The following is a 48,607-nucleotide window of genomic DNA, read 5'->3' on the forward strand; positions in this document are numbered from 1 at the left end:
TCTGGAATAGACCAGCATCTTCATGATGGTATTGGCATCATACTGTTCTTTTGAGTGGCGCTGCCGGTTCGTTAGGAAAGTATGGAGGTCAAGCTCATGATAGATCTGGCTCAGGGCGGCATAGCCGAAGTTTTTTTCTCAGATCGTCACCTATGCAAAGCCGGTCAGAATCATAAAAAGTAAAGTGGATGGGAGCCTGTCTGGCTGCTTTTTCAGCTTTTAGCTGCTCTACTCTTTTTTGAAAGTGGGCAATAGGGTCATTATACTTTTTTTCCAATTCATCCAGCCAGCCAATAGATTCTATTGTTTTCTGACGGGAGCATTTCTTAGCTTTATCGTAATAGGTGTCAACAATGGAAAGACGAATTCGACCATTCAGGTTAGGTGTTTTTTTGAGGTACATGGCAAGCATTCCGTTTCGTATAATATTTATTATAACGCAAAACGATATAAAACGCTAGTAAAACATGACTAATTTTTAAAAATAAAAAAGCCTGAAAGCAAGGAAACAAAAGGCTTTCAAGCAATAAGCGAACATATGTTACTGCAAAACTGTGGAGACCGGGTCTTATATCCCTTACCAACAGGCGGAAGGAGCTGGTGAACCAGTTGGAAAAGGAAATGGATGGTATTATTATGATAATGATGCAGGCACTTATCTGCCCTGGTAAGCATGAAGAATTAAACATAACAGTCAACACCATACAACACATATTGTAAAACGAAAACTTTGAAATCCTATATATTGTGAAATTGAAATATGATATTTACAACATATTGTATAATATGTAATTGTTTGGGTTTCCACAAAAGCACACGATTTCTCTTGAATTTCTGAAATGACCTGTATTATAATAGGATAATTAACGGCATATACCACAGCCGATACCGCAGTGACCAAATGCCGTTTTCGGGGTAAAAATAGGTTCAAAAATGAGCATTATTTTTCCCACTTATTCAGAAAAAAAGGCACTATCCAAATCTAAACAGAAAAAGTTCTGTATTTGGTAAATAGTGATAAATTGTGAAAGGAAAAGAATGAGAAAATTAGCACTTAGTGACGAAATATTGCTCAGTGTTGACAATCTCTTTTTTCATTGTTGCGGCTGTAACAGCCATTTCTTTTGATTCTTTTCTCATTCTTTTTTCCTTTCTGCCATCATTGGCTAAGCATTTAACTATATTTCAGTTATATATTGTCCGATTTTCGCTCAGAATCCGATCTTTTATGAAAATTTTTGACAAAATTCTAAAAAAATGACATATTAATCCTGTAAGGTGGATGTCCATACAAAGAAATATATTTATAAAATACTTACACATTTAGTATGTAATATTTTTAAGAATGGTTATTTAAGAAAGGGTTTTCCAGGAAAGCAGATAACCACAAAGAAACAAGTACCCCGACATTTTTTGACAGAAACAAAAAATATGACATATTAGTATTGAAAAAAAGAATCTTGTAAAAAAGGAGTGACAGCAGACAATTTTCACCATTTCCACAAAAGCACACGATTTCTCTTGAATTTCTGAAATGACCTGTATTATAATAGGATAATTAACGGCATATACCACAGCCGATACCGCAGTGACCAAATGCCGTTTTCGGGGTAAAAATAGGTTCAAAAATGAGCATTATTTTTCCCACTTATTCAGAAAAAAAGGCACTATCCAAATCTAAACAGAATAAGTTTTGTATTTGGTGAATAGTGACAAATTGTGAAAGGAAAAGAATGAGAAAATTAGCACTTAGTGATGAAATATTGCTCAGTGTTGACAAAGCAGCCCGCTATATCGGCGGGGAGGTCAACTCTGTGATGAAAAATTTAGACGGGATAGATGTCCGTGTGGCGTTTTGTTTTCCGGATGTCTACGAGATCGGCATGTCCAACCTTGGTATGATGCTTCTTTATAATATGTTCAATAAACGCCCTGATGTCTGGTGTGAGCGAGTTTATTCCCCATGGCTTGATCTTGATAAGCTTATGAGAGAACAGAATATCCCGTTATTTGCCCTGGAGTCCCAGGATCCTGTCAGGGATTTTGATTTTCTGTGCATCACACTTGGATATGAAATGTGTTATACTAACGTACTCCAGACACTGGATCTTTCCCAGATTCCACTGAAAGCAGCTGACCGTGACGAATCATGTCCTATTGTAATCGGAGGCGGTGCGTGTGCATATAATCCAGAGCCATTAGCAGCCTTTTTTGACCTGTTTTATATTGGCGAAGGAGAAACTGTGTATGATGCGCTTTTTGATGCATACAAGGCCAATAAGGAAGCCGGAGGCAGCAGGGAGGAGTTCCTTCTGAAGGCAGCTCAGATTCCGGGAATTTATGTTCCGGCATTTTATGATGTCACATACAAAGAAAACGGTACAATTGCATCCTTTGCACCAAATCGTCCGGGAGTTCCCGAGAAAGTCCAAAAGCAGCTGATCGTAGATATGGATAAAGGATATTGCCCGATTGAAAAACCGGTTGTTCCTTTTATTAAAGCTACACAGGATCGTGTCACTTTGGAAATCCAGCGTGGATGTATCCGTGGCTGTCGTTTCTGCCAGGCTGGTATGATCTACAGACCTCTCCGTGAACGTGATGTAGAAGAACTGAAGGAATCTGCAAGAGCTATGCTGAAGAATTCCGGTCATGAGGAAATTTCCCTCAGTTCCTTAAGTTCCAGTGATTACACCCATCTGGAAGAGCTGGTAAACTTCCTGATCGACGAATTTAAATCTGCAGGTGTTAATATTTCCCTGCCGTCACTTCGTATTGATGCTTTTGCCCTGGATGTTATGAGCAAGGTTCAGGATATTAAGAAAAGCAGCCTTACTTTTGCCCCGGAAGCTGGTTCCCAGAGACTTCGTGATGTAATTAACAAAGGACTTACCGAAGAAGTGATCCTTCACGGTGCGCATGAGGCATTTGTTGGAGGATGGAACCGTGTGAAGCTTTATTTCATGCTTGGGCTTCCTACTGAAACAGAAAAAGACATGAAGGGAATTGCTCATCTTGCAGAGCGTATTGCAGAAGAATATTACGATACCGTTCCAAAGGAAAAACGCCATGGAAAGGTTCAGATCGTAGTCAGCACATCCTTCTTTGTGCCAAAGCCATTTACCCCATTCCAGTGGGCTCCAATGTATACAGAACAGGATTTTATTGACAAGGCAAAAGTAGTAAAAGAAGAAATCCGTGCACAGCTGAACCAGAAGAGTATTAAATACAACTGGCATGAACCGGATGTAACCACACTGGAAGGCTTCCTTGCAAGAGGTGACCGCCGTGCTTCTGAAGTTATCTTAAAAGCCTATGAAAAAGGTGCCCTTTACGATGCCTGGTCAGAAAGCTTCCGCTACGACATCTGGAAAGAGGCTTTTGCAGAAACAGGAATTGACATTGAATTCTACACACTCCGAGAGAGAAGCACAGATGAAATCCTCCCATGGGATTTCATAGATGCAGGTGTTACCAAGGAGTTTCTGATCCGTGAGTGGAAACAGGCAAAAGGCGAAGTGGTTACACCAAACTGCCGTCAGAAATGTGCAGGCTGCGGAGCAAGACGTTATGAAGGAGGCGTATGTTATGAAGGTAAGAATTAAATTTACGAAAGAAGGGCCTATGAAATTTGTAGGACATCTTGACACCATGCGCTACTTCCAGAAAGCCATCCGCCGCGCAGAGCTTCCAATTGCTTTTTCAGGAGGTTACAGCCCTCATATGATCATGTCCTTTGCTGCCCCTCTTGGAGTGGGCGTTACCAGCACAGGGGAATATTTCGATATGGAGCTTACCTCTGCGATTCCTACTGATGAAATCTGTCAGCGCCTTAACAGCCAGATGGCAAATGGCATTCGTGTTTTAAGTGCCCGCCAGGTGGAAGACGGAAAAGCGAGCAAGGCAATGTCCCTGGTGGCAGCAGCTGATTATCTGGTGGAATTTCGTCCTGGAAAAGCACCGGCAGATGGATGGCAGACAAGAATTACGGAATTTTTAAAGCAGCCTGAGATCCTTGTTACAAAAGAAACCAAAAAAGGCGAAAAACAGGTAGATATCCGACCTTTTATTTACAAAATGAATTTACAGAATGACAACCGCATTTTCTTAAGTCTTGCTTCTGCAAGTGCCAACTATACCAAACCAGATGCTGTAATGGATGCATTTACCAGCTGGCTTGGACAGGAGCTTCCGGAATTTGCCTGCATGATTCATCGTCTGGAAGTATATGCAGATCTTGGAAATGAGAAAAAACATAAATTTGTATCGTTGGAATCCCTTGGCGTGGAAGTTCAATAAACTTAAAACAGGTGAATCAAGTGACGAAATTAATTCTAACAACCATGGAACTTTGCGGTAACAAATGTCATGCCTGTGCAATCGAGGAAGAAGGTCAGATTATGGAGCTTCGCCTGGAGGCAGCCGCCCGACAGTCCATTCTCGGAAATATTTATGTAGGACAGGTGGAAAATATTGCTTCTAATATCCAGGCTGCATTTGTTCTTATTGCACCTGGCGTACGCGGCTATTTTCCTCTTCAGGAAGCAGAGCAGGTTATCTATGCCTCCGGGAAAGCACCTGGCAGTCCCTTACGTCCAGGTGATCAGATTCTGGTACAGGTAAGCCGTGATGCCATGAAGGGAAAACTTCCCGCACTGACTGCAAACTTAAATTTTACAGGTAAATACCTGGTGCTCACCACAGGAGAAAAAAAGTTCGGACTATCTGGCAAGCTCTCTGGTACAGAGCGCCACACTTTATCCAGCTGGCTGGAAGCAGAGGCTGCACGTCCGAATAAGGAATATGGCTTGATTGTCCGCACCAACGCAGCTCAGGCTGAAAAGGCTGAAATCCTTCAGGAGCTTTCTTATCTGAAATCACTGTATGAAAAAGTTGCTGTCAACGGCAAAAGCCGCACCTGTTTCAGCCTTCTCTACGAAACAGAACCGGTTTACCTTACCACTCTCCGTGATATTTACAGCGAAAATCTCACAGACATTGTAACAGATGATCCTGAAATTTTTCAGCAGATCACTTCTTATTTGAAAGAAACAAGTCCGGAGGAAGAAAGCAAAGCCCGTTTTTATCAGGACAAGCTTCTTCCGTTATACAAGCTTTCCCGCATGGAAAACGCGCTGGATGAGGTTCAAAAGGAAAAAATCTGGCTGAACAGCGGCGGGTTTATTGTGATCCAGCAGACAGAAGCCTTTGTCTCCATCGATGTAAACAGCGGGAAATTTACCGGAAAGAAAAAAGCCGAAGAAACCTATCGCAAAATCAATCTGGAAGCAGCTAAGGAAATTTCACGACAACTGCGGCTTCGCAACCTGTCCGGAATTATTCTTATTGATTTTATCAATATGACAAACCCAGATCATAACAACGAGCTTTTTCATGTATTGCAGAAATATCTGAGGAAGGATCCGGTGAAATGTAAAGCCATAGATATTACACCGCTTCACATTCTGGAGATGACACGAAAGAAAGTCAGAAAACCGGTAATAGAGGAGATCAGGCAGATAAAGTCAGGAGATTTTTCGAACACGCTCTAAATAAAACTATAAGAAATTCCTTTTTCGTATTTTCGAAATTATTACAAGCAGCAAACCAGAAACATGGGTTTTCGTTTTTATTTTTTTACAAATTTTTTTACAATTTTTTTTACAAAACCTCTTGACGAAACCAAATCTCCCTGTTATTATAATCGAGTATGCCGCACAAAGAGGTTTAAGAGTCGAGAGACCACCATATTTGGCGAGTAAAGTCTATAGGAGGTGCCACAAATGTACGCAATTATTGCAACAGGTGGTAAACAGTACAAAGTTGCTGAAGGCGACGTAATCAGAGTTGAGAAGCTCGGAGTTGAAGCTGGTGAAACCGTTACTTTTGATTCTGTAATTGCAGTTAGCAATGACGGATTAAAGGTTGGAGAAGACGTTAAGGATGCCAGTGTTACCGCTTCTGTAGTTGAGAACGGAAAGGCTAAAAAAGTCATCGTTTACAAGTACAAGAGAAAAACTGGATATCACAAGAAAAACGGTCACAGACAGCAGTACACCAAAGTTAAAATCGAAAAGATCAACGCTTAATCAGGTGCTGTTATGATCAATATTACAGTTAAGAAGAGAAAAGGCTCTTATCTGGATTTTCTGTCCAAAGGACATGCAGGCTATGCCGAAGAGGGACAGGATATTGTATGTGCTGCCGTATCAGCCTTGATCATTACTACTGTGAATTCTCTTGAGAAATTTACGGAAGAGCAGATTGAAGCGGAAGCGGATGAGGGATATGTATCCATCCATTTTAAAACAAATCCGAATACTGAGCGCGGGAAACTGCTTATGGATTCCCTGATTCTTGGATTAACAGAAATTGAGCATAGTTATAACAATCGATATTTGACAGTAAGAGTCAAGGAGGTGTAACAACAATGATGAAGATGAACCTTCAGTTATTCGCACATAAAAAAGGAGTTGGTTCCACAAAGAACGGTCGTGATTCCGAGTCCAAGAGATTAGGTGCGAAGAGAGCAGACGGACAGTTTGTTAAAGCCGGCAACATCCTTTACAGACAGCGCGGAACTAAGATCCATGCAGGCGAGAACGTAGGATGCGGAAAAGACTATACATTATTTGCACTGACCGATGGTGTTGTAAGATTCACCAGAAAAGGCCGCGATAAGAAACAGGTTTCTATCGTACCAGTAGAGGCAGAGTAATTCGTAGAGCAGGAGGCTTCAAATCTATAAAGGTTTGGAGCCTTTTCTTATAAAGGAGATTTAATGTTCGCAGACAGAGCTACCATATATATCCGTTCCGGTAAGGGCGGCGACGGCCATGTAAGCTTCCGCAGGGAAAAATATGTACCTGACGGCGGTCCGGATGGCGGCGACGGCGGCAAGGGCGGAGACGTCATTTTTGAAGTTGACGAGGGACAGAATACCCTCGGTGATTACCGTCATAAAAGAAAATATAAGGCAGAAGACGGTCAGGAGGGCGGCAAAAAGCGCTGCCACGGTGCCGACGGTGCCGACATTATATTAAAGGTACCGGAAGGTACTGTTATCATGGAGGCTGAATCCCGTAAGGTAATTGCAGACATGTCCGGTGACAATCGTCGTCAGATCGTTCTGCGCGGTGGACGCGGCGGTAAGGGAAATCAGCATTATGCAACCCCTACCATGCAGGTTCCCAAATATGCCCAGCCTGGACAGCCTTTTCAGGAGCTTGAAGTGCTTCTGGAGCTAAAGGTGATCGCAGATGTAGGACTGGTAGGTTTTCCTAATGTTGGTAAATCTACATTTCTCTCACGTGTTACAAATGCGAAACCGAAAATTGCCAACTATCATTTCACAACCTTAAGCCCGAACCTTGGTGTTGTAGATACTGAGAATGGCGGTTTTATCATCGCAGATATCCCTGGACTGATCGAAGGTGCTTCTGAAGGAGTCGGTCTTGGTCATGAGTTCCTTCGCCATATTGAGCGTACCAGAGTTCTGGTGCACATTGTGGATGCAGCTTCCACAGAGGGACGAGATCCTATTGATGATATTTATAAGATTACCAAAGAACTGGAGAAATACAATCCGGAAATTGCAAAGCGTCCTCAGGTAATTGCAGCCAATAAAGTGGACTGTATTTTTGACGACGGTCAGGAGAATCCTGTAGACAGACTTCGCAAAGAATTTGAACCAAAAGGTATCAAAGTATATCCCATTTCTGCAGTTACCGGACAGGGTGTACGCGAGCTTCTTTTCCATATCAAGGAACTTCTGGACAGTTGTCCGAAGAAAGCAATCGTATTCGAGCAGGAATTCTTCCCAGAAGATATGCTGATCAATGAGAGCCTTCCATTTACCGTACAGGTTGATGAGGAAGATCCCTCTGTATTTATCGTAGAAGGACCACGTATCGAGAAAATGCTTGGTTATACCAATCTGGATTCTGAGAAAGGCTTCGCCTTTTTCCAGCGTTTCCTGAAAGAGGGCGGCATTCTGGATGAACTGGAAAACGCCGGTATTCAGGAGGGTGATACGGTCCGTATGTATGGATTTGAATTTGATTATTATAAATAAATAGCAGCTATTCAGCAGGTATTCAGGAGATAAATTATGACAAGTAAGCAAAGAGCATATTTAAAAAGTCTGGCAATGAAAATGGATGCCATTATCCAGCTTGGCAAGGGCGGTCTTACACCGGAAAACACCAAGGCTGTTGACGAAGCACTTGCAGCGAGAGAGCTGATTAAAATCAGTGTGCTTCAGAACTGTCTGGAGGATCCTAAGGAAATGGCACAGGTTCTTGCAGAGCGCACCCATTCCCAGGTTGTACAGGTGATCGGTAAGAAGATCGTATTATACCGCGAAGGTAAAAAAGAGAAAAAGAAAATTGAACTGCCAAAATAATCGAAAAAAAATCGGGATCATGGGCGGTACCTTTGATCCCATCCATATGGGACATCTGATCCTGGGTGAGCAGAGCTATGAGCAATTCCAGCTGGATAAGGTTCTGTTTATGCCTTCCGGCAACCCGCCTCATAAACGGGACCGTGCTGGCAGAGCCTCTGATAACCAGCGTGTGGATATGGTCCGGCTTGCAATTGAAGATAATCCCCATTTTGAGTTGTCTCTTGCAGAAATGCACGAGACCGGGTATACCTATACCTATCGCACTCTGGAAGAGCTAAAAGAATACAATCCGGACACAGACTATTATTTTATCATTGGTGCAGATTCTCTTTTTGCTTTTGACGAATGGATGGAACCAGAGCGGATCTGTCGGGCCTGTACTCTTGTGGTGGCTGTCCGGGATCATGCGTCCTACGCTGAACTGAATCGGGAAATCCAGCGTCTTTCTGCAAGGTACAACGGAAATTTTGCCCTTTTGGATACTATGAATATTGATGTGTCCAGTCATCAGATCCGTCAGTGGATTTCAAAAGAAAAAAGTCTGAAATATTACGTCCCGGATAAGGTGATTTCTTACATGAAAGAGAATGGAATTTACAGAAAGAAGGAAGTCTGACCATGGCAGATTACGATTTTGCAAAAATTGAAAAAAAACTTTCCAAATACCTGGATGAGGATCGTTTTCAGCATACCATGGGCGTTATGTACACCAGCGCATGTCTGGCTATGGTCCATGGATATGATATCAAAGATGCACAGGTGTCCGGTCTTCTTCACGATTGCGCCAAATGCATTCCCAATAAGAAAAAACTGAAGATGTGCAGCGAACACAATATTCCGGTTTCCGATTTTGAGAGAAGTCACCCGTTTCTTCTCCACTCCCGTCTTGGAGCTTATATTGCTCACGAGAAATATGGGATTGACGATCAGGAGATTCTTTCTGCCATCAATTATCACACAACTGGCAGACGTGAAATGAGTCTTCTTGAAAAGATTATTTATATTGCAGATTATATTGAGCCCATGCGTTATAAAGCAAGCCGTTTACCGGAAATTCGCAAACTTGCGTTTGAAGACCTGGATGAGTGTATGTATGAGATCCTAAAAGATACCCTGGAGTATCTGGAAGAAGATTCTGCCGATGATATTGAGCCAACTTCCAAGGAGGCTTATATTTATTATAAAGAATTGCATAATAAGCGTAATAACGTATCTGATAATTAATACTCCGCATATACTGGCGAATATTTTTACTATTTACAATTAACATTCTACGAGATGCGAGATATTTCGCACGAGCGAAGGCCAGGTACCACCTGACAGAGGATATTATTTCACTTTTAAAGCCTTTTGTTCTCGCAGGAATTTAAAATAATATTAGGTCAGTATAAGCATTATTAAGAAAGGAGCAGATCAGAATGAGTACAGTAAGTACAGAGAAAATGATGGCACAGATTGCCTGCAAGGCAATTGATGATAAAAAGGGACAGGATATTAAGGTAATTGATATTCATAATGTTTCTGTAATTGCAGATTATTTCGTAATCGCAAGCGGTACAAACTCCAATCAGGTTCAGGCGATCGTCGATAATGTGGAGGAGCAGCTTGGACGTGCTGGCTTTGAGGCGAAGCAGATTGAGGGAAACCGCAATTCCAGCTGGATTCTCATGGATTACGGCGATGTGATCGTGCATGTGTTTGATGAGGAAAACAGACTTTTCTATGATCTGGAGAGAATCTGGAGAGATGGAAAGGTTCTGGAGATGGACGCGTTTTTAGAGAAATAAAAAAGTCCCCTTTGGTAAACAAATTGTCTGGAAACAGCAATTGTTTGCTAAAGGGGAAATTTTTTATGACTATTGGTAAAAACGCATGACACCAAATACTTTACCCAGAATCTGGATTTCTCCTGTAATGATAATGGGATCCATAGTGTCATTCTCTGGCTGAAGGCGGTAGTAGCCCTTCTCCTTATAGAAGGTCTTCACTGTGGCAGAATCCTCTACCAGGGCAACTACAATGTCGCCGTTATCTGCAGTTGGCTGCTGCTTTACCAGAACCTGATCACCATCGAAGATTCCTGCATTGATCATACTGTCGCCTTTTACCTTCAGTATGAAGCTCTGTTCATTGGGCATAAATTCTGCCGGGATGGGGAAGTAGCCATCTACATTCTCTACAGCCAGAATAGGCTGTCCGGCGGCTACGGTACCTACAAGCGGAACATTGACCACTTCACGGCGGACAAGATTGAAATTGTCATCAATGATCTCTATGGCTCTTGGCTTCGTGGCATCGCGGCGGATGTATCCGTTCTTCTCAAGAGCTTCCAGATGGGCATGAACAGATGATGTAGACTTCAGATTTACAGCTTCACAAATCTCACGAACTGCTGGCGGGAATCCGCGGTTCAGAATCTCACTTTTAATATATTCTAAAATTTCCTGCTGTTTTTTGCTGATTTTACCATATGTCATAAGAGTTTTCCTCCGAAATTCATTCAACTTTTTCTTATCATACCATATTTTTCTTAATTAAGCAAACAGATATTCTGAAAATATGTTCGTTTTTTGATATGCAGGCTGTTCACAGCTTCCAGCTTTGTTCACACACTTTTCGTTTTCTTTTCCTTGTGTTCACCGGCAAAAAATGGTACAATTGTTTGGTATGAAAATTCAGAGCCCGACTCAAAAACAAAGGGGGAATCCGCTTGTCCGAGAAGAAATCTAACAAGCCTGGCAAAATGGCAGGACTTTTTGTCCAGTTAAAGAACATATTCGGACTGAATATTGCCACCGTTGCTTTTGGTGTATTGTTATTATATATGATTTTTACTGCATTTTTACTTGTAACCTCCACACACATCGAATCTTACCAGGTTACCACAGGTCCTTTATCACGAAACGAGACCTACACTGGTATTTCTCTTCGGGAAGAGAGTGTTTTTAAGGCAGAATCCTCCGGTTATGTGAATTATTATGCCCGGGAGGGAAGTAAGATCAATGCCAACGGTGCTGTTTACGGATTAAGTTCCGGAAAAATTGCAGAAACCAAGTCTGCATTGACTGCGGACGAACTGGAGAAAATCCGCAGTTCTATGCTCAGCTTTTCCAAGGGATTTTCCGGAAGTAAATTTAACAACACCTACAGTTTTAAGAACCAGCTGGAGGGAAGCATCCTTCAGTATGAGGGAATTTCCACTGACGGGAATGCAGATTCACAAGTAGTGACCATCGGTGGACAGAATATCTGTAAAGCCCAGGAAGACGGCATTATCCTCTATTCTATGGACGGTTATGAGAATAAGACTGTGGAGAACATTACAGCAGCAGATTTTGACCAGACTTCTTACCATGAAACGGATCTGAAGACATCCGAAAAGGTGCAGGCCGGAGATAACATTTATACAAATATTACCAGCGAATTATGGAGCCTGATCATTCCATTAAGCGACAAACAGGCCGCCAAGCTGGAGGGACGTTCCACCATTCGTGTGAAATTTCTCAAGGATGATATGACACAGAGCGGCGATTTTTCCATCATAAAAATCGATGGTAACAAATATGGAAAAATTGACTTCAGCCGCGGTCTGATCCGCTATGCATCTGACCGTTTTCTGGATATTGAGCTGGTTACCAATACAGTAACCGGTCTTAAGATTCCCCTTTCCGCTATTGAATCCAAGGATTTTTACGTAATTCCGGCAGAATATGCCACGACTGATCCTGACAGCGGAAGTGTAGGCTTTAACAAGATTTCCAAAGATTCCAGCGGAAATAACGTAAGAACCTTTATCAATGCTACAATCTACGGTAAAGTTAAAATTGAGTCAGATGATGATTCTGCCGATGAAGCTTACAATTATTACGTGGATAGAAGCGCTTTTAAGGAAGGAGATGCTATTGTAAAAGATGACTCCAACCAGCGCTTTATTGTAGGCGAAACAGATTCTCTGGAAGGCGTTTACTGCATCAATCAAGGGTATGCGGTATTCCGTCAGGTAGATATACTGGATCAGAATGAAGAATATGCCATTATTTCCAGTAATACATCCTACGGACTTTCCCGCTATGACCGCATTGCCAGAGACTCCTCCCAGGTAAAAGAGCAGGATATTCTCTACTAAGTTTAACATATACTATTTTTAAGGAGGCTTATAAATGTTAGCTGAAAATTTACAGCAGGTAAATGCAAATATTGAAAAAGCCTGTGCTGCTGTTTCCCGTGACCCAGGTGAAGTCACATTGGTGGCAGTAAGTAAGACCAAACCGGTCTCCATGCTTCAGGAGGCGTATGATGCCGGTGCGTGTGTTTTTGGAGAAAATAAAGTGCAGGAGATCATGGATAAATATGACCAGCTGCCATCAGATATCCAGTGGCACATGATCGGTCATCTGCAGCGCAATAAAGTAAAATATATTATTGACAAGGTTGCCATGATTCACTCGGTAGATTCCCTTCGCCTTGCCCAGACCATTGAGCAGGAAGCTGCAAAGAAAGATCTTGTTATGCCGATTCTGCTGGAAGTTAATGTAGCAGAGGAAGAAAGCAAATTCGGATTAGCGACGAATGAGGTGCTTCCTCTTCTTGAGAAAATCAGCATATTTTCCCATATAAAAGTGATGGGACTTATGACCATTGCCCCATTTGTGAAAAATCCAGAAGAAAATCGTGAAGTTTTTCGCACATTGAAGAAATTAAGTGTTGACATTAATGCAAAAAACATTAATAATGTTAACATGAGTGTTCTGAGTATGGGTATGACCGGAGATTATCAGGTTGCTGTCCAGGAAGGCTCAACCATGGTACGTGTGGGAACCGGTATTTTTGGTGAACGAAATTATGCCACACGGCAAGAAGATTAAGATTGGAGATTGAAAATGAGCGTTTTTGATAAATTATTAGATTCTATTAAACTGAATGATGACGATTATGATGAAGATAATTATTTAGATGAGGATCTGATGGATGACGAAGAGGGGGATTTCTTTGATGACGATCCCATGGATGACAAGCCTAAGAAGAAATTCTTCGAGAAATTCGGTCGTAAGAAAGAGGATGATTTGGCTGACGCAGATACTTCCTTTGACGAAGAACCTGTACATACAGCAACACAAAAGACTGCTGCCAAGGCTCCTGCGAAACAGCCAGCTGAGAAGCAGCGCCCTGTAGCTTCTTCCAAAATCACTCCGATGAGAAGCAGCCGTCGTGCGAATCAGGCTTCTTCTATGGAGGTTTGTGTGATCAAACCTGCTTCCATGGAGGACACCCGGGAAATTGCAGACACACTTCTTGACAATGCAACTGTAATTCTGAATCTGGAGGGTATTGATGTAGAACTTGCACAGCGTATTATTGATTTTGCATCTGGCGCATGTTATTCCCTGAATGGTTCCCTTCAGAAGATTTCCAGCTACATCTTCGTACTTGGTCCCTCTTCTGTAGATATCACTGGTGATCTTCAGAATATTCTTGGCGGCGCTACACCTTCTGTAAGAGCTGGTTATTGATTTTTATGGATAAGGATGAATTTTTACTTAAGAGAATCCGGGAGCTGGCAAATCTCTCTTACCAGAGAGATATTGTCACCTTTACGGATTTTCTTAACTTAAACGAACAAAATATGCTTGTTTCCCTTAAGCTTCATCAGATAGGCGTAGAGGTAAAGCTTTTCGGTGGCTATGAGCATGCAGAACGGCAGATGGCAGCTTTTTCCCCGGAGGCCTTGGTTTTTCCTGGGATTATCCTATTGACTGCCTGAAAATAGAGCCCAAGGCTCTTCGTTTTTCTGAGGAGCTTGGACATAGAGATTATCTTGGAGCGCTCCTGAATCTTGGAGTTGACCGCAGTGTAGTCGGTGATATCCTCATCAAGGATAAAGAAGCCTGGTTTTTCTGCCTTCATAAAATGTCTGACTTTTTTATTGAAAATCTTATTCGGGTAAAACATACTACCGTTCTGGTTTCCAGAGTAGAACAGGCAGAAGAGATTCCGGAACCTGAATTTGAAATGATAAATGGTACCTGCGCTTCTGTAAGGCTGGATGCTCTCATCGGGCTGGCTTTTCAGACGTCCAGAAGCAGCATGGTTTCTTTTATTGAAAGCGGTCTTGTGTTTGTAAACGGCAAACTGATCACCTCCAATGGATATGAGCCAAAAGAAGGCGATATTATTTCCGTTCGCGGCAAAGGACGCTTTATCTATGATGGTGTATCCAGACAGACAAAGAAAGGACGCCTTGGTGTCCGCATTCGAAAATACGTATAAACAATAATACATTTGGAGAGGATTTAACTATGGCAGAAGAAAAATTACTTGTAAAACGTGACGGGGAGTTCTGTTATCCCATTTATTTTGAAAATGACTTTTCTTTTCTTTCACAGGCCTTGACAGACGAAGGTCTTGCAGGGAAAAGCATGTGTATTGTTTCAGATTCCACAGTAGCACCTCTCTATGCAGACCAGGTGAAAGCAGAGCTTTTGAAAGTAACCGATCATGTATGCCAGTTCACTTTCCCCGCCGGAGAAGCATACAAGAATCTTGATACCGTACAGGATCTTTTCCAGTGCCTTATTGAGAATGGGCTTGACCGCAAAAGTCTGGTGGTTGCTCTTGGAGGCGGAGTAACAGGAGACTTATCCGGCTTCGGTGCCGCAGCCTATCTTCGTGGAATTGATTTTATCCAGATTCCTACCACGCTTCTGGCGCAGGTGGACAGCAGCGTAGGCGGTAAGACTGGCGTTGATTTCAGACAGTTTAAAAATATGGTAGGCGCTTTTCATCAGCCCCGCCTGGTTTATATGAACATGGCCACCTTGCAATCCCTCCCTAAGCGCGAATTTGGCTGTGGAATGGGTGAAATTCTAAAGACCGGACTAATTTGCGATAAAGACTTTTTCGACTTTGTATGCGCAAATTACAAGATTATCCGCACTATGGATCCAGAAATGCTTGCCGTTATGATCCGAAAATGCTGTGCCATCAAAGCCGGGGTTGTAGAGCGAGATCCCAAGGAACAGGGAGAGCGTGCTCTTCTTAATCTTGGCCACACCATAGGACATGCAGTCGAAAAGCTGATGAACTTTAACCTTCTCCATGGTCAGTGTGTGGGAATCGGACTGGTTGCCGCAGCTGCCATTTCCAGGGAAAGAGGTCTCCTCACAAATGCTGAATATGAACAGATCTGCCATAGCCTTAAGCTTTACGACCTGCCTTTGTATGTGGAAGGACTTTCTCCCATGGACATTCTTGCAGCTACCAAAAAGGACAAAAAAATGGAACAGGGACAGATTAAATTTATTCTTATAGATGGTCTTGGAAAGAGTTTTATAGACAAGACAGTTTCGGATCAGGAGCTTCTTGTGGGAATTCACGCCATCTGCAGGTAATCAATCATGGAAAATAAAACAGCTTCAGACTACAATGATCTTCCACTAAAAGCACCTAAATTAAAAGGAATTCTGCTTATCCTTTTTCTGGTTCTTCTGGATCAGGGAACAAAGTATCTTGCAATCAGGTATCTGAAAGGAACCTCCGGGATTTCTCTTATTGATAATGTGTTAAACCTTCGTTACCTTGAAAACAGAGGCATGGCATTTGGCCTTCTCCAGAATAAGATTCTTTTTCTGGTGCTTACCTGTATTGTGTTTTTTGTGGCTATTATATATCTTTTTATAAAAGCACCTGCAACTGTTTATTATAGACCACTGCTTTATACAGCGGCAATTGTGTTCGCTGGAGCAATGGGGAATTTTATAGACCGTGTTTTCCGTGGATATGTGGTAGATTTTATTTATTTTTCCCTGATTGATTTTCCCACGTTTAATGTGGCAGATATTTACGTGACCTGTGGGATCACAGTGATGGTATTTCTTATGTTTTTCCGTTATAAAGAAGAAAATGATTTTGACTTTCTGAAACCGGGGAACAGATCTGCCAGGTAAATTGATTTGTCTGATTTTTCATATACCGCGTAATTGAGAGAGGAGTTTTACTGATACATGGAGCAATTGGAATTTACAGCAACCGAAAATGAAGCAGGAGTGCGCATAGACCGCTGTCTTTCCGATAAATATGAGGAACTTTCCCGTTCTTATCTTCAGAAGCTTCTGAAAGAACAAGGTGTTACCGTCAATGGGAAAGCAGTAAAAGCAAACTACAAAATACAGGCAGGGGATCTGGTTCAGACAACCCTGCCTGATCTGACTGAACCGGATATTCTTCCGGAAAATATCCCTTTGGACATTTTATACGAAGATGATGATGTACTGGTGATAAATAAGCCCAAAGGAATGGTAGTCCATCCTGCAAATGGCCACACCAGCGGAACTTTGGTAAATGCTATTATGTACCACTGTCAGGGCAATCTGTCCGGTATTAACGGGGTTATGCGTCCTGGAATCGTCCACCGTATTGATAAGGACACTACAGGAGCTCTTCTTGTATGTAAGAATGACACGGCTCACCGTGATCTGGCCCAGCAACTGAAAGCGCATACCATCAAGCGGCGTTACCGGGCTATTGTGGCAGGTAATCTTAAGGAAGATGAAGGTACTGTAGAAGGCCCGATCGGCCGTCACCCAATTGACCGGAAAAAAATGGCGATCAACTACAAAAATGGAAAAGACGCTGTCACCCATTATAAAGTCCTGGAACGTTTCGGGAATGCGACTTATATCGAGTGCCGCCTTGAAACCGGTCGTACCCATCAGATCCGTGTACATATGACCAGCCTTGGACATCCTCTTCTTGGCGATGAGATCTATGGCTCAGGCAAAAATCCTTATCATCTCCAGGGACAGACTCTTCATGCCATGGTTTTGGGCTTTGTTCACCCAAGAACAGGAGAGTATATGGAATTTTCCGCACCTTTGCCAGAATATTTTCTCAATTTGTTAGAAAAATTAAGAAAATAGTTGTCAGTTTACCCTGATGTAGTGTATAATAATCTTACAAAATTCCTATGAATTACCAGTCACGAAGTGAACAGTAACAAAGGAATTGCAGAAGGGAGTGGCAGATATGAACAATACAACAAGTTCAATTATTACCATCGGACGTGAATATGGAAGCGCCGGCAGGCAGATTGGTCAGGAAGTAGCCAGATATTTTGGAATCAAGTGTTACGACAAAGAACTTCTGGAGCATGCTGCAAACGACAGCGGTATTTGCAAGGAATTATTTGAGAATCATGATGAGAGGCCAACTAACAGCTTTCTGTATTCTCTTGTAATGGATACTTATTCTTTTGGATATTCTTCTGCTGGATTTACAGACATGCCTATGAACCACAAGGTTTTCCTGGCACAGTTCGAAGCCATCAAGAAATTAGCTGCAGAAGGCCCCTGTGTTATGGTAGGGCGCTGTGCAGATTATGCTCTTGCAGATAATAAAGACTGTTTCAGTGTTTTTGTTCATGCTGATCTGGACTGGAGGATCAAGCGTATTGCAGGCAAATACAATAAGACACCTAAAGAAGCCAAAGATATGATCACCAAAACAGATAAGAGCCGTGCAAGTTACTATAATTACTACACCAATAAGAAATGGGGTGCAGCAGCGGGCTACAGCTTAAGCGTTGACAGCAGTGTGCTTGGTATCGAAGGTGCTGCCCAGGCGATTATCAATACCATACATATTTTTGATGACCTTAAGAAATAATATACAGAATCATGTGAAAATAAGGAGTTCTCGAAAGAGAGCTCCTTTTGTAATTTGTTGCATCTCAATTCCTGTTTTCGGTTCCTGTTTTCAAACGCCATCGCCACTTTATATTTTTTTAATGAGACATTGAGACAAAACTGTGTTATAATAGATAGCAATCGCTGTTAAATAAATAACAGTACAGACACTTATTGGTTACTGTGCAAACAGCAGACAGTAACACATATTTTGCATTCATGTTTCAGGAGGACGATATTAGAATATGAAATTACGCTGGGACAATCAACATGTTCGCTGGGGAGTAACTTCTTTCCTTGTAATCGCAGCCAGTATGCTCTTTTATTATGGTGTTTTCCATATGAAGACACTGATTACAGGAATTCAGACATTTCTGGGGATTCTCACACCTATTGTTTATGGGGTCGTGATCGCCTTTTTACTGACCCCTGTATTAAATTTTCTGGAGAAAAAAATTATTTATCCGCTTCTTGCCAGGAAAGAAGTATCAGTAGGAAAGAAGGGACGCAAGGCAATTCGGTGGGCATGCGTAATTTTATGTATGTTTCTCTTCCTTGCTCTTATTTATGCCCTTATTATGATGATTCTGCCGGAACTGATCCGAAGTATTATGGGTCTGATCTACAGTTTTCCAGCCTATGTGAAGGTTATTCAGAAATGGTTGCAATCTTTCATTGAGAAATGGAATCTGAACAGTGATGCACTGGACACTTTGAATCAGTCCATCACCACAGCTCAGGACTACCTGACCACGAATATCCTTCCGCAGATGCAGGAAATGCTAAAAAATATTTCCGCGGGTGTGTTTGAATTAATTAATTTTCTGAAGAATTTCCTCATCGGAGCTATCGTTTCCCTGTACCTGATGGCAGATAAAGAGGGCTTCATTGCCAAGGCAAAAATGCTCACCTACGCAATTTTTAATACCCAGCATGCGAATTTTATCATCCATTCCATGCGTTTTACCAATAAAACCTTTATCGGATTTTTCAGTGGTAAGATTTTGGATTCCGCCATCATTGGCGTATTGTGCTATATTGGTATGAACTTTTTGAATATGCCATATATACTTTTGATCAGTGTTATCATTGGTGTAACCAACGTAATTCCATTTTTTGGACCTTACCTCGGAGCAATCCCAAGTATTTTTCTCATCTTGTTGGTGGATCCGCTGCAGGCTATTTATTTTGCAATTTTTATTCTTGTTCTCCAGCAATTTGACGGCAATATTCTTGGACCGAAGATTCTTGGTGATTCCACAGGACTTTCCAGTTTTCTGGTCATTGTCGCCATCCTTATTGGCGGTGGAATCTTTGGAATCCCAGGTATGATTATTGGCGTTCCTGTTTTTGCAGTACTTTACGCAGCACTTGGCAGACTAGTCCATATCAGCCTGATTTATAAGCAGGTTCCAAATGAGGAGCAAAAATACACCAACATTGACTGTCTGGATCCGGAAACACATGAACCCGTTCTTTTCCCGGAAGAAGAGCCGAAGAAAAGGGAGACGCCCAGACGCACTGCAATGTTGAAATTTACCCTTACTTTGTTAAAAACGATCCAGAAAATTCTGACTACAATCTGGACCCTTATAAAAAAATATTCTGTGATAATTTATCAAAAAGTCAGACAATTGATGGAAGAGTACAGACAGAATCAAAACAGTAAAAAGGACGGAAATTAACATGCGGCTTTTAATACAACGTGTAAATCATGCAAGCGTAAAAGTAGATGGTGAAGTTATCGGAAATATTGGGAAAGGCTTTCTTGTACTGGTCGGCATAGGTCAGAATGATACCAGGGAAATTGCAGACAAATATATGAAAAAAATGCTAGGACTTCGAATTTTTGAAGATGAAAATGGCAAAACAAACCTTTCCCTGGCAGATGTAAATGGGGAGCTTTTGATGGTTTCGCAATTCACGTTATATGCCAACTGCAAAAAAGGAAACCGGCCAAGCTTTATTGAAGCCGGTGCGCCAGAACAGGCAAATGAACTTTATGAATACATGCTAAAGGAAGCTGCAAAAGTTGTTCCAGTTGTTCAGCATGGTATTTTTGGCGCTGATATGAAAATTTCACTGGAGAACGATGGACCGTTTACAGTGATGCTGGACGAATCGATCATGTAAAATTAACAGCAATTGTAACGAAAACGGCCAAGCTTTATTGAAACCGGTGCTCCAGATGTTCAGAATCGTCTGTAACTGCATAATGAATGCAGTCGAACCATCAATTATATTTTAACATTTAATGTAATTCTGAAAAACGCCGAAAACAGCCAGAAGAAGCGGCTGATTCGGCGTTATACCCCTCATCTAGATCTATACGACAAACCCGAGTTTTTCATATAGATTGGTATCATTATTACTTGCTAAAGGAGAATTTTTCATGGATAAAAAAGTCACCTACCACGAACAGACTGATGTTGAAAATACCTTGCGGCTTCGTGATGTTCTGAAAACCTTGCCGCCATTTTGCAGGGATTTCTTTCGTGCCATTGAACCTCGTACCACAACTAAAACCAGAATTTCCTATGCATATGACATCCGCATTTTCTTCCAGTTTCTTCTGGAACAAAATCCAGCCTTCAGGGACTGGTCTATAGATGCCTTTACAGTGGATGTCCTGGATCAGATCACAGCTGTTGATCTTGAAGAATATGAAGAATATCTGAAAGTTTACCAGGCCGGGGATAAAACGGAAACCAATGGCGAACGTGGTCTGAAGCGAAAAATGTCCTCATTGCGAAGTTTTTATGCATATTATTTTAAACGTGAAATGATTCACACAAATCCTACCGTCCTTGTGGACGTTCCAAAGATTCATCAGAAAAGTATCATTCGCCTGGAAGCTGATGAAGTTGCCTTGCTGCTGGATTATATTGAGCACGGCGGGGACGACCTTACCGGTCAGAAAAAGGTATATTATGAAAAAAACAAAGACCGTGACCTCGCTCTCGTTACTCTTCTGCTCGGAACAGGTGTTCGTGTTTCTGAATGTGTAGGTCTTGACATAGAAGACGTAGATTTCAAAAACAATGGAATCAAGGTTACTCGAAAAGGTGGAAATGAAATGGTTGTATATTTCGGTCCTGAAGTAGAAAAAGCTCTGAAAAACTACCTGGAAGTACGCAAGAACATTATTCCTGTAGAAGGCCACGAACACGCTCTCTTCTACTCTACCCAGCGCAAACGAATTGGTGTCCAGGCCGTTGAAAACCTGGTCAAAAAATATGCCCGCCAGGTTACCACCACCAAGAAAATCACCCCTCATAAACTCCGCAGTACCTACGGCACCGCCCTCTACCAGGAAACAGGCGATATTTACCTTGTAGCGGACGTTTTAGGCCATAAGGACGTGAATACTACCAAGAAGCATTATGCAGCCTTAGACGATTCCAGACGGCGTCAGGCAGCCACTGCTGTAAAGCTGCGTGAAGATTAACATCTGCTTCACACGTACAATTGTTGTAATCACCGCATTTAATTCACATAATATTATTATTGTAAATCAATTCAAAACTTTCTGCAAAATCTCCCTCAAAGTGGAGCGTGCAGATTGTAGGAATGATTTTTCAAACACGCTCTAAGGCGCAGCTCAAAAAAGGACATGACCCACAGTCGAGTCATGTCCTTATGTACCTCTAATTTGGTTTTACTGAATTTATAGCTGCAATATCATATTATCCGAGATTATAATGCTACTGCAATCTTATCCTGTAATGCTTCCGGAATCTCTTCTTTGTCAAGCGAAATACTTACAACTATTGAAATTCCATATTTCTCACCGATCTTGTCCAGCTGATCAAGTGTATCTGTAACATCAGCGTCTTCCAACTTGGAAACCTTGAGGAAACTGTCCAGATAAATCTGCTCAAGATCATGATCCTGAGAAATAATACCACAGATGAAACCTACGAATTCATCTGCATTCTTCAATGGATAAGAGGAGACGTCGATAAGACGTACCTTATTGTTAAGCTCATACATATGTTTGGTACTCTTGTCAAGGTAAACAATGCTTCCGTTGGCTTCTTTCACCGCACCGTTTACTCTGTCTAAGAGCACTTTTGTTTTGCCTTTGCCTTTCTTTCCTACGATCAGTTCAACCATGATGTTTTCCTCCTTAGACAATATGATATTAAATTTTTACCAAAACCTTGTTTAATATGTTTCATATTATAGTATAATTTTTCTAAATTTTCAAGAGTTTTTTTAATATTTCTGTCTATTTTTCTCAATTGTGGCTACGATTCATAAACAGACTGACTAGTTTATATTCTGCAAAAGGGACGACATCTGCTCATAAAGCTCGTCTTTTGTGGAGGCACCCATTACAATGGAAATGTACGGCTTTCCATAAGCATTCTGGCTCAGCAACGCCAGACAGTTGCCTGCATTGTCCGTAGTACCTGTCTTTCCACCTAGAATAGTCACATTCTTAGGAGGGGTAGCTTCTCCTGTGAGATAATGGTCTGTGGCAAGTAATGTGGTACTTGCACTGCTTCCGTCCGCATGAGTATATTCTACGGTATAAGATCCGGACTGTGTGATCTGAGTAAACTCCGGATAATTCAAAGCTTCCTTTAGCATCAGATAGATATCATAGGGAGTGGTATAATGGTTTTCGTCCTGCAGACCATGAGGATTGGTAAAATGAGTTCCGGTACAGCCAAGTTCCCTGGCATAACTGTTCATCATCTCCACAAACCCCTCTGTAGAACCACCCACATGCTCTGCAATAGCCGCTGCTGCATCATTACCCGAATAAACCAACAGACAATGAAGAAGCTGATCAAGAGTCACCTGGTCACCTGCCCAAAAGCCGCAAACCTGTGAACCCTCCTCCAGATTCAGATTCTCCTGTGTAATGGTTACTACATCATCCATATTTCCATATTTCAGTGCCAGCATAGCTGTCATGATCTTGGTGATACTTGCTGGATATACCTTTTGAAGTGCCTGCTTGGAATAAAGCACCTTTCTGTCATCCAGATCCAGAAGAAGTCCTTTCTGGTTTTCCCCAAGGGAAACACCATCCATCGGAACATCTGATACGACCACACACAGATTCTTGGCAAAACCATCAGCTCTCAGGCTGTCTAAGTCTGTAATTCCACCAGAAAACTCTCTGGAAGCTACATATGCCTCCTCCAGCTTATCAAAAACAGTTCCATTTCGGAGAACATAAATTGCACCGATCCCAGTACCGCCAAGTACAACCAAAAGCAACAGCAAAAGAACAGTATTTCTGATCCTCTTTCTTCTGGAACTTCGAAATCTTGCCTGTTTACGTCTTGAGTTCTTCTTTTTTGCGGCTGTCATAAATATTCCTCTTTCTTATCAATTTCTTTTCTCTTAAGTTCTTTATTATAAGTACTGCTCTGCAGACCTACATTCATCACAAGCCCCATACCAATAAACAAGCTGACCAGGGAAGTCAGACCATAACTTACAAAAGGAAGAGGCGTACCAGTATTAGGTGCCAGTCCAGTAGCAACGCAGATATTTAAAAAACTCTGTATAGCTACGACACTTCCAATTCCGCAGCAGATAATCTTCCCGGCCAGATCCTTTGCCCTAAGGCTCATCCTGATACATTCAACTGAAATCAACAGCAATAATACGACCAAAGTTGTACATCCTATAAATCCATACTCCTCTCCGGCAACCGCGAAGATAAAGTCAGTCTGGTTCTCTGCAACAAAGTTTCCAGCATTTACAGAAGAAACCTGGTCATCCCCGGTAAGTTTTTTTCCAACCAGTTCTCCGGAGGCAATCGCCGTCTTCGAGTTATTCTGCTGTTCAATATCCTCCTGGTATTCCTCGTTTTCCGGGTAAAGGAAAGACATAATACGCGTTCTCTGATAATCCTTGATCAGGGTCTGATCCGGCTGTACAACAATGGACAAAAATATGATCAAAAGGGGAACCGCGATCAGAATCGCACCTCCGATGATCTTGTAACTCAGTCCTGCTATATACAGCAGAATACAGAAAATAATGGTTACCGTAATGGTATTTTTCATATCCGGCTGTGCATAAATAAGAGCCAATGGAACAGCCAGAAGGAGCACTGATTCTGCCAACACCCTGAAAGTATTGATATCATCTTCATGATCCATAAAAAACTTGGCAAAAAACAGAATAATAATAACCTTGGAAAGCTCGGTAGGCTGAAAACGGAAACCACCGATATCCAGCCATCTGGACGCACCTCCTGCCTCACTTCCGAACAATCGTACACCAATAAGCATAAGCAGATTAAAACCATACATGATCCACTGGAAATTCAATATCCAGGAATAATCCATTAACGATAAGATCACCAGCAACACAAGCCCCATCACAACGCCCAAAAGCTGTTTGTTTCGAAGATCTGGAGACGCACTTGCTACCAGCTGCACTCCAAACAGACTGATCGCAGTCAGAAGGATCACTAGTTTAAAATTGTAAAAACGTAGCTTATACTGTTTAATCATAAATTTATCTGTCCTTTTTCGTCAACACAGGAATATACGCCATTAAAACAGGCGGTTCCTGTGATATCTGTATTTTCACTTTAGTTTCCTCTATGGTCACATACTTCTTTACTGTATGTACCAGGTCACTTTTTAACATTTTCATCATCTGTGGAGAGCATTCTATGCGTTCTGAGATAAGAAGAAGTTTCATCCTGTCGCGAGCATATCCTGCTGAACGCCTTCTTTCATTTAAAAAGGTCTTCATGCAAAATCCCTCCATTCCAGAGCATTAGTTGACATAACATTATTACAAACAACCAACATGCTATTTTGCGTAACTAATTATTACCTGAATATCAATGTCTTTTAAACAGTCTTGAAAACATACCTTTCTTCTGTCTGAGTTCTGCAAAGGGAACTTCCTCTCCCATAAGCCGTTTGCAAATATTTTGGTATTCCTCCTCCGCCTGAGAATTTTTACCAGAAAGAGGCTCACCCTGATTGGTTGCTATCACAATCTGTTCGTCATCTAAAAGAGTTCCAATCAGATCTACAGCCAGAATCTCTGTCACATCATCCACAGACATCATATCTCCCCTGGCGATCATGTCAGGACGAAGACGGTTGATGATCAGATGGATATCCCGCAGATCATTTGCTTCCAAAAGCCCAATGATACGATCCGCATCGCGAATTGCAGATACCTCCGGTGTCGTCACTACAAGAGCTTTATCTGCACCTGCAATGGCATTCTTAAATCCCTGCTCAATTCCAGCCGGACAATCCAGCAATATATAATCAAACTCTTCTCGCAGATCATCCGTCAGTTTGATCATCTGTTCCGGTGATACGGCAGTTTTATCCTTGGTTTGCGCAGATGGCAGCAGATAGAGCTCCGGATGGCGCTTGTCTTTGATCAGAGCCTGTTTCAGACGGCAGCTTCCATTCACCACATCTACCAGATTATACACGATCCGGTTCTCCAACCCAAGCACAACATCCAGATTACGAAGACCAATATCCGTATCCACAACCACGGTTTTCTTTCCCATCATAGCCAGACCAGTTCCTATATTGGCAACTGTAGTGGTTTTTCCTACACCGCCTTTTCCGGATGTAATGACAATGACTTCACCCATTTCTTCTGATTCCTCCTAAACAAAATGTTCCAAAATCCTGGTATTTCTCTTATGGATATGCCTGCCGGAACACTCCCGGCAGGCATATCCAGTACTGCTGATCAGACTATGAACAGCAGCAAAATCGTTTTTAGTCATTCGATGTATCACTGGTATCTGTAGAAGCAATACCTGTGAGAATAGAATCTTTATCTGCAAGATTGTACATATATTTAAAAATATCATTAGCAATCAGACATGCATTACCGGAGCTGTAACCATTGGCAATACGGATTGCCACTGCATACTCCGGATCAGAGGCCGGCGCATAACCGATAAACAGACCATGGTTTGGATGACGAAGATCCAGCTCTGCTGTACCGGTTTTACCTGCCACTTCTACTCCAAGACCATCAAACTGGGAATGAGTCTGGATCACACGACGCATACCATCATGGATCACATCCCAGATATTTGAAGATATATTTACCACATCCTCAATTTCCGGCTCATACTCCTGGATCACTTCTCCCTTCGGGTTCATTACTTTGTCCAGAAGGGTCAGTTTAAATACATTTCCGGAAGTAGCCATAACAGTAGCATAACGAGCCAGTTCTGATGTGGTAAACAGGTTATTTCCCTGTCCCATATAAGATGGAACTGCTTTGGCATCGGAAACCTTCGGAGTTGCCTCTGAAAGCTCGATTCCAGTCTTCCGGTCCAGACCGATCAAAGAGGCATATTCCTGAAGCTTATTCAGACTCTGCACCTCGGAGAACTCATTATCCCCAACTTTTCCTAGCTGAAAACCGATCATGTTAAAGAAATAGTTACAGGACTGCTCGATTGCAGTACGGATATCCAGACTTCCATGACCATTCTTATACCAGCAATTAATAGGCGGATCTACATAGTCAAAAGTTCCGGTACATTCAATATATGTACCTTCGTCAATAATTCCTTCTTCCATTCCTGCAATTGTTGAAAGAAGCTTCAGTGTGGAACCTGGTGCAGTGGTTTGCTGGGTCGCTTTATTGAAGAACGGACTGGACTGGTCAAGTGCCAGCTTTGCGTAATAATCTGTATCCATATCATTGGTCAGACGATTATTGTCATATCCGGGATAGGAAACAAGTGCAACCACATCTCCAGTCTTTACATCTACAACTACAGCGGACGCTGAGCATGGCATTAATGCCAGCTGTGCAGGCTCTATCTCCAGAGTGTATATCTTATTGATCATAAAATCATAAGCTCCCATTGCTCCGGAAGCCAGATTCTCATAATCATCATCATTTTTGTCAAGGACTCCCTGCTCATAAAGCACCAGGCAGATTTCCTGTCCGGAAATTGTATCTTCCTGCAGCATATATTTGTAAAGGAGCTTGGAAAATCCAGTATCCGTACTGAGATAGTCAATAATATATTCTGTCAGTGCCTGATAAATTTCCTCAGAATCCAGATACTCTCCTTCCGGTGAAAAGCTGCTGATGTCGATCCAGCCCTGGCTTGTGGCATAAGTCAGGTAATCCTTCAGGCTGATGGTTTCATCTGTTGTCCATGCTTTGTAAGTAGCATCTGATGTATCGATGGCATCTTTGGAAATAATTCCAAGCGTGTCTCTAAGAAGGTCATTACAGATGTAAGACAGATATTCCTGTGTTTCTTCATCTTCATCCTTATAGGCTGGCGGGTTTGAGCCATTCAGCTTCGTGCTTATTGTATCAAAAACTCTCTGCTGCTTTTGTTGAAATTTGGCATATAAATTTTTTTCTATGTCAGAGGCATCCTCATTGCTGAATTTGGTGATATCAATCACACTGTTGGAAATCAGGGCATTGTATACATCATAAATAGGAATACGGATCTGACTGGCATCTGTGACATACGTGTAATCAAAAGTCTTTGCCGCATCAATTTTCGTCAGAAGAACACCAGCCACACGCTGTTTGAGGATCTGATAGATTGCCGATTGCCAGTCAGTTTCAATAGTAAGCTGCACATCATCTCCTGCAACCGGCTCTACTTTGGTGTCCTCGTCAATTTTTAGAACCTTTCCAAGGTTATCAACAGAAACCGTCTCCTTACCGTCTGTTCCCTGAAGGGTAAGTTCCATATACTGCTCAATTCCTGCTTTACCTACGATCGCATCATTGGAATAATCCGGATTCTGTTTCCGAAGCTCTGTCAGCTCCTCGGAGGAAGCCTTACCAGTATAGCCAAGGATTGGTGCCATGCTTTCATCATCAATATACAGGCGGATGGAATCCTCAACCACATCAATTCCCTGCAGTCCGGTCTTATTCTCCATGATCGCAGCTACCGACTTTTCACTGACATTGGTAGCAATGGTAACCTGCATGTATTTCTTAAAACTGTTGGTATTCAGTTCGTAGCGGATAGTTGCAATATCAAGCATTTCCTGCTTGGTCAAAGTAAGAGGCAGACCATGGGAGATCAGCTCGTCCTCTGTATAAGCACGATCACCGCTAAGAACAATAGAAAATTTCTCGGAACCAGTGAGAAACTCCATCATCTGATCCGCAGTCGCCGTCTTCTGTTCATCTTTCAGATCATCGATCAATGCCTGTCCATAAATATCGGCACGGAAGCGATTCAGGGTAAAGCCCTCAACAACATCAAAAGCATACTCTCCATTCTTATCTACCACAATATGGAAGGAATGGGTAATATCATCTCCGTTGCTGTGAAGGATCTGAAGTACCTGATAGGCTACACCATTTAATGTAAGATTCTTCTCCCTTGTAGAAGTGTAAGTTCCATTATCTTCCAGCGTCAGAGAATAGGATAGCACATTAGATGCAAGAATATCTCCGTTTCTGTCCAGAATATTTCCGCGGGTGCTCTTGAGCACACGCTCTTTGGTTGTCCTGGCCTGGAATTTGCTGATGTAATCCTCTCCCTGAATAATCTGCAGATCAAATAATCTACGCACCAGAACAACTGACATTATCACAAATACCAAGATCAGGACTGTTGTTCGTTTTAAACTGATTTTCTTGAAAATTCGTTTTATTTTAGTACCCAAATTGACTCACTTTCTTTCCTGGTTATGTTCATGTAGTGATAGTTTATGTAACGGAAAATCCGGTATACAATCAAGGTAATAAATACCGTGTAAAACATTTCCGGGATAATGATCCTGTACAGATAAGTCCCAAGTCCCAGTCTGCCTCTTAAAAGGAACTGCAGCCCATAAACAGACAGATTATATAAAAGATCTGCAACTGCAGTCAGAAACATAGGAACCTTCACATCATCATCGTAATAAATCCTGTGCGCATATCCACTTAAATAACCAATATACATATAGATCAAAGCATAAAATCCAAATACTGATCCAAAGAACAGATCCACAAAAAGCCCTGAAAAAAATCCTGCCCAAAGGCCGCTTTTGCGCCCGCGCATAAGCCCCATGGATACACAGAAAACCAGCATCAGATTAGGAGTTACAGAGCCAATAGAAATCAGATCCATAACCGTACACTGCAGAAGAAAACATATTACGATCGTAAGAAAATAGACAATCTTACCCTTCATCTGCGCCCTCCTGTCCGTCTGCCGCACTGCTGTCAGTACTGCCGCTACTCTCCTGACTGCTGTCGCCAGAAGTACTGTCAGAACTGCCGCTGTCAGAATTGCCTTCCACCTGCGCAGTTCCGTCTACCAGATCCTGCTTATTCACAGTAATAACAAATACATCTTTCAAATGAAGGAAATCCACAGGTGTTACAATGGTTCCTGTCTTAGTCAGATTATTGCTGTCTACCTGCACTTCGCTTACATATCCGATAAACAATCCTTCTACAAATTTCTCACTGATATTGGAAGTAACAATACGTTCCCCGACAGTCACCTTGTTCTCCTGATCATAAAGCTGCTCAAAGCGAAGCTTTCCTTCATCAATCAGTTCCAGGTCTCCGTTTACAATACAGTTATCAGAAGTGCTTACAGTCATTGCACTTACGCTGCTGCTGTCATCAATAATGGAGCGGACAGTAGCCCAGGAGGAACCAACTTCTGTGACAATTCCAACAAGCCCCTTGCCTGCGATCACATTATTATCGACCCTTATCCCATCATCAGAACCTTTGTTGATCATAAAGGTATCGTACCAGTTTCCAGGATCTTTGGAAATGATAGTCGCAGCCACCTTCGGATAGTCCTCATAGGTCTGATCCAGATTGTAAAGTTCTTTCAGTCTCTGATATTCCCCCTGATCCTGGATCAGTTTGTTATTCTGTGTAGTCAGACTGTCCAGTTCTGCCTTCAGCTCTTCATTTTCAAAAAGCAGATCCTGTTTGTCCTTGAAACTGTCCCTAATAGAACGGACCATACTGCCGATCTTTTCAATGCTTTTTTCAAAAGGGACTATGACAATTCCCGCTGTTTCCTGCAAAGGAGCTGTGGAAATACCTGAAGCAAATGTAGCCACAATACAGCTCAGACAGAAAAGTGTCATAATCGCCAGCAAATGTTTACTTTTCAGATTTATGCGAAATCGAAATTTTTTCTTAAGGTTTTTCATAAAATGGCACCCCTAAAAATTTATGATTTATAACTGTTCAGTACCTTCACAGTTACTATAATTTTCTTTGTGTGATGGGCTGAGCCCATTTACGAAGTTCTCTGTCGTGGATGATCTTCTCCAGACCTTTTACAGCTGAAGTTTCGTAAAGATCTGACAGGTTAAAAGAATAGCCTGTGTAACTTGCCAGATATGTATCTATATGAGGGATTCTGGTGCTCCCTCCGGTAAGGAAAATGCCTTCTTTCGCAATGTGGTAGGATATCTGCGGCGGGATACGTTCCAGAAAAACCTTCATCTGGGCACCGATCTCATTGACACAGTTCATGATTCCCGCATTGACTACATAGGCAGAAATAACCTCTTCCCTTGGAAGACCGGAAACACTGTCAATTCCTACAACCTTACGTGCCTGCTTATGCTGGTCTGCAAGCCGTCCCATTACCAGCTTCAGCCGCTTCCCGGTACGGGTACCGATCTGAAGATTATAACGCTTGCGTACTTCGCTGCACACGGCCTCATTCATCTGACGTCCGCCAATTGGAATCTTCTTGTTTATGATAATACGGCCTCCCGTAATAATGGAAAAATTCGTACTCTGGGCACCAATATTTACGATCATGCTTCCTGCATTGTTCTCCAGATCCACACCCATAGCTATGGCATCTGCAATAGGAGCCTCTACCATGTAAACCCTGTTCTTCCGCAGCCAATGTCCATTCGCCACCTGATAATAAGCTCTTTTTTCAATAGCAGTCATGTCCAGAGGAACTGCAAAGTACATGACAGAGCCTATTCCCAGAATTTTATCAATTTTTTTCATCATACTGTAAAGTACAATTTCCTGCAGTTCCAGATTGGCTATCATACCAAAAGCCATCGGCGAACTTACGGAAATATCAGAGGGTGCTTTCTCAAACATTTCATACGCTTCGTTGCCCACGGCTATGATTTTGCGGCCCTTGGCCGCAATCATGTTCTTCTCAATGTAGCTTTTATTTCGAATCATGGAATAGACCTTGACGGAACTGCTTCCAAGGTCTATTCCATATGTTTTTTCAAACAGCATATATCTGTCCCTTCATCCTTACTATGCCCTGCAAAAACAAATACCCGCCACTGGTTTACAGACGGCGTCAGCACTTCCGGCGGATCATTCCTCCGGCATCATTCCCTGTTCTTTAAAGCTAATGTATCTCTGGTCACCGATCACAACGTGATCCAGAAGCTTCACCCCAAGAATCTCCCCAGACCGGTAAATACGCTCTGTAATTTTCTTATCACATTCACTGGGCGTAGGATCTCCGCTTGGATGGTTATGAACCAGGATCACACTTACAGCGTGAAACTTCAATGCTTCCATAAAAACCTCCCTTGGAGTGATCAGAGTTGAATTCACGGTTCCCCGGGAAAGCATCTGCTCACCAAGAAAATGGTTTTTTCCATCCAGCAACATAACGATCAATACTTCCTGCTCTTCGTGCCGGAGACGTTCCATATAGTATTTTGCTATCGTGATGGGTTCGTTAAAAGAAAGTCTTGGTCTGGCAACAGCAGACGCCATCCGCTTGGAAAGCTCCCCGATACATTTCAGCTGGACGGCCTTGACTTTCCCGATTCCGTTCACCTTCATCAGATCCGGAATGGACATATGTAAAAGTCCCAGAAGTCCCGGATAGGAGGTATCTTTCGTAAGACTTAAGATTTGATTGGCGAGTACAAGAGAATTGCAGCCTTGTACACCGCTTCTCAGGATCACTGCCAGAAGCTCGCTGTCGCTGAGCACGGATGGTCCCCACTGCAGACATTTCTCATAAGGACGTGACGACTCCGGCAGTTCTCTGATGGTCTGTTTCATTTCATTCATATCTTTCACCTGCAGTTCTCCAGGACTGACAGGATACTGCTCACACCATACCCAAAGCATACTTCGCGCAGCTTTGCCAATGAACAGTAATGGGACTGTTCTTCATGCCATAATAAGCAGATTCTTCTTATTCCCCGAGACACAAAGACAGTTTTCCCCGCATTGTGTTTCACAATGCAGACTCATTTTAGCATAAAAAAGGAGAGATGTACACTCTCTCCTAAAAATTTCTAAACTTTTTAGAAACAGCTTCCGCTACTTTTATGCCATCCATAGCAGCAGAAGTAATCCCGCCTGCATATCCAGCGCCTTCCCCACATGGGTAAATCCCCTCATAGTTTGCTTCCAGGGAATCCTTATCACGGACAATACGCACCGGAGATGATGTTCTGCTTTCCACGCCGGACAACACTGCATCAGGACGGTCAAAGCCTTTGATTTTTTTTCCAAAGGCAAGAACACCCTCTTCTATGGAATCACCGATCTCTTTTGGAAAAATACTGCGCACATCACCTGGAACACAGTCACCCTTAATACAAGGTTCTACATCTTTAAGTCTTGTACTTGGCTTATGATTCTGATAATCTTCAAACAACTGTGCCGGAACCTTACCATTTCCAGCTTTCCACGCTGCGCGTTCCAGACTGCGCTGGAATGCTACACCGCCCAGTGGACCCTCTTCTGGAAAATCAGCCGGAGTCACCGATACGATCAGCGCACTGTTTGCATTGCGGCTGTCCCTGGCCTGATAGCTCATACCATTTACAGCAAGCATCTCCGGTTCCGAAGAAGCGTTCACCACATAACCTCCCGGACACATGCAAAAGGAATAAACACCACGGCCATTTTCACATGTGTGAGTGACTTTATAAGCAGCTGCTCCAAGTTTCTCGTTTTCCTCTTCCCCATAAAGAGCCAGATTGATCATGGACTGTGGATGTTCCATACGTACACCTACTGCAAAAGATTTTGGTTCCATATAGATTCCTTTTTTCTCAAACATGGAAAAAGAATCTCTTGCGCTGTGTCCAACTGCCAGCACACATACCTGGGCAGGAATCCTTTTTTCCCCATTTATCTCAATTTCTTTTAACTGACTGTTTTCAAAAAAAAGATCTGTCACTTTGGAACGGAACTGGAATTCCCCGCCCATTTCCTCAATTTCATGGCGAAGAGTCTCCACCACACCAACCAGCACGTCTGTACCAAGATGTGGTTTCTGCTGATAGATAATTTCTGACGGTGCACCCGCCTGCACGAAACGCTTCAGTACTTCATGATTTCTTCCTGAAGGGTCCTTTACCAGAGTATTTAGTTTTCCGTCGGAAAAAGTACCAGCCCCACCTTCACCAAACTGCACATTGGAATCCGGATCCAGTATGCCATTTTTCCAGAAATTCTCGACAGTCTTCTGACGGATATGCGCTTCCTCTCCCCGTTCCAGAACAAGAGGCCGATAACCTGCCCTTGCCAGATACCAGGCACAAAAAATTCCGGCAGGTCCGCTTCCTACAATGACTGGCGGATATTTCAGTTCCTCTTCACCAGGAGATGGAAATATGTATTCCTTTTTCTTGGTTGACATAATGTTATTATCATGAACCTTTCGTAAGATCTTGTTTTCCTGATTTATATCCTGCAAAGACACGTCTACTGTATAAACAAATTTCTTATCCTCTTTATGCCGGCAATCCAGTGACTGCTTCACTATTTCGTAAGTGAAGCCTTCATTTTTCAGACGAAGCTCCTTACGGATCTTTTGGCTTAACTCTTCCGGGGTATGATTGATTGAAAGTTTCAGCTGGGTAATTCGAATCATGTTATTCTCCTTTTTCAAACACGCTCTGACATTTTGCTGGCATTCACTCCTGCAACATAACCGCTGGACCAGGCCCACTGCAGATTGTAACCGCCACATTTCCCATCAATGTCCAATAGTTCTCCTGCGAAATATAGGCCTGAATTTCGTGTGGATTCCAAGGTCCGGGCGTTAACCTGCGTAGTATCAACGCCGCCTGAGCACACCTGTGCCTGTTCAAAAGACTGATAACCAGTCACTTTAAGCGGATAGCTGCTGATTGCTTCTTCCAGATCATTTGCTGACAAAAGCACTTTTGCAAGCTTATCCGGGAAAAGTCCGGTCAAAAAGTCTTTTTTTCCTTTATAGGGGCAGTTTTCCTTTCGTATTTTCAGAAAAGCTTTTAACTGTTCCCGGGAAAATTCTGGCAGAAAATTTAAAATCAGAGTCACATTTTTTCCCTGTTTCAGTGCACGGATTCCGTATCGGCTGACCTGAAACACCGGAATTCCAGATACGCCATAATCAGTAAGCTGTAGTTCTCCTGTTTCCTCTGTGACTTTTTCCCCATCCACAAGCAGCGTAATTCTGCCTTCTGTTCGAACACCTGCCCAGCCGGAAAAGCCTGTATTCCTGCATTTCAGGGCAGTTAAAGCTGGGAGAGGCTCTATAAGCCTGTGCCCCAGTGCTGCGGCAAGCTCATAACCGCTGCCATCTGAACCGGAAATTGCAGAAGCTTTGGAACCATTGGCAAGAATAACAGCCTCACCCTCGTATATCCAGCCTTCTACCTGAACCTTCCAGATATCCTGTTCCTTAAAAACACGTTGTACTTTTTGGTTGGTCTTGATCTTTACCCCAAGATTCCGTGCTTCCATACACAATACCTCGGCAACGCTTGCTGCCTGTCCGCTGTGAGGATAGAGATAGCCGCCGTTTTTATTTACAGGATAAATTCCAAGCCGGGTAAAAAATTTCACCGTGTCTTCTACCGGAAACTGGTTCAGAACTGCCTGTTCAAAGCCTGGATTTTCGCTTCGATATGCATCAGACGGCACCTGGATATTGGTAAAATTACATTTGCCGTTTCCTGTAGCGCAGATCTTTTTGCCTGGTTTTTCATTTTGTTCCAATATGGTTACAGCGGCCCCGTTTTCTGCAGCTGCAATGGCAGCCATCAACCCGGACGCCCCGCCGCCTGTAACGATAACACGTTTTTTCTCCATATAAACTCCCGTTTTTTACATCTGTTTGAAAGAACTTATGGTAACGGTTCAGCGCTTCACAGTTATACGCCTGGCGTTGCACGAAAATTCATGTTTTTCATGATTTCACGGTAATTTTACCAAATCCTGCTCCACAAGTTTCTGCAAGGACATCATAACACCAAGTTTTGCATGCTCCCAGGTGAGTCCTCCCTGGAAATATACGGCATATGGCTCTTTCACAGGTCCATCTGCGGAAAGCTCAATAGAAGAGCCCTGTACAAATGCGCCAGCCGCCATAATGACCTGGCTGTCATAACCTGGCATATCCCATGGCTCCGGATCAACATAACTGTCAACCGGGGCAGCAGCCTGAATCCCCTTACAGAACGCGATCAGACGCTCCGGACTTTTTAAAGTCACTGCCTGAATAATATCCTGCCTTGGCTCTGTGGAATTTGGAACCACGTCAAATCCAAGCTTTTCATAAATATTGGCTGCAAAAACAGCGCCCTTTAACGCACCCTTGGTCACCATCGGTGCAAGGAAAAATCCCTGATAGAAGGAGCGGTTTACGCCAAGTGAAGCTCCCACCTCAGCACCAAGTCCCGGACAGGTCATACGGTAAGAAGCATTTTCCACGCACTCTTTGGTTCCCGCAATGTAACCGCCAATTGGAGCAAGTCCGCCGCCCGGGTTTTTGATCAAAGAACCAACCACCATATCTGCACCAACATCACTGGGCTCAATCGTGTCAACAAATTCGCCGTAGCAATTGTCTACCATACAGATCACATCAGGCTTAATGCTCTTTACAAATGCGATCAGCTCGCCAATCTGCTTTACTGAGAAAGAGGGGCGTGTCATATAGCCTTTGGAACGCTGAATCTCAACCAGTTTTGTTTTCTCATTGATTGCTTTGCGGATATTTTCATAATCGAAAGTTCCATCCTCAAGAAGATCCACTTGACGATAAGTTACTCCGTATTCTGCCAGGGAGCCCTTGGATGGACGGATACCGATCACCTCTTCAAGAGTATCATATGGCTTTCCGGCTGGTGCCAGCATTTCGTCGCCTGGACGCAGGTTTCCAAAAAGAGCAATGGCCAGGGCATGCGTTCCACACGCAATCTGCGGACGCACCAGACATGCTTCTGTGTGGAATGTATCCGCATAAACTTTTTCCAGAGTATCACGACCGTAATCGTTGTAGCCGTAACCGGAAGAAGAACCGAAACACTCCTCGCTGACACGGTTTTTCTGCATAGCCAGAAGCACCTTCATCTGGTTATATTCTGCTGTTTTGTCAAACTTTTCAAAACGCTCCTTTAAGGATTCCTCTATTTCATGGCAAAAATCGTAAACCTGGGAAGAAATTCCCAGCTGCTCGTATAATTCTTTCATAATAATTCTTTCCGTCTGTCTGACGGTATTCCTCCATTTTTTGTTATTTTCAAAGGCGGGCGATTCCCCTGGGGAAAATCTGATTATTGAAATAACTACTCTCCAGTTATTCCTTTTTCATGGCAAACATTCAGCATATACTCCAGCATTTTATCCTCGTTATACCCGAACTCATCTTTATTCACCCACACTGTTTCCGGCTCTCTGCGGAACCAGGTGAGCTGGCGTTTGGCAAAGTGCCGGGTGTCGCGCTTCAAGATCCGCACAGCCTCTTCCAGCGACATTTCTCCATCCAGATAGGCCAGGATTTCTTTGTATCCAAGGCCTTGCATGGAAACCATACCTCTATGACAGCCCATGTCCTTCAGCTTCTGGACTTCTGCCACAAGACCGCTGGTCATCATTTCATCCACCCGCTTATCAATGCGTTTATATAAAAGCTCCCGTGGTGCATTCAGCACAAAGTATGCCAGATTATAGGGGCTGGTCCGTTCCTGCTGCTCCTCATTGTGTGCGGAAATAGGGCTATGGTTCTGATGATAAAATTCCAGTGCGCGGATTACACGCTTCGTGTTGTTTTCGTGGATCACTTCGGCGCTTTTGGGATCCACCTCTGCCAGCATCTGATGAAGATATGCAGCACCTTTTTCCTGGACAAGCGCCTCCAGACCGGCCCGATATCCATCATCCTGCTCGGCCTGGGTAAAATCAATGTCTCTGGTCACCGCCTGAATATAAAAGCCGGTTCCCCCCACCAGAATGGGAATATGTCCCCTGGTATAAATCTTTTCCATGGCATCCTTTGCCATCTGTTGGAAACGTACAATGTGAAATTCTTCCTCTGGCATCAGCTCATCCACCAGGTAATGGGGAACTCCCTGCATTTCTTCTGGCATGATCTTCGCAGAGCCAATATCCATATATTTATAAACCTGCATGGAATCTGCAGATATGATCTCGCCGCCAATGGCTTTTGCCAGAGAAATAGACAGCCTGGTTTTTCCAACTGCAGTGGGACCGGTAAGGACAATAAGAGGTTTTTTCATAATCTCTCCTGTTTATACAATTCGCTTAAATTTCTTTTCAATTTCTGTCTTTGTCATCGCAATGATAGTGGGACGGCCATGAGGACAATTATATGGATTGTCCAGAGTAAGAAGCTCGTCGATCAGCTTATCTGCCTCCAGAGCAGACATCTGACGATTTCCTTTGACAGCAGATTTGCATGCCATTGTGGCAAGTCTTGCTGTGAAAAGGTCAAAAGCATCCTTTGCACCTTCTCCTCCCAGATTGTCAAGCATTTCCAGAAAGAGTTCTTCTTCATGGAATCCGTACAAATTTGTCGGAACTGCACTGATACAGTATTCCCTTCCACCAAAGGGTTCAATCTCAAAACCGTATTTCCTGAAATATTCTTCGTTGGCTTTTAATTTCGCCTGTTCATCCATGTTCAAGGTCACCACAAGCGGAGGATTCAGATATTGCGATTCAATGGACTGTTCTTTAAAACGTTTTACAAAGCGCTCATAATTTACCTTTTCGTGAGCTGCATGCTGGTCGATAATGTAAAACTGGTTTTCAAATTCCACCAGCCAGTAGGTGTCAAACAACTGGCCAATCAGCTTATGGCGGTTTCGGGATTCTGGTGCCAGAAGTTTCTCCTGAAAAAGCTCAAGCTGCTTTCCCCCAACGGATGGATATTCTGTACCTGGATCACTCTGTCCAGGCTCAGATTTATCTGGTATCTCATAGTTTACGGATACAGCAGTCTCTGCCTGATTATCGGCTTCATTCATTCTCTCAACCGATATGTTATCTTCTGCCGCTTTTTCATCTGCACTTTTATCCGCTTTTTCTTCTGCTTTTTCTTCTGCTTTTTCATCCGCTCTTTTATCTGCCTCCGCAGCCTCTTTTAAAGTTCCTGCAAAAAGAGCTTCCTCTTCCTTGCTAAATGGCTTCGCCTGATAAATTGCCTGCTCACGAAGCACACTGCTGGCCTGACAGCCAGAGCTGTTTACAAGGCTTCCAGATGAATTTATTTTTCCAGTTGGAGCTGTTTTTTCAGTTAGAGCTGTTTTTCCAGTTAGAACTGTTTTTTCAGCAGCCTGTGAATAGCAGCTTTCATTATTCCCTGCGCTGCTTCGACCAGCTTTTTCAGCAGCACCTTCACAATGAAGTTCCGTCCTGCGACTTTTCTCAAATGGCTCCGGAACTGCTCCGCGGCTTACTGCTGCCACCTTTGATTCCCGCTCCTCTTTTCCCACTGGAACAACCGGTATCAGTTCTCTGTGAAGAAGCGCATTGTGAACAGCCTCGTAAATGGCATCATACACCTCCGCCCCTCTTGCAAAACGAACCTCCAGTTTCCGGGGATGAACATTTACATCCAGATCATTTCCTGTCATCTGGATCTGCAATGACACAAAAGGAAATTTATGCTGCATGACAAAGCCCTTATATGCATCCTCAATGGCCTTCGTAATAATATTGTTTTTCACAAATCTGCCATTTACATAGTAGTTCTCAAAGCTTCGGTTTCCTCTGGAAACCTCCGGTTTGCCGGCGTATCCCTCAATTTTCATAAAATCATTTTCGTAGGAGACTTCCAGAAGTGCTTTCGCCATATCCCGGCCATATACATTATAAATAACATCCTTCACATTATAATTGCCGGAAGTATGCAGTTTCACCTGTTTGTTCTGAATATATTTAAAAGAAATCTCCGGATGGGAAAGAGCAAGCTGTTCCATCATAGTTCCAATATAATTTGCTTCTGAAGAATCAGATTTCAGGAACTTGCTCCGGGCCGGTGTGTTGTAAAAGAGATTCCGAACCAGGAAAGTAGTTCCATCTGGAGCTCCCATTTCCTCAAGGCTTTGTTCTACGCCGCCTTCGATCACGTAACGCACGCCGCTGATAGCAGAAGGAGTTTTTGTGATCAGCTCCACCTGGGAAACTGCGGCAATACTGGATAAAGCCTCACCACGAAATCCCAGTGAGGCTATGTTTTCCAGATCTTCTACTTTTTCAATTTTGCTGGTAGCATGACTTAAGAATGCCGTAGGTACCTGAGCAGCCTCGATTCCCCCTCCGTTGTCTGTAATACGGATCAGCTTCTTTCCTCCATCTGTAATCTCTACTGTTACAGCAGTAGCACCAGCATCAATGGAATTTTCTACAAGCTCCTTTACAACAGAAGAAGGGCGCTCTACCACCTCACCTGCTGCAATTTTATCAATGGTATGTTTATCTAAAACTGCTATTTTTCTCAAGTTTTTCTCTCCATATAAAAGCAGGTTGACCGCTTCGGTTCACAATACGGACATGTCGCCTGCCGGTGACAGCACCATATATGAAAGTCAGCTGTCAGTTACCATCTGTTCTTTATCTTATTCTGAAGATTGTATAACGTATTTAAGGCTTCCATGGGAGTCAGATTTCCAATGTCAATGCCTTTTAATTCTTCAATAATGTCATTGTCTTGTACAGTGTCAAATAATGACATCTGCGCCATATCCATTTCTACCTTCGGCTTCTTCTTCGGTGAAGCCAGATCTTTTACAGCAGCAGTAATGTCTGCATCGCTTAATTCCTCGACCAGCTCTTTTGCACGGTTAATAACAGAATCCGGAACACCTGCCAGCTTGGCGACCTGAATTCCATAGCTCTTGTCTGCGCCGCCTTTCACGATCTTACGGAGAAAAACAATATCATCACCTTTTTCCTTAACTGCAATGCAGTAGTTGGTAACGCCGGAAAGCTTCCCTTCCAGTTCTGTCAGTTCATGATAATGTGTGGCAAATAGTGTCTTGGCTCCACAGAGCTTTGTATTGCTGATATGTTCAATCACTGCCCAGGCAATGGCAAGACCATCAAAGGTACTGGTTCCACGGCCAATCTCATCCAGGATCAGAAGGCTCTTGGCAGTGGCATTTCGAAGGATATTGGCAACCTCAGTCATTTCCACCATGAAAGTACTCTGTCCGCTGGCAAGGTCATCTGATGCACCTACACGAGTAAAGATTCTGTCCACAATTCCAATTACAGCCTTATCTGCCGGAACAAAGCTTCCAATCTGTGCCATAAGTACGATCAACGCAGTCTGGCGCATGTATGTGGATTTACCTGCCATATTTGGACCTGTAATAATGGAAACTCTTTTTTTAGTATTGTCAAGGTATGTATCGTTGGCAATGAACATATCATTATCGATCATCTGCTCTACAACCGGATGACGACCACCTTTGATATCTATAATTCCGCCTTCATTTACCTTCGGACGTACATAATGATTGCGCTCAGCAACAAGCGCCAGGGATGCAAACACATCCAGACCTGCAATTGCCTTGGCTGTACGCTGGATTCTTATCACTTCCTGGCCAACTTTATCACGGACATTGGAAAACAGCTCGTATTCCAGGGCATAAAGTTTATCTTCAGCGCCAAGGATCATATTTTCAAGGTTTTTCAACTCCTCGGTAATATAACGTTCTGCATTTGCAAGAGTCTGTTTACGGATGTAGTTCTCCGGCACCAGTTCTTTAAACGTATTGGTTACCTCAAGGGCATAGCCGAATACACGGTTATATTTGATCTTCAGGGATTTGATTCCGGTACGCTCACGTTCCTTTGTTTCCAGCTCTGTAAGCCATTTTTTTCCATCTGTGCGGGCACTGCGGAATTTATCCACATCTTCGTTAAAGCCTTCACGAATAATGCCTCCATCCTTCTGGGCAAGGGGCGGTTCATCTACAATGGCGTGCTTGATCAGATCTGTAATATCTTCAAGACTGTCCATGTCCTCGTAGATTTCTTTCAGAATCGGTGCCTGAAAGTCCTTGAGAACCTGTTTAATATAAGGAATCATTTCCAGAGAGGACGCAAATGCTACCATATCTCTTGGATTTGCAGACTTAAAGCTGATGCGGCTGACCAGACGCTCCAGGTCATACACTGGATTGAGATATTCCCGGATCTCATCGCGGAGCATCGGTTTCTCATTCAGCTCTTCAAGAGCTTCCAGTCTGCGATTGATCTCTTCTGCATCGATCAGTGGCTGTTCCACAAAGGAGCGAAGAGTACGGGCACCCATGGCTGTTTTAGTCTTATCCAGTACCCAGAGAAGAGAACCTCTTTTCTGCTTTTCACGGAGGGTCTCCACCAACTCCAGATTTCGTCGGCTGGAGCTGTCAATCAGCATATAACGCTCTGCCGTATAAGGACGGATGGTAGTCATCTGAGAAAGTGCAGTCTTCTGCGTTTCCTTAAGATACAAAAACAGCGCTCCGGCAGCTATGATTCCACTGTCATAATCGCTGATTCCAAGGCCTTCCAGATTGGTTACGTGAAAATGTTCCCTTAATTCTTTTCTGCAGGTATCATCATCGAAATACCAGGCATCCAGGGAAAAAATACAAATTCCAAGACGTTCTTTCAAATCGTCTGTGTCAACCCCACTCATAAAAAAGGAATCATTACATATGATTTCAGCCGGACTGAATTTGTTGATCTCATCAACCAGTTTCTGGCTATTTGGTACTTCTGTAAGGAAACAGTCACCTGTGGTAATATCCGCTATTGCACAACCAAAGCGGTCTGCTATGGAGACAATTGACATCAGATAATTGTTCTTTGACTCATCCAAAGAAGTTGCATCTAAAGTAGTTCCGGGAGTAACCACACGGATAACAGCACGCTTTACAAGTCCTTTTGCTTTTTTCGGATCCTCTACCTGTTCGCAGATTGCAACTTTATGTCCCCGTTCAATAAGACGGTTAATATAGGTATCAGCTGCATGAAAGGGAATTCCACACATAGGAGCACGTTCTTCCAGACCGCAGTCTTTACCGGTGAGCGTCAGTTCCAGCTCCTTGGATACCAGAAGTGCATCATCAAAAAACATCTCGTAGAAATCCCCGAGACGATAAAATAAGATGCAGTCTTTGTATTCTTCTTTTGTTTTGCAGTATTCCTGCATCATGGGCGACATGTTCATTCTTTTGCCAGAACCCCTTGATTTATCTACATTTGCGCCGCTTTTGGAAGTGTTACTGCACGGTTTCTGCACGGTATTTTCATTTTTTGTTTCATTTGTATTCATCTTATTCTTCTCTTACTATCATCATAAAATATCGTAGTTTTATTAAGTGTTTTGTAAATGCGGATTCGGTGTGCATGAAAATCAATGTCTTCCCACATAAGAGCTGCCAGTTCTCCAATACGCATCCCAGTGTTTAAAATAATATAAAACACCTCATAATATCTGGTTTTCATCCTTTCCCGACCAGATCACAAGTACATCAGAATATTAACACGTTCCAGAAAAATATTCAAGTCTCCTGTTTTTCCAGCCATTTCTCAAATTTTTTCTTATGAACAAGGGTTCTTCGCCCAATCCGAACGGTAAAATCATTTTCTGCCATTAAAGTTCGCACTGTCCTTTCAGACAATCCGGTAAGTCCGCAAGTTTCTTTTACTGAAAGAAGAAGTTTCTCATTTTCTTCTCGTCCGCCTCTACTTTTCAACATAACTGTTCTCCTTTCGAAATTGTGTTCTGTTTTCAACACGATCAAGACTTTCCCTTCTAAATATACTCTGTTTATCCACTTTTCCATCCTCCAGTATGCAATTTGTTTATCATATCATCTGACTGATGCTGTATTTTTATCATTTGTTTATTGTATCTGGTCTCTGACGCTTTGCATCAAAGATCTCTAGATAAAAATAATTTTTTCTTCATATAATGTGACAAATCCTCTTCTGATGTTTATAAACAGATAGGAAGCATTCGAATTCTTACAGGAAAGGAGAACTATTATGAGCGAAATCAAACAGAACATTACAAACGAATTATCTGAAGAAGAATTAGAAAATGTTGCCGGTGGTTTTGGCCGTCCTACTATGGATGATCCCAGATATAGGGAGCAGATGAGGATAAACAATATGTTAAAACGAGGCATGAATATGGAGGAAATTCAAAAAGCGTTGAAGTCCTATTCGTAAATAACTATATCAATCCTTCCGGGCAGCCTTAGGGCTGCCCCTGTTTTTCTCTGGTCACCTTATCACTTCCACGATTAGTCAGAGTTCCTGCCAGTACCACCGTTCCTGGCACCAGCACCATGATATATATGATTCCAAGCCCAAATCTGAGGAACTTGCCAAGGCTTCGGCTTATTTCTTCTATTATATATGGGCACCCTGTATTTATCCACCAGTACAAAGGAATTAATGCAAAAATACTGATAAACAACCTTAGCTTTTGCGAAATTCTGTCAAAATCTAATTGTCTTTTTTCCAGTATCCTGCAGATGACAAAGGATGCAATAAATCCGACTCCTTCATATGCATCTCCCCGCATTTTAGCAGGATCAACCAGAAGTGATCCATCCGGCAGATAATCAAGTGGATATGGTTTGTATTCATAGTACAGCACAGCAGCAATACAGATCAAAAGCCCTGCCACAAGAATCATGAGGTCTCTTTTTTTGTCTTTTTCACTCCACAATTCCAACCACCCGGTCAGATACATCATAACTGCTGTTGATATAAATCCCACCAGAACATCCTGCGGAGTATGCACTCCCAGATAATTTCGTGAAAACATAGTCAGAAATACCAGCACAAACAACAGACCTGCAACGACACTGTGCTTTTTTTCCATGAACCAAAGTCCACTTCCACCGAACATAGCCGTTGCCCGCGTTGTATGCCCACTTGGAAATGAATATCCGGTAGCTGCTGTTTTAGAATCACCATAGGGTAAAATCCGTGTATCCCGTATCCATGGGCGATAGACACAGAAAGTAAGCTTTAAAAATCCGTTGATAAACAGACCGCCCCCAAGTCCTGCCAGGATTTTTCGTCCCGCCTTCCGGTCAAATGCCCAGTAAATCATACACATCATTGCAATAGGTAAAAATCCTGCGGACAGCTTTGTTACTGCATTCATAAGCGGTGTCAGAATACTGCCAACCGTTTCGCGAAATTGTTGCAGGTACAATAAATACTCAATATCCATAGCTTTCCTCTTTCTGCTGTTCTTTCAGGCGAAAATAAAGCTGTGACTGTGTTAAATACTGATATGGTCCGGCAAAGAATATATTAACCAACCCGAATGTTATAATTCCCAGAAGGCTCCATCCTATAAAAGACAGATCTAATACAAATGCAGCCCACTTATTTCCCTTCATCATCTGACGGCTCTTTTCAAAAGCTTCTTTTCGATTCATCTGTGGATTCTCTGCCAACAAAAACGGAATCATCATATACTCATACTGTTTTATAATTCCCGGAATTATAAACAAAAGACTCCATAAGCTTACAAACAATGTCCGCAAAAACATAATCCAGCCAACATTCTTTCCATCTCTCCTGTTGATCACCGACCAGATACATCTCGTCTCCGCTGTTCCGTATTCACATTGAATAAACAGCTTTTTACATCCCACCTCCAGAGGATTCCAAATCAAAATCGTCATAATAAAGTTAACAAGCAACGCAACTGCCACAATTCCAAGTGCAATTCCTAAAACAAGGCCAAAATCATCAGTTTCTACTGCGCCTATCACTTCATCAAAACTTCCGGAAGAAGACCTTTCTACTACCGAGACCACTCCTGAACCTCCAATCAGGGATAATATAATTCCTGCCAGAACTGCTTTCCAATAATTTATCTTTAAAAGCTGTTTGGCACACTCTTTCAATTCTCTCCTTGTCCACATATACAATTCCCTCCTCTTCAAACTACCCATATGCAAATATCTCATATCTGAAATATGTCATCCGGCTTTCATAATCTATTACAATGCATTATCCCCAGTCAGTTCAGGCAGAGTCTCTGTAGCCTGAACGCCTATTCCCCCTGTTTTTCCATAATCATTCGCAACTTCTCCAGAGCACGTTTCTGTATCATCCTTACATTTCCCGGTGATAAATTCATCTGCCTGCCAAGCTCTGTGGAACTTTTCTGATAATAAAATCTTCCCAGAAGAATTTCCCGTTCTCTGTCAGAAAGCTGCTCCAGACTTTTTCTTAATGTCTCTTCTCTCATAATCTTTGCCACAATCTCTTCCGGCATTTTTTCCCGGGGAATTGTCTGCTGCTTCAGGATTTCCAGAGAATAATGAGTCTTTTTATCCCTATAATAGTTTTTCAGGCGGTTTGCTGTGATTGCATACAACCAGGTAGCTATACTACCTTTTTCTTCATCATAACTGTCCATATTTCTGTAAAAAGACAGAAATACATCTCCAGTCAGTTCTTCCGCTTCATACAGATCAGGAACTCTTTTATGTATAAATGTCAAAATTTTCAGATAATATTCCTGATAAATACGCTCAAACTCCTCATACTTCATCCTCCGCCTCTTCATAAGACTCAATCTCTGCATAGAGATGTGTGTCTTCTTTCACATCTTCCTCTGGCTCGTACAGTTCTTTACACTCCTTATCTGTATACATAATGTAATAAGAATTATCGTCATGAAGCATGATCCATACATGATTATCTGCTGGAACCGTGATTGTATAATCCTTTTCCTGCTCTGTACCAGGAGCTGCAGTAACTGTCACATTACGTACATCACCTTCTGCTTTTTCTGCTTCTTCGTACTTTTCACAGAGATCTGCTACATCCTCAGGCCTGTCCACGCCGTAGGAGAATTCCATCTTCGAAGCTTCTTCCGAAGTGCCGTCCTTATGATTCAGAATCTGAGTATGTTTCAGTGGTCTGTAATCATCCGAAGCAACCACATATTCCATAGAAATCCAGTCTCCCTCTGTGTAGGATTCTCCATCTCCCTGAGAATTCAATGTGCTCTGCGTAAGTTCTTCAGGTACCTTTGTCTGTATAATGATCGTATCACCATCTTCCTTCAGATCCGTCACTTCTTCCTCTATGGTTTCATCTGTGTAAAAGCTTATAAGATCATCTGCATTTCCATCTGCTTCATCAATATACAGACAGGAGAGATACTCATCTCCTTCTTTTCCGTATTTTAATTCGCCATCTTTATAGAGCATCTGGGTAGTACCATACATATCTACATACATCACTTCAGAATCTTCATAGTCATATACCTTTGTATTCTGCAGTATATATTCACAGGTAGCTTCATAGCTTTTATGATTGCTTACAAGACTGTCTGTTTCTCCTGCTTTCATCATCTGTTCCAGTGCATTGTCTTTTGTCAGTTCAGGTAACGTATCCGATGCCTGAACACTCACACATTCTGCTCCCAGAGTTCCCATAATCATTGCCGTCACAATAATCATTCTTTTCTTCATTTTTTAGTCTCCTTTTCTTATATTTTTTCCTTTACGATGCCAGTAAGAGCGAGCTTTCGGGCATTATACCGTATCAAAAGCTCTCCTCATTTTGACAGTTTTCTGTATCTGTATTATTTATGTTATTTGAATTTGACTTTCCTGTCTATATTTTTGCGTGAATAGTCAAAATATGGTGTGAAAAGACCTTCATATGATTTGATTTTGCCTTCTGCCAATGGTATACTTGTTTTTAATAGGTAACCTGACCATTATCTATTTTTATGACAGGAGGTTTTTATGATAGCATTGCGTTATTTCTGCGGATTTTCTCTTCAGATTTTTCCTTATGCATTTTTCTGTTTGTATACATTCCGGGATTGTTTCCGCCTAAGCACAAAAAAGGCAATGCGCATGGCACTGTCCATTTTTATTGTAATGGTCATTCCGTTTTCTCTTATCGCACAGTTCAACATCGGCGGTGATTACAAAGAGCTGATCTCGAATGCTATTTTTTATATTGCCTTGTTACTGTTCGGAATGTTGTACTGCTTTATCATCCAGGCAAAAACAGTAGAAAAACTGTTTGTATTTTTTGTTGTAATGAGCTACGGATTCTTTGTCACAAGTACTGTTACTTTTTTGCACCGTACTTTCCGGTTTCCGTCCGATCATTTTATGTATCCGCCCCTTGCACTGATTCTCACACTTATCATAAATCTGCTTCTTGCGAAACCATTTCTCATGCTGATGGAGCGAATCCGTACTATGATCAACGCTGATCTGGAATCACGTATCTGGAAGATTCTCTGCTCCCTCCCTGCTTTGTTTATTCTAATTGCCAGCATTGCACAATTCTCAAGCATAATAAATCTTTCCACCAATATGGTTGTCCATGCTATGTTTGTATTGTTTGCAGTATTTGCTTTCATAGTATATGCCGTATTCTTTAGTGTCATGGAATACATCCGCAGCAAACAGGAAGAACAGAGAATTTCCGAGCGGATACTGGAAAGCTACCGGAATCAGGCAGAAAACAATGAACATATTCTGGAAATGCACCATGAGATCCGGCATCATATGAATGCCCTGTCCGCCTATCTTAAACAGGAGGACTATGCAGGTGCCAGACAATATACGCAGAAATTTACTGAAGAAGCCGAACAGCTTCCTTTTGTCACCTACACAGCCAATGCTCTGGTCAATTCCATCCTTTTAGAATTTGCAGAACGTGCCAGCCGTTATAAAGCCATAGTGGAGTACAGTATTATCATTGGCAGAAAACTCAACATGGAAGACATTGATTTGTGCCGGATGTTGACAAATATATTGGAAAATGCAGTAGAAGGGTGTCAGAAGGTTTCTGAAGGACAGCGGATCATCCGGCTGAATCTCCATTCAAAGGGAAATTTTCTGTTTATTAAATGTGAAAACTCCTGCAATGAGGATAACTTGAGAATCACGAATGGAAAATATAAATCCAGTAAAAAGAACAGTGACAGACACGGTTACGGTCTTAAGATCATCAATGGAATCGCCGAAAAATACAATGGTATACTGAACGTACAGGTACGTGGTGGCTTTTTTGCTGTAACAACAACGCTTTGTCTTGACGAAAATAACGAATAATAGGAGGCTTTCACTATGTACCATATTGTCATCTGTGATGATGAACCGATTTTTTTAACACAGATATCTGAAATGATCATCGATATTTTAGCATCCATGGGAGAATCCTGCGAGATTCGAAAATATACTTCTATTTCAGAATTAAAAAATACATTGCAGAATACTCGTGAACTACTCGGCAACTAAGTTACCAGAGTATCTGAAATCTGGCGGGATAC

General features: G+C 42.4%; 50 protein-coding genes and 1 pseudogene. 27 read left to right on the forward strand and 24 right to left on the reverse strand.

Features of this window, described 5'->3' with window-relative positions; genetic code table 11:
- Positions 1–403: pseudogene (locus LIZ66_RS13930) on the reverse strand (IS1634 family transposase); the annotation flags it as partial.
- A gap of 1,330 nt (positions 404–1,733) precedes the next feature.
- Here LIZ66_RS13930 and LIZ66_RS13935 point away from each other — a divergent pair.
- The 11 genes from LIZ66_RS13935 to rsfS all read left to right on the forward strand — a co-directional run bounded on the left by LIZ66_RS13935 (position 1,734) and on the right by rsfS (position 10,194).
- Positions 1,734–3,605: a TIGR03960 family B12-binding radical SAM protein gene (locus LIZ66_RS13935; RefSeq protein WP_173772360.1), complete on the forward strand. Its 1,872-nt coding sequence runs from the start codon at positions 1,734–1,736 to the stop codon at positions 3,603–3,605.
- Complete coding sequence (locus LIZ66_RS13940) at positions 3,589–4,299, forward strand: TIGR03936 family radical SAM-associated protein (RefSeq protein ID WP_226837713.1); 711 nt, start codon at positions 3,589–3,591, stop codon at positions 4,297–4,299. The genes LIZ66_RS13935 and LIZ66_RS13940 overlap by 17 nt, the downstream gene beginning before the upstream one ends.
- Before the next feature lie 20 nt (positions 4,300–4,319).
- Complete coding sequence (locus tag LIZ66_RS13945) at positions 4,320–5,552, forward strand: ribonuclease E/G (protein ID WP_226837714.1); 1,233 nt, start codon at positions 4,320–4,322, stop codon at positions 5,550–5,552.
- 231 nt (positions 5,553–5,783) lie between these two features.
- Positions 5,784–6,089, forward strand: a complete 306-nt coding sequence (gene rplU, locus LIZ66_RS13950; RefSeq protein ID WP_118580170.1) for a 50S ribosomal protein L21 — start codon at positions 5,784–5,786, stop codon at positions 6,087–6,089.
- A 12-nt stretch (positions 6,090–6,101) separates the two neighbouring features.
- A complete protein-coding gene (locus LIZ66_RS13955; protein WP_118580173.1) occupies positions 6,102–6,425 on the forward strand; it encodes a ribosomal-processing cysteine protease Prp in 324 nt (107 codons plus the stop codon).
- A gap of 5 nt (positions 6,426–6,430) precedes the next feature.
- Positions 6,431–6,718, forward strand: coding sequence for a 50S ribosomal protein L27 (rpmA, locus tag LIZ66_RS13960; RefSeq protein ID WP_015542711.1), 288 nt, complete (start codon positions 6,431–6,433; stop codon positions 6,716–6,718).
- A 63-nt stretch (positions 6,719–6,781) separates the two neighbouring features.
- Complete coding sequence (obgE, locus tag LIZ66_RS13965) at positions 6,782–8,074, forward strand: GTPase ObgE (RefSeq protein ID WP_118580176.1); 1,293 nt, start codon at positions 6,782–6,784, stop codon at positions 8,072–8,074.
- Positions 8,075–8,110: 36 nt separating this feature from the next.
- On the forward strand, positions 8,111–8,404 hold the full coding sequence (gene yhbY / locus LIZ66_RS13970; RefSeq protein ID WP_118580179.1) for a ribosome assembly RNA-binding protein YhbY: 294 nt from the start codon (positions 8,111–8,113) through the stop codon (positions 8,402–8,404).
- 19 nt (positions 8,405–8,423) lie between these two features.
- Positions 8,424–9,023, forward strand: coding sequence for a nicotinate-nucleotide adenylyltransferase (nadD, locus tag LIZ66_RS13975; RefSeq protein WP_177969002.1), 600 nt, complete (start codon positions 8,424–8,426; stop codon positions 9,021–9,023).
- A gap of 2 nt (positions 9,024–9,025) precedes the next feature.
- On the forward strand, positions 9,026–9,631 hold the full coding sequence (yqeK, locus tag LIZ66_RS13980; protein WP_118580182.1) for a bis(5'-nucleosyl)-tetraphosphatase (symmetrical) YqeK: 606 nt from the start codon (positions 9,026–9,028) through the stop codon (positions 9,629–9,631).
- Between the two features lie 194 nt (positions 9,632–9,825).
- Complete coding sequence (gene rsfS / locus LIZ66_RS13985; protein ID WP_177968997.1) at positions 9,826–10,194, forward strand: ribosome silencing factor; 369 nt, start codon at positions 9,826–9,828, stop codon at positions 10,192–10,194.
- 69 nt (positions 10,195–10,263) lie between these two features.
- Here rsfS and lexA read toward each other — a convergent pair whose 3' ends face one another.
- Complete coding sequence (lexA, locus tag LIZ66_RS13990; protein WP_177968998.1) at positions 10,264–10,884, reverse strand: transcriptional repressor LexA; 621 nt, start codon at positions 10,882–10,884, stop codon at positions 10,264–10,266.
- A 233-nt stretch (positions 10,885–11,117) separates the two neighbouring features.
- Here lexA and LIZ66_RS13995 point away from each other — a divergent pair, with 233 nt between their 5' ends.
- The 13 genes from LIZ66_RS13995 (at position 11,118) to LIZ66_RS20105 (ending at position 21,738) form a co-directional block, all read left to right on the forward strand.
- Complete coding sequence (locus LIZ66_RS13995; protein ID WP_226815139.1) at positions 11,118–12,533, forward strand: biotin/lipoyl attachment domain-containing protein; 1,416 nt, start codon at positions 11,118–11,120, stop codon at positions 12,531–12,533.
- Positions 12,534–12,567: 34 nt separating this feature from the next.
- On the forward strand, positions 12,568–13,272 hold the full coding sequence (locus LIZ66_RS14000) for a YggS family pyridoxal phosphate-dependent enzyme (protein ID WP_177968999.1): 705 nt from the start codon (positions 12,568–12,570) through the stop codon (positions 13,270–13,272).
- Between the two features lie 15 nt (positions 13,273–13,287).
- Entirely contained in the window at positions 13,288–13,917 is a 630-nt protein-coding gene (locus LIZ66_RS14005) for a cell division protein SepF (RefSeq protein WP_177969000.1), read from the forward strand.
- A 5-nt stretch (positions 13,918–13,922) separates the two neighbouring features.
- Positions 13,923–14,168 (forward strand): hypothetical protein, encoded by a 246-nt coding sequence (locus tag LIZ66_RS18805; protein ID WP_330663612.1) that lies wholly within the window; start codon positions 13,923–13,925, stop codon positions 14,166–14,168.
- Positions 14,169–14,170: 2 nt separating this feature from the next.
- The gene (locus LIZ66_RS14010; RefSeq protein ID WP_330663613.1) at positions 14,171–14,674 is read left to right on the forward strand and encodes a YlmH/Sll1252 family protein; all 504 of its coding nucleotides are present in this window, start codon (positions 14,171–14,173) and stop codon (positions 14,672–14,674) included.
- 29 nt (positions 14,675–14,703) lie between these two features.
- Positions 14,704–15,795 (forward strand): 3-dehydroquinate synthase, encoded by a 1,092-nt coding sequence (aroB, locus tag LIZ66_RS14015; protein ID WP_227200942.1) that lies wholly within the window; start codon positions 14,704–14,706, stop codon positions 15,793–15,795.
- A 6-nt stretch (positions 15,796–15,801) separates the two neighbouring features.
- Positions 15,802–16,350 (forward strand): signal peptidase II, encoded by a 549-nt coding sequence (gene lspA / locus LIZ66_RS14020; RefSeq protein ID WP_226854541.1) that lies wholly within the window; start codon positions 15,802–15,804, stop codon positions 16,348–16,350.
- A 57-nt stretch (positions 16,351–16,407) separates the two neighbouring features.
- Entirely contained in the window at positions 16,408–17,322 is a 915-nt protein-coding gene (locus LIZ66_RS14025) for an RluA family pseudouridine synthase (RefSeq protein WP_118580200.1), read from the forward strand.
- Positions 17,323–17,428: 106 nt separating this feature from the next.
- Positions 17,429–18,067 (forward strand): cytidylate kinase-like family protein, encoded by a 639-nt coding sequence (locus tag LIZ66_RS14030; protein WP_118580203.1) that lies wholly within the window; start codon positions 17,429–17,431, stop codon positions 18,065–18,067.
- A 265-nt stretch (positions 18,068–18,332) separates the two neighbouring features.
- A complete protein-coding gene (locus tag LIZ66_RS14035) occupies positions 18,333–19,772 on the forward strand; it encodes an AI-2E family transporter (protein ID WP_227200941.1) in 1,440 nt (479 codons plus the stop codon).
- Position 19,773: 1 nt separating this feature from the next.
- A complete protein-coding gene (gene dtd / locus LIZ66_RS14040) occupies positions 19,774–20,220 on the forward strand; it encodes a D-aminoacyl-tRNA deacylase (RefSeq protein ID WP_148463019.1) in 447 nt (148 codons plus the stop codon).
- Between the two features lie 259 nt (positions 20,221–20,479).
- Positions 20,480–21,535 (forward strand): tyrosine-type recombinase/integrase, encoded by a 1,056-nt coding sequence (locus LIZ66_RS14045; RefSeq protein WP_227200940.1) that lies wholly within the window; start codon positions 20,480–20,482, stop codon positions 21,533–21,535.
- 65 nt (positions 21,536–21,600) lie between these two features.
- Entirely contained in the window at positions 21,601–21,738 is a 138-nt protein-coding gene (locus tag LIZ66_RS20105) for a DUF6783 domain-containing protein (protein ID WP_368357286.1), read from the forward strand.
- A gap of 45 nt (positions 21,739–21,783) precedes the next feature.
- Here the strand turns inward: LIZ66_RS20105 and LIZ66_RS14050 are convergent, their stop codons facing one another.
- The 18 genes from LIZ66_RS14050 to LIZ66_RS14135 all read right to left on the reverse strand — a co-directional run bounded on the left by LIZ66_RS14050 (position 21,784) and on the right by LIZ66_RS14135 (position 43,022).
- On the reverse strand, positions 21,784–22,203 hold the full coding sequence (locus LIZ66_RS14050) for a twitching motility protein PilT (RefSeq protein ID WP_118580215.1): 420 nt from the start codon (positions 22,201–22,203) through the stop codon (positions 21,784–21,786).
- Positions 22,204–22,359: 156 nt separating this feature from the next.
- On the reverse strand, positions 22,360–23,415 hold the full coding sequence (locus LIZ66_RS14055) for a D-alanyl-D-alanine carboxypeptidase family protein (protein WP_227200939.1): 1,056 nt from the start codon (positions 23,413–23,415) through the stop codon (positions 22,360–22,362).
- Entirely contained in the window at positions 23,412–24,572 is a 1,161-nt protein-coding gene (locus LIZ66_RS14060) for an FtsW/RodA/SpoVE family cell cycle protein (RefSeq protein ID WP_148463016.1), read from the reverse strand. The genes LIZ66_RS14055 and LIZ66_RS14060 overlap by 4 nt, the downstream gene beginning before the upstream one ends.
- Positions 24,573–24,576: 4 nt before the next feature.
- Complete coding sequence (gene minE, locus LIZ66_RS14065) at positions 24,577–24,819, reverse strand: cell division topological specificity factor MinE (protein WP_118580224.1); 243 nt, start codon at positions 24,817–24,819, stop codon at positions 24,577–24,579.
- A gap of 91 nt (positions 24,820–24,910) precedes the next feature.
- Positions 24,911–25,693, reverse strand: coding sequence for a septum site-determining protein MinD (gene minD, locus LIZ66_RS14070; RefSeq protein WP_148463014.1), 783 nt, complete (start codon positions 25,691–25,693; stop codon positions 24,911–24,913).
- Between the two features lie 130 nt (positions 25,694–25,823).
- Positions 25,824–28,649, reverse strand: coding sequence for a penicillin-binding transpeptidase domain-containing protein (locus LIZ66_RS14075; RefSeq protein ID WP_308768428.1), 2,826 nt, complete (start codon positions 28,647–28,649; stop codon positions 25,824–25,826).
- A 56-nt stretch (positions 28,650–28,705) separates the two neighbouring features.
- Entirely contained in the window at positions 28,706–29,233 is a 528-nt protein-coding gene (gene mreD / locus LIZ66_RS14080) for a rod shape-determining protein MreD (RefSeq protein ID WP_148463012.1), read from the reverse strand.
- A complete protein-coding gene (gene mreC / locus LIZ66_RS14085; protein ID WP_148463011.1) occupies positions 29,223–30,221 on the reverse strand; it encodes a rod shape-determining protein MreC in 999 nt (332 codons plus the stop codon). Before mreC ends, mreD begins: the two co-directional genes overlap by 11 nt.
- Before the next feature lie 55 nt (positions 30,222–30,276).
- The gene (locus LIZ66_RS14090; RefSeq protein WP_148463010.1) at positions 30,277–31,290 is read right to left on the reverse strand and encodes a rod shape-determining protein; all 1,014 of its coding nucleotides are present in this window, start codon (positions 31,288–31,290) and stop codon (positions 30,277–30,279) included.
- A gap of 84 nt (positions 31,291–31,374) precedes the next feature.
- Positions 31,375–32,079: a RadC family protein gene (gene radC, locus LIZ66_RS14095; protein ID WP_148463028.1), complete on the reverse strand. Its 705-nt coding sequence runs from the start codon at positions 32,077–32,079 to the stop codon at positions 31,375–31,377.
- Positions 32,080–32,308: 229 nt separating this feature from the next.
- The gene (locus LIZ66_RS14100) at positions 32,309–33,907 is read right to left on the reverse strand and encodes an NAD(P)/FAD-dependent oxidoreductase (RefSeq protein ID WP_173718922.1); all 1,599 of its coding nucleotides are present in this window, start codon (positions 33,905–33,907) and stop codon (positions 32,309–32,311) included.
- 14 nt (positions 33,908–33,921) lie between these two features.
- Positions 33,922–35,112 (reverse strand): BaiN/RdsA family NAD(P)/FAD-dependent oxidoreductase, encoded by a 1,191-nt coding sequence (locus LIZ66_RS14105; RefSeq protein ID WP_173718921.1) that lies wholly within the window; start codon positions 35,110–35,112, stop codon positions 33,922–33,924.
- 105 nt (positions 35,113–35,217) lie between these two features.
- Positions 35,218–36,495: a methionine gamma-lyase family protein gene (locus LIZ66_RS14110; protein WP_173718920.1), complete on the reverse strand. Its 1,278-nt coding sequence runs from the start codon at positions 36,493–36,495 to the stop codon at positions 35,218–35,220.
- A 95-nt stretch (positions 36,496–36,590) separates the two neighbouring features.
- Positions 36,591–37,541, reverse strand: a complete 951-nt coding sequence (gene miaA, locus LIZ66_RS14115) for a tRNA (adenosine(37)-N6)-dimethylallyltransferase MiaA (RefSeq protein WP_173718919.1) — start codon at positions 37,539–37,541, stop codon at positions 36,591–36,593.
- A 12-nt stretch (positions 37,542–37,553) separates the two neighbouring features.
- The gene (gene mutL, locus LIZ66_RS14120) at positions 37,554–39,767 is read right to left on the reverse strand and encodes a DNA mismatch repair endonuclease MutL (RefSeq protein WP_227200938.1); all 2,214 of its coding nucleotides are present in this window, start codon (positions 39,765–39,767) and stop codon (positions 37,554–37,556) included.
- 98 nt (positions 39,768–39,865) lie between these two features.
- On the reverse strand, positions 39,866–42,490 hold the full coding sequence (gene mutS, locus LIZ66_RS14125) for a DNA mismatch repair protein MutS (protein ID WP_334285830.1): 2,625 nt from the start codon (positions 42,488–42,490) through the stop codon (positions 39,866–39,868).
- 101 nt (positions 42,491–42,591) lie between these two features.
- Positions 42,592–42,768: a tyrosine-type recombinase/integrase gene (locus tag LIZ66_RS20110; protein ID WP_148462081.1), complete on the reverse strand. Its 177-nt coding sequence runs from the start codon at positions 42,766–42,768 to the stop codon at positions 42,592–42,594.
- 56 nt (positions 42,769–42,824) lie between these two features.
- Entirely contained in the window at positions 42,825–43,022 is a 198-nt protein-coding gene (locus tag LIZ66_RS14135) for a helix-turn-helix domain-containing protein (RefSeq protein ID WP_173718917.1), read from the reverse strand.
- 289 nt (positions 43,023–43,311) lie between these two features.
- Here LIZ66_RS14135 and LIZ66_RS14140 point away from each other — a divergent pair, with 289 nt between their 5' ends.
- Entirely contained in the window at positions 43,312–43,497 is a 186-nt protein-coding gene (locus tag LIZ66_RS14140) for a hypothetical protein (protein ID WP_148462071.1), read from the forward strand.
- A gap of 28 nt (positions 43,498–43,525) precedes the next feature.
- Here LIZ66_RS14140 and LIZ66_RS14145 read toward each other — a convergent pair whose 3' ends face one another.
- The 4 genes from LIZ66_RS14145 to LIZ66_RS14160 form a co-directional block, all read right to left on the reverse strand.
- Positions 43,526–44,515 (reverse strand): phosphatase PAP2 family protein, encoded by a 990-nt coding sequence (locus LIZ66_RS14145; protein ID WP_173718916.1) that lies wholly within the window; start codon positions 44,513–44,515, stop codon positions 43,526–43,528.
- Entirely contained in the window at positions 44,505–45,218 is a 714-nt protein-coding gene (locus tag LIZ66_RS14150; protein WP_187564844.1) for a DUF975 family protein, read from the reverse strand. The genes LIZ66_RS14145 and LIZ66_RS14150 overlap by 11 nt, the downstream gene beginning before the upstream one ends.
- 131 nt (positions 45,219–45,349) lie before the next feature.
- Positions 45,350–45,853 (reverse strand): RNA polymerase sigma factor, encoded by a 504-nt coding sequence (locus LIZ66_RS14155; RefSeq protein ID WP_226815539.1) that lies wholly within the window; start codon positions 45,851–45,853, stop codon positions 45,350–45,352.
- Complete coding sequence (locus LIZ66_RS14160) at positions 45,843–46,781, reverse strand: hypothetical protein (protein ID WP_173736149.1); 939 nt, start codon at positions 46,779–46,781, stop codon at positions 45,843–45,845. The genes LIZ66_RS14155 and LIZ66_RS14160 overlap by 11 nt, the downstream gene beginning before the upstream one ends.
- Positions 46,782–47,060: 279 nt before the next feature.
- Between LIZ66_RS14160 and LIZ66_RS14165 the strand changes: the two genes are divergently transcribed.
- On the forward strand, positions 47,061–48,389 hold the full coding sequence (locus LIZ66_RS14165) for a GHKL domain-containing protein (protein WP_173736150.1): 1,329 nt from the start codon (positions 47,061–47,063) through the stop codon (positions 48,387–48,389).
- 15 nt (positions 48,390–48,404) lie between these two features.
- The gene (locus LIZ66_RS14170) at positions 48,405–48,575 is read left to right on the forward strand and encodes a hypothetical protein (RefSeq protein ID WP_227200937.1); all 171 of its coding nucleotides are present in this window, start codon (positions 48,405–48,407) and stop codon (positions 48,573–48,575) included.
- The last annotated feature ends 32 nt before the right edge of the window (positions 48,576–48,607 follow it).

It is taken from the genome of Blautia faecis (assembly GCF_020554845.1).
Taxonomy (GTDB): Bacteria; Bacillota; Clostridia; order Lachnospirales; family Lachnospiraceae; genus Blautia_A; species Blautia_A faecis.

What these genes read in the sequence shown, in the direction of transcription:
- yhbY (WP_118580179.1), top strand. Translation starts at nt 8,111, where the DNA reads ATGACAAGTAAGCAAAGAGCATATTTAAAAAGTCTGGCAATGAAAATG.
- LIZ66_RS14135 (WP_173718917.1), bottom strand. Translation starts at nt 43,022, where the DNA reads ATGTTGAAAAGTAGAGGCGGACGAGAAGAAAATGAGAAACTTCTTCTT.
- LIZ66_RS14140 (WP_148462071.1), top strand. Translation starts at nt 43,312, where the DNA reads ATGAGCGAAATCAAACAGAACATTACAAACGAATTATCTGAAGAAGAA.
- mreC (WP_148463011.1), bottom strand. Translation starts at nt 30,221, where the DNA reads ATGAAAAACCTTAAGAAAAAATTTCGATTTCGCATAAATCTGAAAAGT.
- miaA (WP_173718919.1), bottom strand. Translation starts at nt 37,541, where the DNA reads ATGAAAAAACCTCTTATTGTCCTTACCGGTCCCACTGCAGTTGGAAAA.
- LIZ66_RS14060 (WP_148463016.1), bottom strand. Translation starts at nt 24,572, where the DNA reads ATGATTAAACAGTATAAGCTACGTTTTTACAATTTTAAACTAGTGATC.
- nadD (WP_177969002.1), top strand. Translation starts at nt 8,424, where the DNA reads ATGGGCGGTACCTTTGATCCCATCCATATGGGACATCTGATCCTGGGT.
- lexA (WP_177968998.1), bottom strand. Translation starts at nt 10,884, where the DNA reads ATGACATATGGTAAAATCAGCAAAAAACAGCAGGAAATTTTAGAATAT.
- rpmA (WP_015542711.1), top strand. Translation starts at nt 6,431, where the DNA reads ATGATGAAGATGAACCTTCAGTTATTCGCACATAAAAAAGGAGTTGGT.
- LIZ66_RS13940 (WP_226837713.1), top strand. Translation starts at nt 3,589, where the DNA reads ATGAAGGTAAGAATTAAATTTACGAAAGAAGGGCCTATGAAATTTGTA.
- LIZ66_RS14150 (WP_187564844.1), bottom strand. Translation starts at nt 45,218, where the DNA reads ATGTGGACAAGGAGAGAATTGAAAGAGTGTGCCAAACAGCTTTTAAAG.
- rplU (WP_118580170.1), top strand. Translation starts at nt 5,784, where the DNA reads ATGTACGCAATTATTGCAACAGGTGGTAAACAGTACAAAGTTGCTGAA.
- mreD (WP_148463012.1), bottom strand. Translation starts at nt 29,233, where the DNA reads ATGAAGGGTAAGATTGTCTATTTTCTTACGATCGTAATATGTTTTCTT.
- minE (WP_118580224.1), bottom strand. Translation starts at nt 24,819, where the DNA reads ATGAAGACCTTTTTAAATGAAAGAAGGCGTTCAGCAGGATATGCTCGC.
- LIZ66_RS20110 (WP_148462081.1), bottom strand. Translation starts at nt 42,768, where the DNA reads ATGAAAACCAGATATTATGAGGTGTTTTATATTATTTTAAACACTGGG.
- obgE (WP_118580176.1), top strand. Translation starts at nt 6,782, where the DNA reads ATGTTCGCAGACAGAGCTACCATATATATCCGTTCCGGTAAGGGCGGC.
- LIZ66_RS14145 (WP_173718916.1), bottom strand. Translation starts at nt 44,515, where the DNA reads ATGGATATTGAGTATTTATTGTACCTGCAACAATTTCGCGAAACGGTT.
- aroB (WP_227200942.1), top strand. Translation starts at nt 14,704, where the DNA reads ATGGCAGAAGAAAAATTACTTGTAAAACGTGACGGGGAGTTCTGTTAT.
- LIZ66_RS14000 (WP_177968999.1), top strand. Translation starts at nt 12,568, where the DNA reads ATGTTAGCTGAAAATTTACAGCAGGTAAATGCAAATATTGAAAAAGCC.
- LIZ66_RS14110 (WP_173718920.1), bottom strand. Translation starts at nt 36,495, where the DNA reads ATGAAAGAATTATACGAGCAGCTGGGAATTTCTTCCCAGGTTTACGAT.
- mutS (WP_334285830.1), bottom strand. Translation starts at nt 42,490, where the DNA reads ATGAACATGTCGCCCATGATGCAGGAATACTGCAAAACAAAAGAAGAA.
- minD (WP_148463014.1), bottom strand. Translation starts at nt 25,693, where the DNA reads ATGGGTGAAGTCATTGTCATTACATCCGGAAAAGGCGGTGTAGGAAAA.
- radC (WP_148463028.1), bottom strand. Translation starts at nt 32,079, where the DNA reads ATGAAACAGACCATCAGAGAACTGCCGGAGTCGTCACGTCCTTATGAG.
- LIZ66_RS13955 (WP_118580173.1), top strand. Translation starts at nt 6,102, where the DNA reads ATGATCAATATTACAGTTAAGAAGAGAAAAGGCTCTTATCTGGATTTT.
- LIZ66_RS14005 (WP_177969000.1), top strand. Translation starts at nt 13,288, where the DNA reads ATGAGCGTTTTTGATAAATTATTAGATTCTATTAAACTGAATGATGAC.
- LIZ66_RS14155 (WP_226815539.1), bottom strand. Translation starts at nt 45,853, where the DNA reads ATGAAGTATGAGGAGTTTGAGCGTATTTATCAGGAATATTATCTGAAA.
- dtd (WP_148463019.1), top strand. Translation starts at nt 19,774, where the DNA reads ATGCGGCTTTTAATACAACGTGTAAATCATGCAAGCGTAAAAGTAGAT.
- LIZ66_RS14050 (WP_118580215.1), bottom strand. Translation starts at nt 22,203, where the DNA reads ATGGTTGAACTGATCGTAGGAAAGAAAGGCAAAGGCAAAACAAAAGTG.
- LIZ66_RS14025 (WP_118580200.1), top strand. Translation starts at nt 16,408, where the DNA reads ATGGAGCAATTGGAATTTACAGCAACCGAAAATGAAGCAGGAGTGCGC.
- LIZ66_RS14035 (WP_227200941.1), top strand. Translation starts at nt 18,333, where the DNA reads ATGAAATTACGCTGGGACAATCAACATGTTCGCTGGGGAGTAACTTCT.
- rsfS (WP_177968997.1), top strand. Translation starts at nt 9,826, where the DNA reads ATGAGTACAGTAAGTACAGAGAAAATGATGGCACAGATTGCCTGCAAG.
- lspA (WP_226854541.1), top strand. Translation starts at nt 15,802, where the DNA reads ATGGAAAATAAAACAGCTTCAGACTACAATGATCTTCCACTAAAAGCA.
- LIZ66_RS14170 (WP_227200937.1), top strand. Translation starts at nt 48,405, where the DNA reads ATGTACCATATTGTCATCTGTGATGATGAACCGATTTTTTTAACACAG.
- LIZ66_RS14160 (WP_173736149.1), bottom strand. Translation starts at nt 46,781, where the DNA reads ATGAAGAAAAGAATGATTATTGTGACGGCAATGATTATGGGAACTCTG.
- LIZ66_RS14090 (WP_148463010.1), bottom strand. Translation starts at nt 31,290, where the DNA reads ATGCTGTTTGAAAAAACATATGGAATAGACCTTGGAAGCAGTTCCGTC.
- LIZ66_RS14165 (WP_173736150.1), top strand. Translation starts at nt 47,061, where the DNA reads ATGATAGCATTGCGTTATTTCTGCGGATTTTCTCTTCAGATTTTTCCT.
- LIZ66_RS14030 (WP_118580203.1), top strand. Translation starts at nt 17,429, where the DNA reads ATGAACAATACAACAAGTTCAATTATTACCATCGGACGTGAATATGGA.
- LIZ66_RS14045 (WP_227200940.1), top strand. Translation starts at nt 20,480, where the DNA reads ATGGATAAAAAAGTCACCTACCACGAACAGACTGATGTTGAAAATACC.
- LIZ66_RS14105 (WP_173718921.1), bottom strand. Translation starts at nt 35,112, where the DNA reads ATGGAGAAAAAACGTGTTATCGTTACAGGCGGCGGGGCGTCCGGGTTG.
- yqeK (WP_118580182.1), top strand. Translation starts at nt 9,026, where the DNA reads ATGGCAGATTACGATTTTGCAAAAATTGAAAAAAAACTTTCCAAATAC.
- LIZ66_RS13935 (WP_173772360.1), top strand. Translation starts at nt 1,734, where the DNA reads ATGAGAAAATTAGCACTTAGTGATGAAATATTGCTCAGTGTTGACAAA.
- LIZ66_RS14055 (WP_227200939.1), bottom strand. Translation starts at nt 23,415, where the DNA reads ATGACAGCCGCAAAAAAGAAGAACTCAAGACGTAAACAGGCAAGATTT.
- LIZ66_RS18805 (WP_330663612.1), top strand. Translation starts at nt 13,923, where the DNA reads ATGGATAAGGATGAATTTTTACTTAAGAGAATCCGGGAGCTGGCAAAT.
- LIZ66_RS14100 (WP_173718922.1), bottom strand. Translation starts at nt 33,907, where the DNA reads ATGATTCGAATTACCCAGCTGAAACTTTCAATCAATCATACCCCGGAA.